Here is a 56922-nt window from a genome sequence, read left to right as displayed (position 1 = left end):
AATGAGGACTATGCGACCAGGATCGCCAGGGACTGGAACGTCAAGGCGAGCGGCGTCGGGTACGTGACCAGGTTCGAGATCGAGGAGGAGTTCCTCGACCGCTACAAGGTTCACCAGGTAGGCGGGCAGACGATCTTGGAGTACTGGATTCCGGCGGAGAACTTGCCTGACTTCAACCGACACATCGTCGGCCGTATCGAGGTCGTCGCCGAGTACCGCTGAGCACGAAGCTCACGGCATCACCGCGCGCAAGTGCGCCTGACGTCCATGTCAGTCCGGCTCGACTGGAGTGGTGGGATCGAGCACCCAGGCGCGGAACCGTTCGTCGTCCTGGTCGGGCACCGGCAGGTAGGTGTCGCGGCGCAAGAGAACGCGGCCGTGACCGCAGACGCGTGGACCCTCGTACATCGGGAGCACGTCACCGATCGCGACGTGGCTCCACTCGGACACCGTCTGGGGGAGCGGCGGCACGATCACGACGCGCACCTCGTCGCCCGGGTGAATGTCCTCCTTCGAGAAGGCCAGGACGGGCGCACCAGTTTGATCTGGGGCCGCCATCTGCGGCAGACCCCAGTTCGGCCTGTACTGGACCTTCGCGTCGCGCCTGGCCCCGCCCAGCAGCGGCGTCCGCCGCCCACCTTGCTCCGTCTTCGTGAGCCGAAGCAGCACGCCGAACGCAAACGTCGACTCAGTCACAGGGCGATCGTACGAGCGGCCATCACCCGCAGGGGCGCGGTACAGCGGCATGCCCGTGCAACGGCATGCCGCCATGCCGGACAGCGGCTATGAGCGGGCGCTCGCGCCGCGCTACTTGACGATCGCGCGCGCGATCTTGTGTCCGTAGCGAGCGAAGCTCTCACGGTAGCCGCTCCAGGTAGCCGTGGGAGAGGAGCTCGCGGGCTAGCCTCGCGCTTTCATGGCAGGGGGCGTTGGGGTCGTGGCGTGACGTGAAAAGTGCTCCTGACCTGGGATGATGTGGCTTGTCGAGGGCCGTGTCAGTCCAGTTCGAGGAGCACCTTTCAGGTGAAGCAGACTACCGGGTTCTATCCGCGGCTGACGGTCGACACGAGCGGGCGGACAGCGGTGGGCCAGGCCGGTGGGGTGCTGTTGTGCTCCACGGTCCGGGCTGCGGGTCTGGACGTGGCCCTGTCGGGCGAGCTGGCCAGGTGGCGGCGGCCGACGGCCAGGCATGACCCGGCCAAGGTCCTGCTGGACCTGGCGATCACCTTGGCCCTGGGTGGGGACACCTGCTCAGACCTGGCGGTGGTCCGCGCCGAGCCGGCGGTCTTCGGGGCGGTGGCCTCCGACCCGACGCTCTCGCGCACGATCGCGACCCTTGCCGGCGACGCCGACCGGGCGCTGGCCGCGATCGACCGGGCCAGGGCCACGGCCCGAGCGCGGGTCTGGGAGCGGGCCGGGGCCGGCGCCCCGGACCATGACGTCAGCGCCGACGCCCCGCTGGTCGTGGATGTCGACGCGACCCTGGTGATCGCGCACTCGGAGAAGGAGAACGCCCGCCCGACGTTCAAGAAGGGCTTCGGGTTCCACCCGTTGTGCGCGTTCGTCGACCACGGGCCCGCCGGGACCGGTGAACCGTTGGCCATCATGCTGCGGCCCGGGAACGCCGGGTCGAACACCGCCGCCGACCACATCACCGTGATCAGCGCCGCGTTGCGTCAACTGCCCGGAGCCCGGCGCGGGAAGTCGGTGCTGGTGCGCATCGACGGGGCGGGGTCCACCCACAAGGTCATCGACTGGCTCACCGGTCGCCGGTTGTCCTACTCGGTCGGGTTCACCCTGCCCGAGAACACCCCTGACCTGCTACGACTCATCCCCGAGCACGTGTGGACCGAGGCGTGTGACGCCCACGACGCCGTCCGGGACGGGGCATGGGTCGCCGAGCTTACGCACCTGCTGGACCTGACCGGCTGGCCGCCCGGGATGCGCGTGATCGCCCGCAAGGAACGGCCCCACCCCGGAGCCCAGCTGCGGTTCGACGACGTTGAGGGGATGCGGATCACCGCGTTCGCGACCAACACCGTCCGCGGCCAGCTGCCCGACCTGGAGCTGCGCCACCGGCGCCGGGCCCGCTGCGAAGACCGGATCCGCATCGCCAAGGACACCGGCCTGGCCAACCTGCCCCTGGCCTCCTTCGCCGCCAACCGGATCTGGTGCGCCGTCGTCGCGTTGGCCGCCGACATCACCGCCTGGATGCAGATGCTCGCGTTCGCCGACACCGCGGCCCGCCGCTGGGAACCCAAGAAGCTGCGCTACCGGATCTTCACCATCCCCGCGACACTGGCCCGCACCGGACGACGCGTCCGGCTGCACCTGTCGGCCCGATCCCCCTGGGCCCACCCGACCCTGACCGGCCTGAGCCGCCTGGCCGAACTCGCCCCGGGCTGAACCCCGCGAACTCGTCCCCACGACCCCGCCCGACCCCCGGCCATGGAACCGGCGCCCACCCGAGGCGAGACCCGGGAACCTGTCACACCCAACCGCAACAATCAGACCCCAGCGACGCCACCGACGGCCGCCCCACCGACCTCAGCCGCACCGCGAAAGATCGAGGCTAAGCTTCGGATTGTGTCTCGTCTATCGCGCACCGGGTGGTGGCCGTCCTTGTGGCGGCCGTGACCTGAATCTGTCTCGGGCTGCCTTCGGGTGGCTCGACGGCGTGCGCCACGCCCGACGATGCGATGGCGAGGGCAGCTCCCCTGAATGCCTGGGAGAACTGTGAGCACCACCGTGACCACTACCGACGCATCCTTTGCCGTGTCCGCCGCGCGCAGCGCAGACCTCGAGGCACAGATCGCTGAGCACCCGGGCGACTTCCGGGTCTTGACCGGGGACCGACCCACCGGGGCCCTGCACCTGGGGCACTACTTCGGCACTCTGGCCAACAGGGTGCGACTGCAGCGCGCCGGCGTCGAGGTGTTCGTCGTGATTGCCGACTACCAGGTGATCACCGACCGCGACAGCGTCGGGCACCTGTCGCGCAACCTTGGCGAGCTGCTGCTGGACTACCTCGCCGCCGGGATCGACCCGGACACGGCGACCGTGTTCGCGCACAGCGCGATCCCTGCCTTGAACCAGTTGATGTTGCCGTTCCTGAGCCTGGTCACTGCGGCGGAGTTGCGGCGCAACCCGACGGTGAAGGCCGAGTCCGAAGCCACCGGGGAACGCTCCATGAGCGGTTTGCTCCTGACTTACCCGGTCCATCAGGCCGCCGACATCTTGTTCTGCCACGGCAACCTCGTTCCGGTCGGCCGCGACCAGCTGCCGCATGTGGAGACCACCCGGCTGATCGCCCGCCGCTTCAACGAGCGCTACGCGGGTGGTGCCGTCGTGTTCGGCGAACCCGACGCCCTGCTCACCGACGCCCCGGTCCTTCTCGGAACCGACGGCACCAAGATGAGCAAGTCGCGCGGCAACGCCATCGAGCTACGCAGCACCGAAGACGAGACCGCCGCGCTGATCCGGCGGGCCAAGACCGATGCCCACCGGACGATCACCTACGACCCGGTCGACCGGCCGGAGGTCGCGAGCCTGTTGCTGACCGCGGCCATGTGTACCGACGCCGATCCCGTCGACTTCGCCGACTCCATCGGCAGCCGCGGCGCCGGCGCCCTCAAGGCGCTAGTGACCGAGGCCGTGAACGAGTACTTCCGTCCGCTGCGACGTCGCCGCATCGACCTGGCGGGTGACCCCGAGCACCTGCGTGCCGTGCTGGCTCGCGGCAACGCCCGCGCCAACGAGATCGCCAACGACACCCTCGACGACGTCCGACACGTCATGGACATGACCTACTAGGGCCGCGTGCGGTGGGCCGCTGCGTCACGATGGGCGCCCCGCCCCGGCCGGGGGCGTACGGGTCAGGGTGGCGGCACTCGCTGGGGGCGCTGGGGACGGCCCGGGCAGTATGGGCACTCCGGGTCTCCCTACGCGGACGGTGCTCAACCAGCGATCACACGAAGGGGAGAGTTCGCTGTCGTGAGCGTCGCAGTAGAGCAGGCTGCTGCCGCCGCACACTTCGCAGACCCACGCCACGCGCTGAACCTACTGCCCTGGGCTCAGGGCGATGCTGCTTCGCCACATCAGCGGCAGATGCGGACGTGCGGCATTGTCCTTGCGCTCTCGGGTCTGAGCCGACACGCTCTCGTGCATGGTTGCGACCGATCCTCACGATGTCGTCGGCGACCCCAGGGACGGTACGGATCAGGCCGCCATCGCTCGCGTGTATGACCGGCACGCTGCCGTCGAGTACGAGCGGCTCGATCGTTCCCTGCGCCATCGAGCGGAGTTCGTGCTCAGTGCCGAACTGCTCGATGAGTATGTGGCGCCGGGTGCTGAGGTTCTCGACGTGGGCGCCGGCCCTGGCCGTTATGCGGAGCATCTGCTGGGCAGGGGATGCCGGGTGGGCCTGACCGACTTGTCGGCGAACTCGCTGCGGCTGTTCGAGGAGCGGATCGAGCCGGACCTTGCCGACGGGGTGCTCTTTTGTCGGCAGGGCTCGGCCACGGACCTGGGATGGCTTGCCTCGGAGTCGTTTGATGTGGTGCTGCTGATGGGACCCCTCTACCACCTTGTCAGCCGCGTGGAGCGTCATGCTGCGCTACGGGAAGCCTGGCGAGTGCTGCGCCCCGATGGTGTCGTGGTCACCGCGTACATCTCCGCGTACAAGAACATGGTCGAGGCGGTCGCTGATGGCGACGGGGACGAGGTCGAGCGCCTGCGGGCTGGCGGCCCCACGACCCACCTGGGCATGCAGCAGTACCGCACGTGGCCCCGGCTAGCCACTGAGGAGCTCGCCGAGGCCGGTTTTGAGGTCCTGCGCACGCGCAATCTGGAGGGCCTTGCTTCGCTCCTGGATCTCGACACCCTCGAGGCCCACGACGACGAGGCGTTCTTCGCGATGCTCCGAAAGACGTGCGAACTGCCCGATCTGCTCGGCGCGACGCTGCACTTCGCCTGCGTAGCCCGACGGCTGGCCGACGCGTGACCGACGGGCACCACGTCGGCGTCATCCCGCACTGGGTGAGGTACGCCCGGTAGCCGACGAGGTCGCTGGCCCGCCGAGCAGGCCCACAACACCGGGACACCCGCCCCACGGCAAACCCGCGGTGCGCGGCAGATGCGGGCGAGCGTAGCCGGCCGGGGCGCGGCCATGACCGGATGTGCCCTCGTCGTTCTCGCCTCCCGCGTCCCAGGTCTCCTGGCCTTGGGTCGGCGAGCATGGGAGACGTGACTGGCGTGGTTCATCCATGACCGCTGAGCCGGCGCCCTCGAGGACGCATCGGCGGTGGACCCGCCCGCGCCCGAGAGGCAACCTTCTGGGTCGAACGAACGTGTAGAGGTGGTGAGCTCAATCCCCGTCAGCCGAGGCACATTCGACGAGACCGGCTGCAACCCCACCTCCGACGGGCGCCCGGGCTCCAGCTCGGGCTGGGAAGAGGCCGACATCCCGGTGGTGCTGGGCGCCGGGACGCGCGACGAGGAGTTCACCGCGTTCATGCGGTCGGCCTCGCCAGGGCTGGGCCGGGTCGCTTGGCTGCTCTGCGGGGACGTTCACCAGGCCGAGGAACTGGTCCAGCACGCCCTGGTCCGAACCTACGTCGCCTGGCCGAGAGCCCGAGAGCGCGACCCGTACGCCTACGCGAGGCGGGTGCTGGCCAACCAGCGGATCGACACCTGGCGCCAACGCCGGCGCGAGGTCCTGGTCGACCCGTCGACAGTGCCTGACCGCGGGCAACCAGCCGGAAACCCCGAGGACCGCGACCGGCTGATACGTGCACTCGCCCTCCTGACGCCTCGCCAGCGTCGGGTCGTCGTGCTCCGGCACCTGATGGACCTGAGCGAACGCCAGGTCGCCGACGACCTCGGGATCGGTGTGGGCACCGTGAAGTCCACCGCGTCGCGGGCGCTGGCCCGGCTACGCACCGAGCTCGCAGACCAGGCAAGCGGAGAGACACAGCCCGCCGGTCGGAAAGGACACTGAGATGACCGAGGACGAGCAGTTCGCCGAGCGGTTGCGCACCCGCGTCGACCCGCTGACACCGACGATCGAGGTCGACCACTCGAACGTCTTGGCCCGCGGCCGGCGGCGCCGCACCGCCCGCCGCGCCCTCGGGCTCACCGCGGCGGTTGGCGTCGTCGCTGCCGCCGGAACGGGCGTGGCGGTGTTCGGGATCCCGGGTTGGGCCGGGGACGTGGCGCCAGCCGTGGACGGTTCAGGGGAACCCTCCATAGCCAGCACGCCCACGCCTGGGTCGACCGTCGAGGCTCCGCTACCCCCACCGGTCGCGCCGTACGGCGCAGCAGACTTCGCCGTGTCGGCCGACGGGACGGTCACCGGAGTATCCGGTGACCCCTGGGAAGGCGACGGGCTCTACTGGTACACCGCCGACGAGCTCCGTGACACGTCCGGGAACGTGCTCGAGAGCCACGAGGACTGGCAGAGCCGCGAGCGTCCGGGCCTCGGCATGTCCGACGCCGACACCGCAGGCGCCTGGAGCAAGGGCCCAGCGGCGATCCTCGGCACATTCGTGGTCGCTGGGGTCGAGCTCGACCTGCTCGCCGAGCCCGCCTACCTCCCGACCGACCCCACCGCGCTCGACCAGGTGGTCCGCGCGAGCATTGCCCTCGACCAGCGCAACGGCGCGGGCCGGGGTCCAACGGACCAGCGCGCGTTCCAGCGCGTGACCGAACTGCTGATGTGGAACAGCGGCACGCTGCCCCAGGATCTCCGCGACGCGCTTTGGCAGGTAGCGGTCGCGGTGCCGGGTGCCGAGTCGTGGGTCGGCACCGACCCGGACGGCCGGGCGGCCGAGATCGTGCACTTCACATACCAGCCCGGAGACGGCCCTGACATCGAGATCTACCGCGACCCAGGAACAGGACTCGTGATCGCGACCCACTACCTCAGCGATGGGACGTCGATCGAAACCTGGGACGTCGTGACGGAACAGGGCCCCATCTCGGCCATCCCACTGCAGCCGACACTTGAGCTGGCCGGCTGCGCGACCTGGATCACGTGCTGAACGTTCCCTGGGTGAGCTCCACATCGGCAGAGGCGCGGACGGCGGCACGAGCGGGCGCTCTGGGAGTTGTGGGCTGGCATGCTCGACCTTGTGTCAACGCGACAGGACGGAATCACGCCCGGGTGGCGGCTCGTGCACATTGGCTTTGAAGGCGACGCAGTCGACATCGACGGGCTGAACCCCTGGACGGCCAGCGACTGGGGGCCGTCGATCGGACGCATCACCGTCGCACACCCGTCTTACCCGGCGCAGCGCCACACCATTTACAGGTGGAGAGTCCCGGGGCCGAGCGGCCTGGTGGAGTTCGCCGCCGGCGAGTTCTCAAATGGGGTGTGGGGCCACTACGTGCCGACATAGCGCTGCTGTCGCAGGTCGGCCCGAAGCGTCCGGCCGCAGCTGGCGAGGGTGGCAGCCCGTTCAAGCCGGGCCGGGTCCGTGACGGGGTCCTCGCGCTGCGGCCGCGATTCGGGCCCCCACCCGTTCTCTCGCGCACGCTGCGGCTATGAGCGGGTGCACGCGCGGCTACCTTCGTGAGCATGGACGACCGAGGTTGCGACTTCTGTCGCGACGACCACAACATGCACTTCGGCCACGTCGAACAGGTCGCGTCCAACGAGGACAAGGGCGTGCTTCTGAGGTGCCCGGAGTGCGCCTGGTTGTACCTGGACCCATGCGACGGGCGTTCTGAACCGCTCTCCATCGACGCTCTCGACGCGGCGAGCTGGTTCGGCTTCTCCCCGTGACCCGAGCTCGCGCTCAGCGGCACCAGCACCTGCCATCTGCGGCATGACCGCGCGGCCGCCGCGTCGGTGGGCGGGGCTTACCTGCTCCGCCGCTTGTGCAGAATGAACGCGACCACCAGTAGCCCCACGACTGTTGCGATCGCGACAGGAACTGAGAGCGCCTCGGCACCTCCGACGAACCCGTGTGCGGGAACACGCGGATCGCCGTCGATGAGGACGGTCTCGTCAGTAGGCGAACGGAGAGCGGGCGCCACGGTGACCGCGTCCTCGTTCATGACGAGGCGATGACCGAGCCACCGTTACAGCACTGCAGCGGCGGGTCTCCCAGCCGGACGTTCTTGGTCCTGAGGGCAATCGACGAGGCCGTCCCACCACCGAGCCGGCGTGGTGGTCGATGCCGCTGCCGGGTCCTCCTGCACAGCGACCTCTGACATCTCTAGGCGGCCGGTCAGGCTGTTGACCGCGTCAGACCAGGCGGGCGGCCGCCCGCGCTGCAGCGTCGATCTGCGACCGGTGTGCCGCCCAGTCCTCGTCGGAGGACGTCGCCGGGTGCGCGGCGACCGCGTCGTCCAGCTGTTCACGCAGGATGTCGGCATGACCGGCATGCCGGTTGGTCTCGGTGAGGACGTGCACCATCACGTTGAACAGCTTCACCTCAGGCTGCGGCCACCAGGGGACGACACCGGGGGCGTCGATCGGCAGGGCCTCGATCGTGGCGTCGGCGTGAGCACACGCCCGGCGGTACCCGTCGAGGATGTCGCCGCGCGACTCCCGCTCGGTGACCCACAGGCTGTCGCGGTTCGCGTAGTCGGGATCGTCGAAGTTGGGAATCTGCTCGGGATACGGCCGGCCGAAGATGTCACCGAGGTACCGCGCCTCCGACAGGGTCAAATGCTTGACCAGACCGAGCACATTGGTCCCCGTCCTTGTGAGCGGACGCCGAGCGTCGTACTCGGAGAGACCCTCGACCTTGCTGAGGATCGAACGGCGCACCCAACGCAGGTCGTCGTGGAGGTACGCCTTCGCATGGTCGTCGATCACGGAGTAAGCATGCACCTCCGGCAGTCGTTGATCAGATCGACGTGCCACGTCACTGATCGCGGAGTGGCCTGTTGTGCCCGCCGATCGGCCGCACACGCTCATCGGCATGAGCGAGCACCCGCGAGGCCCTCTGGGCAACCGTCGTTCGCCCGAGGTGTGGCGGCTGCGCCGGTGCACCTCGTCCCCACGGAGTCGGTCATGTTCGGCATTGGATTCCACCGGTCCTCAGGCTCAGCGGCCCACGCGCGCGGCGATCGCTGAGCACCGTCGGCTCGGCAGCGGCTTTCGGACGGCGACGCTGGGCGCGTCCACGCCCGTCGGTGGCGAACTCCGGAGGCACTGGTGAACTCACTCGAGACTTCAGCCCCACCTGCGGCCGAGAGGATGCTCACGACCAAGGAGCTGGCGACCCGATGGGCCGTCTCGACGGGCTCCCTCGCGAACGACCGAGCCCTGGGCCGCTCAGCGGTTCCCTACGTCAAGATCGGCGACCGAGTGCGCTACCGCCTCAGCGATGTCGTCAGGTTCGAGGAGGGCGCGCTGCGGGGTTCGGGGTTCGAGTCCCTGATGGCGCACAGAAGAGGGCCCTTGACCGGCAACCATGCTGGTCAGGGGCCTTCGTCATGCCGGGTGGTCGGCGCCGGGGTGTGCTGGGCGTGCGTCGGCCCGGGCGGCGGGCGACCATGGGACGGCGCGGGTGGCTCACCCGCCTGACCACCGTGCCTATCGCCCGCCGGGGCGACGGCCGACACCTGGAGAGTCGATGTCCGCAACCGAGCCCGGGAACAGCAGCTACGACGTCCTGATCATCGGCGCGGGGGCCGTCGGGGAGAACGTCGCCGATCGCGCAGGACGGACGGGACTGCGGGTCGCCATCATCGAGTCCGAGCTGGTCGGGGGAGAGTGCTCGTACTGGGCCTGCATGCCGTCCAAGGCGCTGCTGCGCCCCGGTGCGGTGCTGGCCGCGGCTCGCGCCGTCGACGGTGCGCGGCAGGCCGTGACGGGCTCGCTCGACCAGGCCGCCGTGCTCCGGCGAAGGGACCGGATCGCGAGCGACTGGGACGACGGGTCCCAGGTCGCGTGGCTCGACGGCGCAGGGATCGACCTGATCCGGGGCCGGGCCAGGTTCACGGCACCGCGAACCGTCGAGGTCGCCGGCGATGACGGACCGGCGCGGGTCCTCGTGGCCCGGCATGTCGTCGTCGTCGCGACGGGCAGCGACGCGGTGGTCCCCGAGATCCCCGGGCTCGCCGAGTCCGAGCCGTGGACGAGCCGTGAGGCGACCTCGGTCCAGGACGTGCCGGCGTCGCTGGCCATCATCGGCGGCGGGGTCGTCGCGGTCGAGATGGCGACGGCCTTCGCAGACCTGGGCACCCAGGTGACAGTGCTCGTGCGTGGCGACCGGCTGCTGGGCGGGACGGAGCCGTTCGCCGGGCGGGCCGTCGCAGCGGCGCTGGCAGCCCGAGGCGTGGACCTGCGCCTGAGCACCGGGGTCACCCGCGTCGTGCGGGACGACCACGGCGTGCGGCTGACGCTCGGCGACGGCGGGACGGTCATGGCCGAGCAGGTCCTGGTCGCGACCGGGCGGCGGCCGCGGTCGGCCGACCTGGGGCTCGAGACGATCGGGCTCGAGCCGGGTGCGCCCCTGGTGGTCGACGACTTCCAGCAGGTCGTGCAGGTCGCCGACGGCTGGCTCTACGCCACCGGCGACGTGACGGGCCGGGTCGCCACGACGCACCAGGGCAAGTACGACGCCCGGATCGCGGGCGATGTCATCGCCGCCCGGTTCGGGCCGCGCGGCGATCCTGCGGTGGTCCGGGACGCACCGGCCTGGAGCCGGTTCCGGGCCACGGCCGACCACGGCGCCGTGCCGCAGGTCGTGTTCTCCCGGCCGGAGGTCGCCTCGGTCGGTCTCACCGAGGCCGCCGCCCGGGCCGCCGGCCACCCGGTGCGCAGCGTCGAGGTCCCGCTGAGCTCCGCGGCCGGGGCCACCGTGGCGGCCGACGGCGACGACGGCCGCCCCGGGTACGAGGGCACGGCGTCCTTCGTCGTCGACACCGAGCGCGACGTCCTGCTCGGCGCCACGTTCGTCGGGCCGGACGTCGCCGAGATGCTGCACGCCGCGACGATCGCCGTCGTCGCGGAGGTGCCGATGCACCGGCTGTGGCATGCGGTGCCGGCCTATCCGACAGTCAGCGAGGTCTGGCTGCGCCTGATGGAGGCCTACGGCCTCTGACGGGCAGCTGCGTCGTCTCTGACGGGCACCTGCGTCCGGTGCGGGTGCCCGCTGGTCAGCCGGCGAGCGCCGCGTCGGAGGAGAAGACCAGGCCGACGGCGATCTGACCCTGCTGGAGGGCGGCCTTGGTCAGCGGGCCACCGGCGTCGAGCGACGTGAAGTCGGCGACGTCCAGGCCGTAGACCTCTTCGAGCCCGGGCTGGCAGAACGGACGCTCGGGGCACTCGGGCGGCCCGCCCAGGACGATGCCACCGCACGTCTCGGCCAGCTCGGTCAGCGTGCTCACGTCGTGCTCGTCGGCGAAGGCCTGCGTCACGGCGAAGGCGTTCTGGTCCTGGGCGGCGGCGGGAGTCCCGAAGACGAGCCCGGCGGCCTCGCCGAGACCGGTCAGCGCGGTGGTCGTGGCGACGAGGTCCGAGCTGGCCACCGTGGCGGCGTCGGCCCCGTTGGCGGTCTTGTTGAGGAACTCGGTCAGGGTGCCCACGTACTCCGGGACGACGGTGAGGTCACCGGACTCCAGTGCCGGGAGGTAGGTCTCCCGGTTGCCGATGGTCTGGGTCGTCGCGTCGTAGCCGGCCGCCCGCAGCACGCCCGCGTACAGCTCGGCGAGCGTCGCGCTCTCGGAGAAGTTGCCCGCGCCGACCACGACGCGGGTGCCGTTGCCGACCTGGTCCTGCACGCCGAGCCCGCTGGACTCGAGGTACGCGGCGGCGACCTGGCTCGACGTCTGGCGGTCGACGTCGACGGCCTTGTTCAGGCTGATCAAGGTCGCCGTGTCGAGCGTGGCCGACAGCTCGTCGAGCAGCGGCAGCAGCGCGGCGTCGTCGGCGATCGCTGCCGCGTTGACGGCCGGGACGATGTTGTCGACGGTCTGCAGGCCCTGGTCGTCGTCGAGGACGACCAGCGCGTCGCCGGCGACGGGTTCGCAGGCCGCGAGGGCGCTCGCGGTCGCCATCGGCTCCTCGGTGGCGTCCTGCGTCGCGGCGGGCTGGGCGTCGCCGTCGGAGGAGCCTGCTTCACCGCACGCCGAGACCAGCAGGAGGACACCTGCGGCGGTCATGGCCAGGATCGAACGTCGTACGCGCATCAGGAGCTCCCCAGGGTTCGGCTGTCGGCAGCGGTGCGGTGACCATTCGACCCCGGATGTCTGACATCGGCAAGGTCTTCACGCCTTGGCGAGCGCCCGCACGGGTCCCGGGGTGAGCAGACGCTGCCCGATCGAGAGCACCGTCTCGGCCAGGACGCACAGCAGAGCGACGAGCACGCCACCGGCGACCACCTCGCCGAAGCGCCGCGTCGCGAGGCCGGTGATGATGATCGGCCCGAGGCCGCCGCCGCCGACCAGACCCGCCAGCGGCACGGTCGCGATGACCTGCACGGTCGCCGTGCGCAGGCCCGCCGCGATCAGCGGCAGGGCCAGCGGCAGCTCGACGAGCGCGACCGAGCGGGCGGCGGACATGCCCATGCCGCGTGCTGCGTCCCGGGTGTCCGCGTCGACCTCGAGCATCCCGGTCCAGGCGTTCGTCAGGATCGGCGGGATCGCGAAGACGGCCGCCGCCAGGACCGTCGGCCGGTTCCCGAAGCCGATCGACGTCGAGGCGAAGATGAGCAGCAGGGCGAACGTCGGCAGCGCCCGGGAGGTGTTCGCCGCCACCACGGTCAGGGTGCCGCCCCGGCGTCGGTGGCCGAGCCAGACCCCGAGCGGGAGTGCGATCACGGCCGCGATCAGGACGGCGACGGCCGACATGCCCAGGTGCTCACCGGTCAGTGCCACGATGCCGTCCGGTCCCTGCCAGTTCAGGGGGTCGTTGAGCCACCGGAAGGCCTGCTCGAGGATGTTGCCCTCGCTCATGCCGCACGACCCGTCCTGGCCCACGGCGTCGCGAGCCGGCCGAGGAGCATCACGAGCAGGTCCGCGGCGAGCGCGATCGCCAGCGTCAGCAGGGTGGCGGTCACGATCTCGGCGCGGTAGCTGCTGTTGAACCCTCGGTACATCAGCTGGCCGAGGCCCCCGTAGCCGACGACGACGCCGATCGTCACCAGGGCGACGGTCGTGACAGTCGCGAGCCGGATGCCGACGATCACCGAGGGCAGGGCGTTGGGCAGCTCGACGCGCAGCAGCATCCGGGCCCGGCCGTAGCCGAGGCCACGCGCTGCGTCGCGGACCTCGGGGTCCACACCCTCGAGACCGACCAGGATGTTGCGCACCAGCACCAGCAGCGCGTACGCGACGAGTCCGATCAGCACCGTCGTCCGCCCGATGCCGGTGAACGGCGCGAGCACGGCGAACAGGGCGAGGGACGGGATCGTGTACAGGATCCCGGCGATCCCCAGGACGGTGCCGGCGACCCGGGGTCGGCCGTGGGCCAGGACGGCCAGCGGCAGGGCGAGGCACAGGGCGATCAGCACGGCCTGCACGGTCAGGGTGATGTGCTGGCCGAGGGCCTCGGAGATGTCCGCCCAGTTGTCCTGCACGTAGGACCACGAGAGCCAGGGGTTGGCGGGCTCGGTCGTCACCGTGACGACGCTACCGGTGCGCTCCGGCGGACGCGATGCCCGCGGCCGGGTAGCGTCCCTGCGCATGAGCACGCAGCGCCCCGCCCCGCTCGGCCCGACGGAGCCGGTGATCCGTTTCGAGCAGGTGCGCAAGGAGTACCCGGGCGGCACGGTGGCCGTCGAGGGCCTCGACCTCGAGGTCCACGAGCGCGAGCTGCTCGTCCTGGTCGGCCCGTCCGGCTGCGGCAAGTCGACCACGCTGCGGATGGTCAACCGCCTCGTCGAGCCGACCGGCGGGCGGGTCCTGCTCCAGGGGCAGGACGTCGCCCGGACCGATCCCGTCGCGCTGCGCCGGCACATCGGGTACGTCATCCAGAACGTCGGCCTCTTCCCGCACCGGACGGTGGGGCAGAACGTGGGGACGGTGCCGGCGCTGCTCGGCTGGGGCGCGCGCCGGATCCGCGACCGGACGGCCGAGCTGCTCGAGCTGGTCGGCCTGCCGCCGGCGACGTACAGCCGGCGCTATCCGCACCAGCTCTCCGGCGGCGAGCGGCAGCGCGTCGGCGTGGCACGCGCGCTGGCCGCCGACCCGCCCGTCCTGCTGATGGACGAGCCGTTCGGCGCCGTCGACCCGTCCGGGCGGCGCCGTCTTCAGCAGGAGTTCTGGCGGATCCAGCGGGAGCTCGGCACGACAGTCATGTTCGTCACGCACGACATCGACGAGGCCGTGCGCCTCGGCGACCGGATCGCGGTGTTCGCCCGCGGCGGTCACCTCGAGCAGCTCTCCGACGCGGTGGACCTCCTGGCTCGTCCGGCCAGCGCCATGGTCGCCGACCTCGTCGGGAGCGGCCGCGCGGTCCGGCTCCTCGCCATCGGGGAGATCACACCGGAGGATGTCGAGCCGCGGCCCGCGCTGGGCACCGGGGCTCCAGGACCGGTCGACGGACCGGGGGCCCCGCAGCTCGGCCCGGCCGAGGGTCTGCGCCTGGGCAGCCGGCTCGACGACGCCTTCGCCGCGCTCGCTGCGTCCGGGGGCCGGCCGGTGCCCGTCACCGGGCCCGCCGGCTCCGGCTCCGTCGTCGGTGTGCTGACGCCGGACGGCCTGCTCGGGGCGCTGCGTCGGATGACGACGACCGCGCCGGAGCCGGTCGACGACGCCGCCGACGGGTGAGGCTCGTCAGACCGACGGCCCGCTGCCCTCACCCGGCGTGACGTCCTCGTCGTCGGTGAGCGGGAGCAGCCGGTCGACGCCGGTGATGCTCAGCAGCTCGCGCAGCATCCACGGCGCGTTGTGCAGCGTGACCGGGTACCCACCGGCCTCACCGTCGCGCGCAAGGCGCACCAGGATCGACATCCCGGTGGAGTCGATGAAGGTCACCCCGCGCGCGTCGATGACGACCGGAAGGCCACGGTCGGCGACCGCCTGACACAGGTCGGCGGAGTCCCGTCGCACCTCGAGGTCGATCTCACCCCACACCCGGACGACTGTGCGCCCCGGCTCGTCCTGCAACGCCATCCCGGAGGTCTGACCGTCATGCTCGCGACCGTGTGCCTCGATCATGCCCTTCCCTTCCCTGCGCTGGACGTCAAGGCTCCCCTCGGATCCAACCGCACTCCCGGCCGCTCGGCACTGCGGAACCGCTCCCACCGGCGCGTACGGGTGAACGCCGTCGGCCCCGTGGGACGGCGCGCGTCCCGTCGGCCGGCCCGGTTGTCCCGGTCGGCGGCCTCGCGCGGCGGGGGTGCTCGTGCGCGTCTATCGTGTCTGCGTGACACGAATCGCCTTGGCCACCTGCTCCGCCCTGCCGGACCTCCACCCCGACGACGCCCCGCTGCTCGGCGCGCTCACCTCGCGTGGTCACGCGGTCGACGCCGTCGTCTGGGACGACCCGACTGTCGACTGGTCGGCCTTCGACCTCGTCGTCATCCGCTCGACCTGGGACTACGCCCAGCGGCGGACGGAGTTCCTGACCTGGGCCGCCCGGGTCGAGGAGGTCTCGGCACTGGCCAACCCCTACGCGGTGGTGCGGTGGAACTCCGACAAGCACTACCTGCACGAGCTCGAGGAGGCCGGGGTGCCGATCGTGCCGACGATGTGGCTCGAGCCCGAGCGGCACCTGTCCTCGCGCGCGCTGCACACCCGTTTCCCGGCGAACGGTGACTTCGTCATCAAGCCGGCGGTCTCGGCCGGGTCGGTGGACACCGGGCGCTACACGGCGATCGACGCCGGTTCGCGCGGTCTTGCGATCCAGCACGCCCGCCGCCTGCTCGGCGCCGACCGGACGGTCATGGTCCAGCGCTACCTCAACAGCGTCGACACCGTCGGCGAGCGCGCGCACATCTTCCTGTCCGGCGAGTACTCGCACAGCGTCCTGAAGGGCGCCATGCTCGACGGCCCCGACGTCGGCGTCGACGGCGTCTACAAGGAGGAGCGGATGAGCCGGATCGTCGCGTCGGACGACGAGATCGAGGCGTCGCGGCACGTGATCCGGACCGCACGCCGGCTGCTGACCGAGTCGGCCGACGGTGTCGAGGACGTCCCCAAGCCGTTCCTGTACGCGCGCGTCGACCTGGTCAGCAGCGACGACGGCGCCCCGGTGCTGATGGAGCTGGAGATGGTCGAGCCCTCGCTGTTCACCGCGCTCGGTGACGGTGCCCTCGACCGGTTCGCTGACGCGATCGCGACCAGGGCGTCCTGAGAGCGCCGGACCGGCGAACGGGGCCGGTGATCGGAGCACCCGCTCCGACCCGGTAGACTCCTCGTCGGTTCATGGCTGACCAGCCGATGGATCGTGGTGGCTATAGCTCAGTTGGTAGAGCACCTGGTTGTGGTCCAGGGGGTCGCGGGTTCAAGTCCCGTTAGCCACCCCACCGCAGGACGCGCGAAGCGCGGCTGTCTCAGGGCGCGTTGCGTCCCTGCCGGACAGAGCTCGCGCTGACCTCCGCGGCGATCCGCTTGGCAGTGGTCGAGTCGGGTCCCGGCTGGGCGACGAGCATCGCGGCGCGGTAGTACCGCAGCTCGTCGATGCTCTCGAGGATGTCGGCCAGGGCCCGGTGCCCACCGTTCTTCTCCGGCGAGGCGAAGTAGATCCTCGGGTACCAGCGCCGGGCGAGCTCCTTGATCGAGGAGACGTCGATGACGCGGTAGTGCAGGTGGCCGACGAGCTCGGGCATGTCGCGCTCGAGGAACGCCTTGTCGGTGCCGACCGAGTTGCCGGCCAGCGGTGCCTTGCCGACCCCGGGCACCCACTCGCGCAGGTACGCCAGGACCTGCTCCTGCGCCTCGTCGAGCGTGAGGCCACCGGGCAGCTCGGTGAGCAGGTCCGACGTCGTGTGCATGTTCCGGACGAACGGGTCCATCTGCTCGAGCGCCTCGACCGGCGGGGTGATGACCACGTCGACGCCGTCGCCGAGCACGTGCAGCTCGGAGTCGGTGACCACGGCTGCGACCTCGATCAGGGCGTCACGGGTCAGGTCGAGACCGGTCATCTCGCAGTCGATCCAGACGATCCGGTCGTTGGCGGCGGGGGCGGTGCTCACGCGCTCACTGTACGGGGTCCGCTCTTGGCTCCCGGTCGGCCCGTCAGCCTGGACGATGCCCGTCGGACCGCCCGGCAGCAGACCCTTCGGCACCGGCCGGCCCCGCGGGGTGGTGCAGACCGGGGACCGTCGCGGCGACCCACGAGGCGATCAGGACGACGGCCCCGGCGCCCAGGGCGCCCGCCCCGGTGGCCCACAGCTGCGCGCCCGCCCAGGCCATCACCGCCCCGGTCGTGATCGTCGCCGCGCCGGCGAGCACCGCGCGCTCGCGCCAGCCCGACGGCGGCGTCGGTGCGGCGGGCGGTCCGCCAGTCGGCCCGGCAGCCGCTGCAGGTGCCGGTGCGGCCGCCGGCGGGTCGAGGTGCACGGGCGTCGGGGCGGTGACCGACCGGTGGTCTATGGCCGACCGGTGGTCTGCGGGCGTCGCAGGGTGGTCGCGCGCGTCGCCGGGGACCTGCTCGGAGACCGGCCGAGGAGTCGGCTCGGGTGCGGAGTGGCGGCCCATCAGCTGTGCCGGACGGTGGCCGGCCACACGGGGTTCAGCGGGACCATGAGCACATGGTGGCAGACACGGCGAAGGCGGGCCGCAGGTGCGGCCCGCCCCGTGTCGTCGGACGTCGGTGTGTCGGACGTCGGTGTCAGGCGACCGCGGGGCGGCCGTCCGACGTCGACGTGCTCGAGCTCGTGCTCACGGCCGGTCGCGCGGACCGGTCGAAGGACCGGTTCGCGGGACGGGTGTCCCGGCGGCCGGCGGTGCGACGCGCGAGCGTCTGCTCGCGGGTGCGCTGTGCGATCACGTCGTCGTGCTCGCGGACTGCTATCTCGTAGACGGTCAGGGGATGCATGGCGGTGCTCCAGAAGGTGTGAGTGGATGGACCGGGAGGACTGGCCAGGTTCTTCACCGCGGTAGGACGAGAGTCCCAGGTGACCGACAGGGAGCGCACGTGAATTTCGGACATGACGGTGCAGACCGGGTGCGTAGGCTGCGCCGTCGATGGGCCTGGTGGGCCCGCGCCCGGGGCTCCGAGATCGCCGTCGGTGCCGGGCTCGCGCTCGTGGTCCTCGGTACCGCGGGCTTCCTCGGGGTGTTCGACGCGGTCCGGGAGAACGACGACCTCGCGACGCTCGACCAGCCGGTCCTGGATGCGCTCGTCGCAGGACGCGGCCCGGGCCTGACCGCGGTCATGGCTGCCATCTCCACGGCCACCGGCCCGCAGGTGCTTCCGGTGCTCGTCCTGGTCGGCTGCCTCACCTGGGGGTACCTCGGACGGAGCTGGTGGCAGCCGGTGCTCCTGATGTCCGCGATGGCCGCTGCGGCCCTGGTCTCCCTCACCCTCAAGGCCGTCATCGCGCGGCCCCGCCCGCCCCTGGGCACGATGGATGTCGCCGGCTCGGAGAGCACCTACTCGTTCCCGTCCGGGCACACGATCGGCACCGCGACGCTGCTGCTGGTCGTCGGGTACCTGCTGTGGGTGCGGGCACCGACCGTGCGCTCCCTCGTGATCTGGCTCGTGGCAGCCGGGACCGGGACGCTTGTCGTGGCGCTGAGCCGCCTGTACCTCGGCTACCACTTCGTCACCGACGTGGTCGCGTCGGTGATGCTCGCAACGGCCGTCCTCGGTGGGGTCGTCGTGATCGACCGGCGCCGGGCGGCCGGTGCGGCGCGCGCGGCGGGGCTCGAGGGGCGCCCCCGGCAGGACTCGAACCTGCAACCTACGGATTAGAAGGCCGTTGCTCTATCCGTTGAGCTACGGGGGCTTGGCCGAACCAGCGTAGTCGTCCCCGCAGCGCTCCACCGGCCCGACCCGTCCGGTCCGGCCCGCGTCTGCTCGGCCCTGCACCGGCGCGCGTGTTTGGCCTGGGCACACCGGCACGGGAGGATCGTGCTGTGACACCGCAGCCGCCGACCACCGCACGAGGTGGTCCTGTCGGCTCCGCCGGTCCGAGCCGCCGGGACGTCGCGCGTCCGACGGCGAGCGCATCGCTGCTCGACGCGGTCAGCGATCTGCGTCGGGACGTCGACCGGACGCGCTTCCCCCTTCCGCTCGATGACGTCGACGTCGCAGAGGCCCGGCGACGCCAGCTCCTCGACCAGCTCGACGACCACCTGCTGCCGCGGCTGCGCGAGCTGTCCGCCCCGGCGGTCGTGGTCGTGGCCGGATCGACCGGGGCCGGCAAGTCCACGCTGGTCAACTCCCTGCTCGGCACGGAGGTCAGCAAGGCAGGCGTGCTGCGGCCGACGACCCGGCGCCCGGTGCTCGTCCACAACCCGGACGACAGCGAGCTCCTCGCCGACCACCCGCTGCTCGCGATCGTCGACGTCGTGGCCCACCAGGGTGTGCCGCGCGGCATCGCGCTGGTGGACGCTCCTGACCTCGACTCGCTGCTCGCGACCAACCGCAGCACAGCCCACCGGCTGCTGGAGGCCGCTGACCTGTGGATCTTCGTCACCACTGCTGCGCGCTACGGCGACGCGCTGCCGTGGGAGGTGCTCGACCGCGCGACCGAGCGCGGGACGTCGATGGCGATGGTGCTCAACCGGGTCCCGGATGCGGCGCTGGTCACGGTGCGCGGCGACCTCATGGCCCGGCTGCGTGCGCGGGGGATGGTCGCGGTGCCCTTGTTCCTGGTGCCCGACGTCGGACCGCACGAGGGGCTGCTCGACGCACGGGCCGTCGCACCCATCCTGCGGTGGCTCGCCATGATCGCCGGACCGGACCGGGCCCGATCGGTGATCGCCAGGACGCAGCGTGGCTCGCTCGCCGCGCTCCGCCCGTGGGTCGACGACCTTGCCGAGGCCGTGCAGGCGCAGGTCGATGCTCGAGCCGGCCTGCTGACCGTGATCGACGGTGTGGTCGAGGCGCCGGCCCGGCGCTCGGCCGAGGCGGCTCGCGGTGGTGCTGTCGCCGACGGCCCCGTGCGCGGGAGCTGGGCCCGCCTGTCCGAGGGCAGGGGACCGCTCGCCGGACGGTGGACCTCCCGACGACGTCGACCGGAGCGCGTCGCCGGTCTCGCGGCGCTGGCCGACGAGCTGCGGTCCGCGACGACCGTCGCCTTCGCCTCGGCCCGTTCCGCTGGTCAGCGGGCGGTGGTCGGTGCGCTCGCCGCGACCGACGCGGTCGGGGCGAGCGGCGTCCTGGCCGGGCTCGCCGAGCCGGTGACCACCGGACCGGAGCCGGTCGCTGCCGTCGGCGGTCCGACCGGGACGGCCGATGACCGGGCCGCGTCCTACCGGCGGATCGCCGAGCCGGCGGAGTCGGCAGGGGACTGGCTGCTCGCCGCGGGGCAGCAGGCCGGTCAGCTGCAGACGACCTCGGACCGCCGTCGTCGGCGCCGCATCGCCCGGCTGACCCGGGCCGTGGGCGACGACGGTGTGGCGACCCTGCTCGCTGCGGCGGCGGCAGGACTCGAGCCGGCGTCAGCGGTCCTGGCCGCGATGCTCGGTCCCGGTGCCGCCGACGACGCCGTCGGGCATCTCACCGAGGACCTGGCCGAGCGTGCTGGTCAGCAGGCCAGGTCGGGCGTGGCGCCGGCCGTCGCGGAGCTCGCCTCCGACGACCTCGCCGACGACGCCGCCTCGCTGCTGCGCCTCCGCCTGGCAGTCCTCAAGGGACTCATATGAGCGACACCCGGGCACCGACGCACGGCACCGCGGCACCGACCAGCGGTCCGCGCACAGCCGCTCTGCTGCAGCGCGTCGAGGAGCTCGAGCGGGCGATCGCGCGCGGCGCGCCGTGCGTCGGCGAGGCGACGGTCGCCAGGGTGCAGACCACCCTCGACGGGGTGCGCGAACGCCTCGCCCTCGGCGTCGACCACACGATCGTCGCGCTGGTCGGCGGGACCGGGTCCGGAAAGTCCACCGTCTTCAACGCGCTGACCGGGCTGGAGTTCGCCGACGTCGGCGTCCGGCGACCCACCACGTCCCAGGTCACCGCATGCGTCTGGGCCCACGACGCGAGCGCGTTGCTCGACTGGCTCGAGGTCGCCCGGGACCGTCGGATCGAACGGGAGAGCGCGCTCGACGGTGAGTCGCAGGCCGACCTGCGCGGTCTCGTGCTGCTCGACCTGCCCGACCACGACTCGGTCGAGCCGGAGCACCGTGCGGTCGTCGACCGGCTGCTGCCGCTCGTGGACCTGCTCGTGTGGGTCGTCGACCCGCAGAAGTACGCGGACGACGCGCTGCACACCGGCTACCTGCGGCATCTGGTCGGCCACGAGGGCGCGATGCTCGTCGTCCTCAACCAGATCGACACCGTCCCGATCGACGCCCAGGCCGGCCTGCTGCGTGACGTGTCCCGGCTGCTGCGCGAGGACGGTCTCCTCGACGTCGGCGTGCACAGCGTCTCGGCCCGCAGCGGGGACGGGATCCCGGTCGTGCGCGGGGTCCTGGCTCGCGCGGTCGCGGGTCGCGGTGTCGCCGAGCTCCGCTCGGCCGTGGAGCTCGACGACGCCGCGCGCGTCCTCGGCACCGCCGTGGGCGAGGGTGAGCTCGCCGAGGCGCGTCTCCCGGTCGCCGACGCGGTCGACGGCCTGGCCGAGGCCGCCGGGCTCGCCGGGATCGTCGCCGCGGTCGAGGCCGCTGTGCGCGCGGGGCGGGCCATGGCCGGTCGGCTGGGGCCGCTCCAGGCCGACCGGGTGGGACTCGTCCGGAGCGCCTGGCTCGACCAGGTGGGTCACGGGCTGCCCGTGCCGTGGCAGGAGTCCCTGGCCGGATCGGTCGCCGGCACGGACGAGCTGGTCCGGGCCGCGGACGACAGGATCGGCTCGGTTCCGGTCAGCGTCCGGGGCGCGGCTGTCGCCGTCCTGGTGCGCGTGCTGGCCGCGGGGTGCGGTCTGCTCGCCCTGCTGGGGCTCGGGGTGACCGGCGGGACGGCCATCGCCGGCGGGGCGTGGGACGACCGCGGGACCCTGCTCGCGACAGCCGTCGCAGCCGTCGTGGGGCTCGGCCTGTGGGCGCTGGGGGCGGTGCTGCGCCGGTGGACCGCCCGGCGGCGCGCGGCACAGCTCGGTGCCGCTGCCCGGGAGGTCCTCGGCCAGGTGGTCGAGGTGTCGCTCGCGCGGCCGACGGCGCAGGTGCTCGCCGACCATCGCGCCGTCCGGACGGCAGCAGCGGGGCGGGTCGCCGTCGGTGCTGACGCATCGACAGGCGCCGACATCCACGGCACGGGACATCCGCAGCACGTGACATCCACAGGCCCCGACACGTCGGGCTCATCCCCAGCGTGAGGTGACCCTCGCCGCACCACCGGCGCGCAGCCGGGACTCTCGCTCCAGGGCCGGATCGGCCGGCCCACGGTGCAGGAGGAACGATGAGCTCCAACGGACTGATGGTCACGGTGGTCGGGTGGGCGGCGTCGACGCCCCGTGAGGTGGTCGGCGACGGCGTACCGTTCACGAGCTTCCGCGTGGCGACCACCCCCCGGTACTTCGACAACCGGCAGGGCGCATGGACCGACGGCCGAACCGAGTGGATCACTGTCAAGGCGTTCCGGGACGTGGCGTTCAACGTCGCGTCCTCGATCCACAAGGGCGAGCCGGTGCTGGCGTACGGCCGGTTGCGCACCGAGGACTGGGTGGGTGAGAACGGCCCGCGCACCGGGCTCGTGCTGGAGGCCACTGCCATCGGCCACGACCTGACGCGCGGCAGTGCGAAGTTCGCCAGGACCGTCTACACGACCGGTCCGCGGGATGCCGAGGTGGGTCCCGGTCCGGCCGAGGAGTCCGGTGCGGCGCAGCCGGACGGTGACGCGCAGGGCACAGGACTCGACCTGACCGACCCGTGGGCGACGCCGGCGGGCGGGGTCGTCGGTGACGAGGTCGCAGCGCTCGACAAGGAGGTCCTGCTCGCGACGCCGTAGGCTGGCCGGTGCCCCGGCGCACCGCAGCGCGCCGTCCCCGATCGACACCAGGAGCACATACCCACGTGGCTGAGTTCATCTACACCATGTACAAGGCGCGCAAGGCGCACGGCGACAAGGTGATCCTCGACGACGTCACCATGAGCTTCTTCCCCGGTGCCAAGATCGGCGTGGTCGGCCCGAACGGTGCCGGGAAGTCGACCATCCTGAAGATCATGGCCGGCCTCGACGAGCCGTCCAACGGCGAGGCGAGGCTCTCGCCCGGGTACACGGTCGGGATCCTGCTCCAGGAGCCGCCGCTCAACGAGTCCAAGACCGTCCTGGGCAACGTCGAGGAGGGCGTCGCCCCGATCAAGGCCAAGCTCGACCGGTTCAACGAGATCTCCCAGCTCATGGCCGAGCCCGATGCGGACTTCGACACGTTGCTGGCCGAGATGGGCGAGCTCCAGGAGGCCCTCGACCACGCGGGCGCCTGGGACCTCGACGCCCAGCTCGAGCAGGCGATGGACGCGCTGCGCTGCCCGCCGCCGGACGCGGACGTCTCGATCCTGTCCGGTGGCGAGCGGCGCCGCGTCGCCCTGTGCAAGCTGCTGCTCGAGAAGCCCGACCTGCTGCTGCTCGACGAGCCGACCAACCACCTCGACGCCGAGAGCGTGCTGTGGCTCGAGCAGCACCTGTCCGGGTACGCCGGCGCCGTCCTCGCCGTGACCCACGACAGGTACTTCCTCGACCACGTGGCCCAGTGGATCGCCGAGGTCGACCGCGGTCGGCTCTACCCGTACGAGGGCAACTACTCGACGTACCTCGAGAAGAAGCAGGCGCGGCTCGAGGTCCAGGGCAAGAAGGACGCCAAGCTGTCCAGGCGGCTCAAGGACGAGCTCGAGTGGGTCCGGTCCTCCGCGAAGGGCCGTCAGACGAAGTCCAGGGCGCGTCTTGCCCGGTACGAGGAGATGGCCTCGGAGGCGGACCGCACCCGCAAGCTCGACTTCGAGGAGATCCAGATCCCGATGGGTCCGCGCCTCGGTGGGCTCGTGCTCGAGGCGAGGGACATCAGGAAGGGCTTCGACGACCGGGTCCTGATCGACAACCTGAGCTTCACGCTGCCGCGCAACGGCATCGTCGGCGTCATCGGCCCGAACGGCGTCGGCAAGACGACCCTGTTCAAGACGATCGTCGGCCTCGAGCCGCTCGACGACGGCGAGCTCAAGATCGGCGAGACGGTCAAGCTGTCCTACGTCGACCAGTCCCGTGGTGGGATCGACCCGAAGAAGACCCTCTGGGAGGTCGTCTCGGACGGGCTCGACTTCATCAAGGTGGGCAACGTCGAGATGCCGTCGCGGGCGTACGTCGCCGCGTTCGGCTTCAAGGGCCCGGACCAGCAGAAGCCGGCCGGTGTGCTCTCCGGCGGTGAGCGCAACAGGCTCAACCTCGCGCTGACGCTCAAGCAGGGTGGCAACCTGCTGCTGCTCGACGAGCCGACGAACGACCTGGACGTGGAGACCCTCGGCTCGCTCGAGAACGCCCTGCTCGAGTTCCCGGGCTGCGCCGTGGTGGTCTCGCACGACAGGTGGTTCCTCGACCGCGTCGCGACGCACATCCTGGCCTACGAGGGCACCGACGAGGACCCGTCGGCCTGGTACTGGTTCGAGGGCAACTTCGACTCCTACGAGGCGAACAAGGTCGAGCGGCTCGGTCTCGAGGCGGCCCGGCCGCACCGTGTCACCTACCGCAAGCTGACCCGCGGCTGAGGTCCGGGCTCGTCGATCCGACATGAGCGGCGCGACTGCGCCACACTGGCCGGGAGCGAGCGACTGACGGGAGACCAACGGGTGAGCGGGACGGACCTGGCAGCCGGCGAGCTGCTCGTCACCCTGACCGCCCTGCGTGCCGCGGTGGCGGACCTGCGCTTCCCGCTCGAGCTGCCCGGGGTCGATGCGGAGCGCGCTCGTGCTGCCGGCCTCGTCGACCATCTCGACGACTACCTGATCCCGCGGGTCCGTCAGATCGGCGCGCCGCTGCTCGCCGTCGTCGGCGGATCGACCGGGGCCGGCAAGTCGACCCTGGTCAACAGCGTGGTCGGCACGTCGGTGACGGCCGCCGGTGTGCTGCGTCCGACCACGCGCTCACCGGTCCTCGTGCACCACCCGGACGACGGCGCCTGGTTCGCCTCGGAGCGCATCCTGCCGCGGCTGCCACGGGTCACCGGCGGGGACGCGGAGGGCCGGGCACTGCGCCTCGTGCCGCACCCGGCCGTACCGCGCGGCCTCGCGCTCCTGGACGCCCCGGACATCGACTCCGTCGTCGTGGCCAACCGGGAGATGGGCGAGGAGCTGCTCGGGGCCGCGGACGTGTGGGTCTTCGTGACGACGGCGGCGCGGTATGCCGACGCCGTGCCCTGGGACCTGCTGGCTGCGGCCGCCCGACGACGGGCCGTGGTCGTGATGGTCCTCAACCGGGTCGAGCCGGCCGCCCGGGACGCCGTCACCGCTCACCTCGGGGCGATGCTCAGCGAGCACGGACTCGCGGACTCGAGGCTCTTCACCGTCGCGGAGTCGCGCCTGGACGACGGTCTGCTCCCGAGCAGTGCTGTCGCTGCCGTCACCACCTGGCTGCGCTCGGTCGCGGGCGACGCGGCGGCCCGCGACGGGCTGGTCCGGCGCACCGTCCGGGGGGCGGTCGACGACGTGGTGGCCCGATCGCCCGGCCTTGCGGCCGGCGCCGACGCCCAGGTCGCCCACGCCGAGCGCCTGCGCGGTGTGGCCACCGCTGCCTACCGCGACGCGCAGCGCTCGCTCGAGACGGCCACCTCGGACGGCACGATGCTGCGCGGGGAGGTCCTCGCCCGGTGGCAGGAGTACGTCGGGACCGGGGAGCTGCTCCGGGCCATCGAGGCGAAGGTCAGCACGTGGCGGGACCGCGCGACGGCCGCGCTGCGCGGTCGGCCGGCCCCCGAGCCGATCACTGCGGCCATCGGGCACGGTCTGGTCGACCTGGTGCAGGATGCTGCCGACCGCGCCGCCGACCACACGTTCGCGACCTGGCACGCCGATCCGGCCGGCATCCGGCTGGTCGACGGGCTGCGGCTCTCCCGGTCCTCGACGGATCTGCGTGAGCGGATCGCCGGCGAGATGCGCGACTGGCAGTCCGGTGTGCTCGACCTGGTCTCGACCGAGGGCGCCGAGCGACGCACCACCGCCCGGGTGCTGTCCTTCGGGGTCAACGGGCTCGGTGCCGCCCTGATGGTCGCGATCTTCGCCTCCACCGGTGGGCTCACCACGGCGGAGGTCGGTGTCGCCGGCGGGACGGCTGTGCTGGCCCAGCGGCTGCTCGAGGCGGTGTTCGGCGACGACGCCGTGCGGCGGTTGACGCGCACTGCGCAGCACGACCTCGCGGCGCGGTTGGCGAGGCTGCTGGAGATCGAGGCCGGTCGGTTCACCACGGTGCTGGACGCCCTCGACCTGTCGCCGAGCACCGGGGACCGGATCCGCGCAGCGGCCAGGGCGGTCGCAGCGGCAGCGCCGGGACCGGACGGGCCGGAGGACGGCGAGCGCGGTCCCGTCGCTGGGCGGCGGGCCGGCACGGGTGACGGCGCCGGCCGTGGCGGGGTCGGCGAGGGTCTGCTCGGCGAGCCGGAGCACGACGACGGCGGTCTGCGCGGCTGGTGGCGGCGGATGTGGCGGCCATGACGGTCACCGTGCGGCTCGACAACCTCGCTCAGGCGATCCGAGCGGGCCGAGGCGTCCTGCCGGACGATCTCGTCGTCCGGGCACGCGAGGTCGGGGAGCGGGCGGGGCACCGGCTGCGGCTGTCCGCCGAGCACACCGTCGTCGCCTTCGCCGGGTCGACCGGTTCGGGCAAGTCCTCGCTGCTCAACGCGGTCATCGGCCTACCGCTCGCCGAGGTGGACGTGCTCCGCCCGACGACCTCCGAGGCGTTCGCCGTGGTCCGCGGCGAGGCCGGTTCGGCCCCGCTGCTCGACTGGCTGGGGGTGCGCCGCCGCCATCAGCTCCCGCCCGTCGAGCCACCGGCCGGCGCGGCGCCAGCCACCGGCGACGACGAGGGTCTCGTCCTGATCGACCTGCCCGATCATGACTCCGTACGTACCGAGCACCGCCTCGAGGCCGAGCGACTCGTCGCCCTCGTCGACCTCATGGTCTGGGTCGTCGACCCGCAGAAGTACGCCGACGCGGCAGTGCACGAGCGATACCTGCGGACCCTCGGTGCGCACGCCGAGGTCGTGTTCGTCGTCCTGAACCAGGTGGACAGGCTGACCGTGGCCGAGCGGGCCGCCTGCCGTCGCGACCTCGAACGACTGCTCGCCGACGACGGTCTGCCGGGCGTCCGGGTGCTCGAGGTCTCGGCGCGCACCGGTGAGGGCGTCGCGGCCCTCCGGGCGGCGCTCGACGAGGCGGCGCACCGACGGGTCGCCGCGCAGGCGCGGCTCGAGGCCGACGTGATCGCCGTGGCCGGCCGGATCCGGGAGCTGTGCGGTGGGACCGACGGTGCGCCGCACGCGTCGCGGACCGAGCTGGTCGACGCGCTCGCCCAGGCGGCCGGGGTGCCGGTCGTCGTCGAGGCGGTGCGTCGGGCCCACCTGCTGCACGCGCGCGCGGCGACCGGCTGGCCGCTGACCCGGTGGGTCGCCAGGTTCAGGGTGGACCCCCTGCGCCGGCTGCACCTCGGCCCGGGCTCGGGCGGATCGGGCGTCGACGGTTCGGCGCCCAGGGGCTCGGGACGCCGCGGGCCGGGGCCGACCGCGACGGCACGGGGCCGCCGCGGGACCCTGGACGAGGTGATCCGCACATCCGTGCCACCACCCGGCCAGGCCGAGCTCGCCCGCGCGCGCGCCGCCGTCCGCGCCTTCACCGACTCCGCGACGACCGGGTCACCGGACCTCTGGGTGCTCGCCGCCCGGGCCCGCACCGACGGCATCGCCCAGGCGCACGACCTCCCGGATGCGCTGGACCGCGCGGTCAGCGGCACACCGGTGGCCGGTGAGCGGCGACCCCTGTGGTGGTCCGTGGTCGGCGGCCTCCAGTGGTTGCTGCTCGCGTTCCTGGTGGCCGGGCTGGGTTGGCTCGGCGTCCTGGCCGGGCTCGGCGTGCTGCGGATACCCGTGCCCGACCCACCGGCCTGGGGTGAGGTCTCCCTGCCGACTGCCGCGGTCGTGGTCGGTGTGCTGCTCGGCCCGCTGGTGGCCGGGCTGGCCCGGCTGGCCGCCGCCACCGGGGCGCGTGCCAGGGCACGGCGGGCCGGCAACGGGCTGCGTGCCGCGGTGGCACAGGTCGCCGACCAGCTCGTGGTCGAGCCGGTCGACGAGGTGCTCGCGCGGCTGCGTGCCTGCCGTACCTCGGCGGACCGTGCCGGAGCACCGAGCAATCGATCCCGCCGCGCCACCGGGCGTCGGCACCGAGACAAGGACCGACCATGACCCGCCTGCTGGTACCCGTCCCGCTGCGCTGGGCAGACATGGATGCCTACGGGCACGTCAACAACGTCGCCGTCCTGCGGCTGCTCGAGGAGGCGCGGATCGCCGCCTTCTGGCGGCACCCCGAGGCGCCCGATCCGGGCACCTGGCCGACGGCGGTGCTGGACGCGGGCCCCGGGGCCGCGACCCACACGCTCGTCGCGCGGACGGAGATCGAGTACCTGCTGCCGATCGGCTACCGGCGCGACCCGGTCACCGTCGAGATGTGGCTCGGCCACCTCGGCGGCGCGAGCATCGACGTGTGCTACCAGGTGACCGGTCAGGACGCGGGGGGGCGGGTGGTCTTCATCCAGGCGACCACGACCCTCGTCCTGATCGACGCGGCGACGGCGCAGCCGCGGCGGATCAGTCCGCAGGAGCGAGCTGTCTGGCAGCCGTACGTCGAGCCGCCGGTCGTGCTGCGACGCCGGCGACCGGCCGCACAGGACGACTGACCGCGCCGCGCCGCGTCATCCGTTGGTGCGGGCGGCGAGGGTGGCGACCCCGGGGCCGGAGAGCTCCGGGAGCACGACACACCGGCCCACCATCGCCAGGACGAGGGCCTCGAGCGGACCGGAGACCTCGACCCCCTCGCCCGCCGCCCAGCCCGTGTCGGTGGCCGCCAGGCGCAGCCCCGCCACCCGGCCGGGCACCTTGAGCGCGGCGTCGGCGTGCAGCGTGTCGGCCACGGCGCGCAGCACCTCGGGGTCGAACGACCACGGCAGCCCGAGAGCGCGACGGATGTCCTGCGTGTGCGCGACGACCTCCGCCAGGACGTTCGCCACGGATCGGCCCGGCGGCAGCGTCCGATGGGAGATGGCGGCCCGGTAGCCGTCCAGGACGTCGGCCACCGGGGCGGATCCGCGGCGGACCGCGTCCTGGTGCAGGACCTTGCTCAGGCGGAACCCTGAACGGATCATGTCGGGGAGCCCGCCGACGAGGGAGAACCGCTCCGGCATGGTCATGTGGGCGACCACGTCACGGACCCGCCACCCCGTGCACAGGCTCTGCGTGTCCCACTGAGCGGGCGTGAACGCCTCGGCCTGGGCGGCGAGCTCGGTCCGGAGGGAGACGATCCGGTCCCAGGTGTCCATGAGCGTGCTCTCCGTTCCGGCACCGACCGGCGCCCACTGATCGCCGACCGCCGACCGCCGATCGCCGACCGCCGCCCACCGGCGGTCCGAGATCCGGACGCCCTGGGGCGTCATGAGGACGCCCGGTGCGGCCGTCATGACGTCGATTCTCGCGCACCCGGTGAGTCCTCGGAGGGCAGATCACGGCCCCGAACTGCTCAGTCCTCCGCCGGCAGACGGATCATCCCCTCCTGGGCGATGGTCGCCACGAGCGCACCGTCGCGCGTGTAGACGCGGGCCGCGCCGAGCCCGCGACCGCCGTGCGCCGAGGGCGCCGACTGCACGTAGAGCAGCCACTGGTCCACGTGAATGTCCTGGTGCCACCACATCGCGTGGTCGAGGCTCGCGATGGACAAACCGGGGCTCGCCCAGCTCCTGCCGTGCCGCCGCAGGATCGGCTCGAGCATCACCTGGTCGCACGCGTAGGCCAGCAGGGCGCGGTGCAGCACCTGGTCGTCCGGGAGCGGTCCGCGGGCCCTCATCCAGACCATCTGGCGATCGGTGCGGACCTGCGCCGGGGCCAGGTAGATCGACTCCTCGACGTGCCTCAGGTCGAAGGCGCTCGCCTGGGTCCAGAACGCCGCGATCGGGTGGTCGACCGGGGCCAGCACGTCCAGCGCGCTGCGGATGTCCTCGGGCGGCGGCACGGACGACGGCGGGGTGTCGGCATGCTCGACGCCCGCCTGCTCGACCTGGAAGGACGTCGTCATCGCCAGGATCGGCACACCGGCCTGCAGCGCGTGGGTACGTCGGGCACTGAAGGAGCGGCCGTCACGCAGCCGCTCCACCGCGAACGTGATGGGAAGCGCGACGTCGCCGGCGCGCAGGAAGTAGCCGTGCACCGAGTGCGGCAGGCGGTCGTGCCCGACGGTCGCCCCGGCCGCGAGCATGGACTGCGCCAGGACCTGGCCGCCGAAGACCCGGCCACCGGGCTTGGGCAGGCTCGTGCCGGTGAAGGTGTCCGCGTCGATGCGGTCCAGGGTGAGCACCTCCAGGACCGTGCGCAGCGGGTCCGGGTCCGGCGTGGTCATCGGGCTCCTCGAGCGTCGTAGCGGCGGGGGTTCGGGTGGTCCCGGCGTGGTCGGTCCGCGGACCACTCGGTCGTCGTCAGTCGTCGACGGTGTTGAGCATCGCGTGGGCCGCGCGCTCGAGGTAGTCCCACAGGGTCGCATGCTGCAGCGGCGGCAGCTCGAGGGCGTCGACGGCCGCGCGCATGTGCGTGAGCCACCGGTCGCGCGCGGCAGGGCTGACCTTGTACGGCGCGTGCCGCATCCGCAGCCGCGGGTGGCCGCGGGCGTCGCTGTAGGTCGTCGGGCCGCCCCAGTACTGCTCGAGGAAGGTCCGCAGCCGTTCGGCGGCCGGGCCGAGGTCCTGCTCGGGGTACATCGGCCGCAGCAGCTCGTCGGTGGCGACGCCCGCGTAGAAGACCTCGACCAGCCGGCTGAAGGTCGGTGCACCGCCGACGGCGGCGTAGAAGGAGTCGGGGTGCTCGGCGGGGCTCACCGGCTCATTGTCGCCCAGGCCCGAGGCGCCGGAGTCCGGCCGAGGCGCTAAAGTGGTCCAGACCAGTTGGCCGCGCTGTCGTGCGACCACACCCCGACGCCCCGGAGCCCACCGTGCCCGAACGCCGTGTCACCGTCGCCATCGCCGAAGGGCTGCACGCCCGACCGGCGGCCCTCTTCGCCCAGCTCGCCGCCGCCCAGCCGGTCGCGGTGACCATCCGCAAGGACGGCGGGGCGCCCATGGCGGCAGCCAGCATCCTCTCCGTGATGGCGCTCGGCGCGGGTGCGGGCGACGAGGTCGTCCTCGCCGCCGACGGTGAGGGTGCTGAGGCATGCCTCGACGCGCTGAGCGACTACCTGCTCGCACGGAACGGGGCGGAGCACGGTCAGGTCGGCTGACCTGGCCCTGCCCCGCCCCGGCTTCGGTTCAGGCTCGCGGGTCGGGCACTCGGGTCACGTTCGCGACGTCCCCGAGCCCCTGCCCGGTGCGACGTCCGGGCCCCCCGTTGCCGTCGCAGCGGCCGGCGCGTCCGTCGGCTGGTCGGTGAAGAGGCCGTCGGTGATGTCGCTGCCGACGCCGTCCGGTTCGCGGCCGGGCGTCCAGAGGTTCCACTTCGTGATCACGAACCGGAACAGGAAGTAGTACACGACCCCGTAGGCCAGGCCGATCAGGATGAGCAGCAGGGGCTTCTCGGCGATCCTGAAGTTGAGCAGGTAGTCGATCGCCCCGGCACTGAAGCCGAACCCGTGGCGGATGCCGAGCGCGTTGACCAGGGCCAACGAGGTTCCGGTGAGAACCGCGTGGATCGCGTAGAGCGGGTAGGCGACGTAGACGAAGGCGAACTCCAGCGGTTCGGTCACGCCTGTGACGAAGGAGACCAGTGCCGCGGAGCCCATGATGCCGGCCATGATCTTGCGCTTCTCCGGCCTGGCGGTGTGCACGAAGGCCAGGGCAGCCGCCGGCAGGGCGAACATCATGATCGGGAAGAAACCGGTCATGTAGGCGCCGGCCGTCGGGTCGCCGTGCAGGAAGCGCAGGATGTCGCCCTGCCAGACCTCACCCGAGGCATCGGTGTACTCGCCGAACTGGAACCACGGCAGCGAGTTGAGCAGGTGGTGCAGGCCGAAGGGCAGGAGCAGACGGTTCGCGGTGCCGTACACGAAGCCACCGAGGATCGCCGAGCCGGTGACCCACTCACCGACCGCGGTCAGGCCGGTGTCGAAGGCCGGGTAGATCAGGGCGCCGATGACAGCGATGAGCACGGCCATGCCGGCGGTGATGATCGGCACGAAGCGTCGTCCACCGAAGAACGCCAGGTAGGGCGGCAGCTTGATCCGGTAGTACCGCTGGTAGAGCAGTGCCGCGACGAGGCCGATGACGATGCCGCCGAGGACGCCGTAGTTGATCAGCTCCTGCGTCTCGCCCTCGGCGGCCTTGCCGAGGGCGTAGGGCGACAGCGCGTCCGAGACACCCTTGAAGACGAGGTAGCCGATCAGGGCCGCGAGGCCCGTCGACCCGTCGGACTTGCGCGCGTAGCCGACGGCGACACCCAGGGCGAAGAGCATGGGCAGGTTCGCGAACAGCGCGTTGCCGGCGGCGGCGAGCACGGCGGCAACCGGCAGCAGCCAGTCTCCCCAGGAGCCGGCGAGGCCGTTGACACCGAGCATGTCGTCCTGGCCGAGGCGCAGCAGCAGGGCGGCGACGGGCAGTGAGGCGATCGGGAGCATCAGCGACCGGCCGATGCGTTGCAGCTGGGCGAGGCCAGGGAAGGGCCGCTTCTCGCGGGCCTCGGTGGCGGTGGTGGCGGTCATGCGTTGGCACTCCTCACCGTGCGGGTGCGACCTCCGGCGGGCGCCGGGGCGCTCCGGTCCGACATCGCCCGGGGCCACGTCCGTGTGGCCCGCAGTCGCCGCGGGGGTGAACTGCGCTAGATGTCTGGACCAGTGAGGTTCACCATGGTGGAATGGACCATAGGGTGTCAAGGACACCACCCGCGCCAGGCGTGGCCCGGGGTACCCGGGGCGACGACGGGCCGGGGACGAGGGCGGCAGAAGGGCTGGGTGTGCGACGGTGCGTCACTCGGTGCTCAAGTACGTCCGGGTCCGCGACTACCTGCGCTCGCTGGTCACCCATGAGCTCACGGTCGGCGATGCGATCCCCTCCGAACGCGTCCTGTGCGAGCGGTTCGGCGTCTCGAGGATGACCGTGCGGCAGGCCGTCGACGCCCTCGTCGTCGAGGGCCTGCTCGACCGGGAGCAGGGCCGCGGCACCTTCGTCGCGCCGACCAAGGTCGATCTCGAGGTTCGGCTCGCCTCGTTCGGCGAGGAGATGCGCCGCCGCGGCATGGAGCCGTCGTCCACCGTGCTCGCCGCGGAGGAGGTCGTCGCCGCTCCCGACGTCGCTGACGCGCTGGACCTGGTGCCCGGGGAGCGCGTGCACTACCTGCACAGGGTCCGGCACGCGGACGGGGAGCCGATGGCGATCGAGCAGACGTGGCTGCCGGCCGCCCTGGTGCCGGGCCTGCTCGCCGACGGCCCGCCGGAGAGCATCTACGGCGAGCTGCGGCGCCGCGGCCTGGCCCCGGACTGGGGCGAGGACACGGTCGCCGCCTCCGAGGTGGACGCCCAGGACGCCACTCTGCTCGGCCTGCGGCCCGGGGCCGCCGTGCTCCGGCTCACCCGTCGGACCTTCACCGGAGATGTCGCATGCGCCTACTCCCGGTCCTCCTACCGGGCGGACCGGTACGTGCTCTGGGTGCCGCTGACCGCACCGCGGGCCGCCGTGACGCCGCGGGACGGACGAGGAGTGCGCCATGACGGGCGCCACGACGAAGGAGTGCAGGTGATCGCGACGTGACCGGCAACCGCAAGGCCAGGCCGAGCGACCGGCCGAGCGAGCAGGCGGCGCAGATCCTTGCCGCGCTCGGCGGCGTCGCCAACATCGTCGACATCGAACCCTGCACGACCCGGCTGCGCTCCGAGGTCCGGGATCCGGGCCTGGTCGACGTCCCTGCGCTCCGGGCTGCCGGGGCGCACGGGGTGATGGTTGCGGGCCGGGTCGTCCAGGTCGTCGTCGGGCCGACCGTCGACGTGCTCGCGAGCGATCTCGAAGAGCTGATGTGACTACTGTGGATGTGCGGCAGACCTGCCCGCATCCGGTCCCGAGGAGGACAGATGAGCAAGGCTGAGCAGATCCTGGCGGCCCTCGGTGGCGACGCGAACATCCTGGATCTCGAACCGTGCATCACCCGGCTTCGGGTCGAGCTCGAGGACCCGTCGCTCGTCGACGAGGCGGCGCTCAAGGCTGTCGGCGCGTTCGGCGTCGTCCGCTCCGGCCGGGTCGTCCAGGTCGTCGTCGGTCCCGAGGCCGACACCCTGGCATCGGACATCGCGGACCTTCGCTGATGCCGCCGTCGCTCATCGTGCTGGCGCCGGTCGCCGGCACGGTGCTCGCGATGACGGATGTCGCCGACCCGGTCTTCGCCGGCGCGATCGTCGGTCCCGGACTGGCGGTCGACCCGGACCGCCCCGGCGAGAGCACTGTCGTGTCGCCGGCGGCCGGGACGATCATCAAGCTGCACCCGCACGCCTTCGTGCTGCAGGTCGCCGACGGTCGCGCGGTCCTCGTGCACCTGGGTCTGGACACCGTCCAGCTCGCCGGCGCCGGCTTCACGCTGCACGTGTCGGAGGGTGACGAGGTCGCCGCCGGTGACCAGGTGGTCAGCTGGGACCCGGACGCGGTCGAGGCGGGCGGCCGCTCGCCGGTCTGCCCGGTCGTCGCTCTCGAGGGCGTGGCCGCGTCGGTGCGAGGTCTCGTCCGCCCGGGCGCGCGGATCGACGTCGGCGCACCCCTGCTCGAGTGGGACTGAGGACGACCGCGACCGGTTCACGGGGCCAGGACCTCGCGCGCCTGCTCGACGGACCGGGGGCCGGCCTGCTGCTCGACCTCGACGGCACCCTCGTCGACAGCGAGCCGATCCATCGGGCGGCCTACGCCGAGTACTTCGCCGGACGCGGCTGGCAGGTCCCGGACAGCGTCGTCCAGCAGTTCTCGGGTCGCCGCGCCGCCGAGGTCTTCGCCACCCTCGAGGGCCCGTGGGCAGGGCAGGACCCTGACCTCCTGACCGAGGGGATCATCGCGGTCCTGCGCCGCACGACGGCGCGCCCGATCGCCGTTCCCGGGGCCCGCGAGCTCCTGTGGGAGTGCGCGGCGGCGGGTCTGCCGGTCGCCGTGGTGACCTCCGCGCGTCGCGAGTGGGTCCGGGCCGTGATGGGGCACCTGGTCGACGACGGCCGCACGGTCCCGGTGGTCGCCGCCGAGGACTACCAGCACGGCAAGCCCGACCCCGAGCCGTACCGCCTGGGTGCGGCACTGCTCGGCCTGCCACCGGGCGGGCTGGTCGCCGCAGAGGACACCTCGGCCGGGATCGCGTCGGCCCGCAGCGCCGGTGTCGGCTACGTGATCGGGGTCTCGACCGGTCCGCAGGCGCCCGCCGGCGCCGACGCGATCCACCCCGACCTCTGGCCGCTGACCCGGGCGGTCGAAGGCACCCGCAGGGGAGCGGCCGGGCCGGGTCCGCGGGCTCAGCACTAGGCTGGGAGGACCGAGCAACGGTACGACCACAGGTCTGGGGGGTTGCGTCATGACTGCCCGGGCACACAGGAGCATGGTCGAGGTCACCGCGCCCCTCGCCGGCACCATCGTCGCTCTCGAGGACGTCCCCGACCCCGTCTTCGCCGGCTCCGTCGTGGGACGCGGTCTCGCCATCCTGCCCGCCGAGCCGGAGACGGTCGGTCCGGACGCCGGGCGGGTCGTCGTCGTGGCCCCGTGCGCGGGGCGGCTGCGCGGCGTGTACCCGCACGCGCTGATGATCCAGATCGACGGCAACCGTGCGGTGCTCGTGCACCTCGGCCTGGACACCGCCCAGCTCGACGGCGACGGCTTCGACGTCGCCGCGCGGGAGGGGGAGTGGGTCGTCGAGGGTCAGCCGCTGCTCGCCTGGTCGCCCGCGATGGTGCGCGCCGGTGGCCGGTCGACCCTGTGCCCGCTGGTTGCCATCCGGGCCACCGAGACCGAGGTCGTCCAGCTGCTCGAGCCGGGTGACCGGGTCGCCGAGGGTCAGGGCATGCTGCTCTGGTCCTGAGGCTCCGGCCGGGTCTCACGCTCGACGAGCAGCTCGCGCCGCGGCAGGGCGAGGACGACGCCCTGGGCCTCGAAGAGGTCCTTGATCCGGGCCCGCAGCACCCGCTGCACCTCCCACTGCCTGGCCGGCGCCGTCTTGATCATCAGGCGGAGCTTGACCGCCTCGGCCGTGAGGTCCTCGTAGGCGGTGATCTCCGCGTCGGCGAGCAGGTACGGGGCGAGCTCGTCGTCCGCCGCGATCTCCTGCCCGACCCTGCGCAGCAGGTCCGTGGCGCGGCCGACGTCCGTGTCGGGCGGCACGAGCACCTCGACCCGCGCCTTGGACCAGCCCTGCGTCATGTTGCCGACCCGCACCACCTCGCCGTTGCGGACGTACCAGAGGGTGCCGGACAGGTCACGGATCTGGGTCACCCGCAAGCCGATCGCCTCGACGGTGCCGGTCGCCGAGCCGAGGTCCACGACGTCGCCGACGCCGTACTGGTCCTCGACGAGCATGAAGATCCCCGAGATGAAGTCCTTGACGAGGGTCTGCGCGCCGAAGCCCAGCGCGACCCCCGCCACCCCGGCGGAGGCGAGCACCGGGCCGAGGTCCCAGCCGTTGATGTTCGCGACGACCGTGAGCACGACGATGCCCACCACGAGGGCGGCCGACGAGCGCATCACCGAGCCCATCGTCTCGGCCCGCTGGACCCGGCGCGCGACGGCGAACTGGTCGGAGGCCGGGACGGCGCCGCCCGCGCGGGTGCTCATCAGCAGCCGCCGTGCATGCCGCCGGACGTGGGTGCCGCCCTGGATCACGGAGCGCACCGTGCGGGTGACCAGCCAACGGGTCAGCGCCAGGACGACGACGCCGACCGCGATCGCGATCAGGGACTGCAGCGGCGCACCGACCAGCCAGGAGAACCACTGCTCCGGCGAGGGCGGGTCCGTGGCGGCGGCGGTCAGGGTCGGGTGTGCGGCGAACGGCATGTCAGGCAGGTTAGTGGCCGAGCGGGAGACCCGTCTGACGGCCGACGAAGGCGAGCTGCTCGGCGGTCAGCGCGATGGTCCGGCTCAGCGCCCGGCCACCGTGCCCGACGCCGGACTCCCGGCGCAGCAGCACGGGTCGGTCCTGCGGGTCGGACGACGTCGCGTGCTGCAGCGCGGCCGCCGTCTTGCGGGCGTGCAGCGGGTCGACCCGGGTGTCCCCGTCGAAGACGGTGAACAGAACCGCCGGGTAGGCCGGTCCGGCTCCCGGCGTCCCGCCGTCGGCGACCGCGCGGTGGTACGGGGAGTAGCCGATCAGCCAGCCGAGCTCGGTCGCATCGGCGGTGTCGCCGTACTCCTCCGTCCACGTCGTGCCGAGACCGAACTGCTGGTAGCGGACCATGTCCAGCAGGGGAGCGCTGCACACCGCTGCCGCGAAGAGCTCCGGGCGCTGGGTGACCGCCGCCCCGACCAGCAGCCCGCCGTTCGACCCGCCCCACACGGCGAGCTGGGCCGACGTCGTCCAGCCGTCCGCCACGAGGCGCTCGGCCGCGGCGTACAGGTCGTCGAAGACGTTCTGCTTGTCCTGGCGCATCCCGGCGCGGTGCCACTCCTCGCCCTCCTCGCCGCCACCGCGGAGGTTGGCCACGACGTAGACGCCGCCGGCCTCCACCCAGGCGAGGGCGGTCGCCGAGTAGGCGGGCTCCAGGCTGATCTGGAAGCCGCCGTACCCGTAGAGGATCGTCGGCGCTGCCGCGAGCGGACGCCCGTCGTCGTCGAGCCGGTCGGCCCTGGCCAGGACGACCATCCGCACCGACGTGCCGTCGGCGCTGGTGCAGGTGACCTGCTGGGCGCGCACCGCCGGCAGGGTCGGCAGCCGACCGGGCGGCTCGGCCCACACGTCCACCGAGCCGGTGCGCGCGTCGTAGCGCCGGATCGACGTCGGGCTCGTGTGGTCGGTCCACCCGAACCACAGCTCACGGCCGCCGGTCGGCCGGCGGCTGAGCCCGGTGACCGTCCCGAGGCCCGGCAGCGGCACCCGCCCGCCGCCGTGCTGCTCGTCCTCGAGCAGGGCCCCCGTCGCCGGGTCGTGCACGGTGACCTCGCTGAGCGCGTGCCGACGCCACAGGGCGACCAGCTCGGTCGCCGGCACCGGCTGGACGCGTCCGCCCGGCTGCTCCGGAGCTGACGGTGCCCCGTCGTCGAGCAGGACGGCGGCGCACAGCACCGCCTCCGCATCCTGCTCCAGGAGCGTGGTCCAGTGCTCCGGGCCGGGGTGTCGGGGGTCCGCGACGGCGAGGCGGCCGCGCGGTGCGTCGAGGTCGGTGAGCAGGTACAGGCGCCCGTCGCGGCCCACCCAGGCGCCGGACTCCGCGTCGAGGCCCACGGCGACCGGTTCGAGCAGCGGCTGCTCCGGCGAGGTCGCCGTCAGGTCCGCGATCCAGACGTCGGTCCGCGGCGCCGTGCCGGTCGACGCCGAGACGATGAGCCAGCAGCCGTCGCGCGAGACGCTCACCCCGAAGTACGTCGTGGCGTCGAGACCGGCGCCGAAGACCTCGACGTCGGTGTCCGGGTCCGTGCCCACCCGGTGCAGCCACACCCGGCGGTGGTACTGGGCCTCGTCGGTGGGTACGAGGTCGGGGTGCAGGCGCCGCACGTAGTAGAAGGCCGCGCCGCCGGGGAGCCAGGCGACGGGCGAGTACCGGGCGCGGTCGATCGGTCCGTCGACCACCGCGCCGTCGGCCACGTCGAGCACCCGCAGCACGCTCTCCTCGGTACCGCCCGCGGAGACCTGGTAGGCGAGCAGGTCGCCCTCGATGCTCGGCTGCCAGGAGTCGAGGGTGGTGGCGCCGCTGGGGTCGAGGCGCATCGGGTCGAGCAGGGGTGTGCGTGTGCCGTGCGGTTCGGCGAGGTCGACGACGGCGTGCTCGGCCGCTCCTTCCCGGCGCGCGGCGAACCACCGCTCACCGCGCCAGACCGGGGAGCCGACCGCACCTGTACCGAGCAGGGCTGCCAGCCGCCGGGCCAGGCGCGCCTCGGTGGCCGCGTGACCCGGTGCCCTCCGGTACTGCGTGAGCAGCGCGTCCTGTGCGGCCGACCAGGCCTGGGTCTCCGCCGACGCGTCGTCCTCGAGCCACCGGTACGGGTCCGCGACCGTGTGCCCGGGCAGGTGATCGACGACGTCCGAGCGCCGTGCCGGCGGGTAGGGGCCGAGGTTCATGCACGCAGGCTACGGCGTGCACGCGTGCGTGCGGGCTCCACTCTGGCAGGATCAAAGGGTGTCAGTGCCAGACCAGAGCGACGTCCTTCCCGAACCCCTGCTCGCCCTCGCGAGCAGGTATGGCGTCGTACCCGACTTCTGGGACTTCGACGGCAGCCATCGGCACGTGCCCGCCTCGACGGTCGTGGCCGTTCTCGCGGCGCTCGGCGTCGATGCGTCGGGACCCGAGCGGGTGCAGGTCGCGCTCGAGCACGCCGACGACGAACCGTGGCGTCGCATGCTCCCCCCGGTGGTGGTGACCCGTGCCGGGACGTCAGCGCAGGTGCCGGTCCACCTGGCCGACGGCGAGCCGCTGGCCGCCTGGCTCGAGCTCGACCCGGAGACGGGTGGCGGACGACGACCGCTCGAGCAGGTCGACGTGTACGTCCCGCCCCGGACGGTCGACGGTCGCGTCGTCGGTCGGGCCACCGTCGAGGTCCCCCACGACGTACCCCTCGGCTGGCACACCCTGGTCGTGGAGAGCACCGGCGCGACCGCCCGGTGCACCGTCGTGGTCGCCCCCGGTCGTCTCGAGCTGCCCGCCGGGCTGGAGCAGCGACCGGCCTGGGGCTTCATGGCCCAGCTCTACTCGGTGCGTTCTCAGCAGTCGTGGGGCATCGGTGACCTGGCGGACCTGCGCGAGATCGCATGGCTGGCGGCCCGTCGCTGCGGTGCGGACTTCCTGCTGATCAACCCGCTGCACGCCGGGGAGCCGATCGTCCCGATCACGCCGTCGCCGTACCTGCCCAGCACCCGTCGCTTCGTCAGCCCGCTGTACCTGCGGGTCGAGGACATCCCCGAGACCGGGTACCTGCCGGTGGCCGAGCGGTCCCTCGTCGAGTGGCAGGCGGAGGTGGCCCGCCCGCTGAGCACGGGTGCCGGACCGATCGACCGCGACGCCGTCTGGTCGGCCAAGAGGGTCGCCCTCGAGGTCGTGTTCGCCGCGCCGCGGTCCGCTGCCCGGCAGGCTGCGTTCGTCGCGTTCCGTGCCCACCAGGGCCCGGGCCTCGAGGACTTCGCGACCTGGTGCGCGCTCGCCGAGCACTACGAGGGCCGGCCGTGGCCTGCCGAGGCCGACGACCGCGGCTCGGAGCTCGTGCGGCGCGTGCGCATCGAGCTCGCCGAGCGGATCACGTTCCACTGCTGGCTGCAGTGGGTCGCGGACGAGCAGCTGGCCGCCGCGCAACGGGCCGCGCTCGACGGCGGCATGCGGATCGGGATCATGCACGACCTGGCCGTCGGGGTGCACCCGGAGGGGGCCGATGCCTGGGCCATGCGTGACGTGCTGGCGCAGAAAGTGTCGGTCGGCGCGCCGCCGGACATGTACAACCAGCAGGGCCAGGACTGGTCACAGCCGCCGTGGCGTCCCGACGCCCTGGCGAAGGCCGCCTACCTCCCGTACCGCGACATGCTGCGGACGGCGCTGCGGCATGCCGGCGCGCTCCGGATCGACCATGTGATCGGCCTGTTCCGGCTCTGGTGGATCCCGGAGGGCTCCGGGGCGGGCGGCGGTGCGTACGTGCGCTACGACCACGAGGCGCTGATCGGCATCCTGTGCCTCGAGGCCCAGCGAGCCGGTGCCGTCGTGATCGGCGAGGACCTCGGCGTGTTCGAGCCCTGGGTGCGCGACTACCTCACCGACCGCGGCATCCTCGGGACCTCGGTGCTGTGGTTCGAGCGGGACAACGACGTGCCGATCCCGCCCGAGCGCTACCGCCACCTCGCCCTCGCCACCGTCACGACCCACGACCTGCCACCGACCGCCGGCTACCTCGCCGGTGAGCACGTCGACCTGCGCGACCGCCTCGGCCTGCTGACCGAGCCGGTCGAACGGGTGCGGGCCGCCGCGGCGGCCGAGCGTGCGCAGATGCTCGACGTGCTCGCCCAGCGGGGGCTCGTCGGGGCCGACCCGTCCGAGCGACAGCTCGTCGAGGCCCTGCACCGTCTGGTCCTCGCCTCGCCCGCGGTGCTGTTCGGGGTGTCGCTCGCCGACGCCGTCGGTGAGCGGCGGGCCCAGAACCAGCCCGGCACCGATCAGGAGTACCCGAACTGGAAGGTGCCGCTGGCCGACTCCGGGCAGCGGCTCGTCCTGGTCGACGACCTCTTCGACAACCCGCGCCTGCGCTCCCTGGTCGCCGCACTGCGCGGTTGACCGGCAGCCCGCGGTGACGAGCCCAGCACCCCGTCGGATCCGGGTCGTCGGCAACAGCGGGGCCGGCAAGGCGACGGTGGCGAGCGCCGTCGCTCGGCGGCTCGGTCTCGCGCACCTCGAGCTCGACGGGATCTACCACCTCGAGGGATGGCAGCCTGCCCCGAGAGCCGACTTCCAGGCGAGCCTCGAGCGGTTCCTCGCGGCGCAGGGTGCGGGCGGCTGGGTGATCGACGGCAACTACGACACCTCGGTCGGGGACGCTCTCGACCACGCCGACCTCGTGGTGTGGCTCGACTACCCGCGGCCCTCGTGATGGCGCGGGTCATCCGGCGCATGCTCGGCAGGGTGGCGCTGCGGCGACGGCTGTGGAACGGCAACCGGGAGCGGTGGGGCTCGCTCGTCAAGCGCCGGCCGGCGGACAACATCATCGTCTGGGCGTGGACGCAGGACGCCGCGTACCGGGCCCGCTACGAGGAGCGCTTCGCCGCGGCCGAGCCGGGCACATGGTTGCGGCTGCGCAGCCCCTGCGCCACTCGGCGCTGGGTCCGCTCGATCTGACCCGCCCTCTGTGCCGGGCCCCTCGTACGTGCCGTCCCTCAGGTGCGGTCACGCTCCTGAGCGGCGATGGCGCGCCGCACGCCGTCGCGCGACTCCACCACTAGGCGGCGCAGGGCCGGGTGTCGGTCACCGAGCTGGTCCAGCCAGACGTCGGTCGTGGCGAGCACGTCGACGTCGCCCCCGGCCAGCAGCGTGGGGTAGAGGCCGACGACGATGTTCTGGGCGATCTCGTTCGTCCGTGATGTCCAGACGTGCTCGAGGGCCGCGAAGTACGGCTCGACGAAGGGCACCAGCAGGCTGCGGTCGTGCACCCGCCCGAAGCCGCCGATCGTCGAGGCCTGGATCGCGTTCGCCAGGTCCCCGGTGGTCACGACGGCCTCCCACGCGGCCGCCTTGGCCTCGGCGGTGGGCAGGGCGGCCCGCGCTGCCGCAGCAGCGCGTTCACCGGTCGCCGTCGAGTCCGCTGCGAGCTGGGCCGCGATCTCCGCCGCACCGGCCCGGCCGCCGGCGACGAGGCTGGTCAGGAGCTCCCAGCGCAGGTCGGTGTCGATGCTCAGACCCTCGAGCGGCGCCTCGCCCGAGAGCAGCCCGGCCACGGCGTCGAGCTGGTGCGGCGTGGCCGCCCGGCCGGCGAAGGCCTTGACGAGCTGGAGCTGGGCGTCGCCACCCGCGGCGGCCTGCCGGGCGAGCTCGAGCACCCGGTCCGCCGTCGCGGTGGCGACCCCGTCGCGGTTCTCCGGTGCGACGTAGAGGTCGACGGCTGTCGTCAGCTGACGCAGCAGCACCATGACGACCGAGGAGTCGGTCTCGTGCGTGATGTTCGCCAGCACGAGGTCGACGAAGTCGCGGGCACCCCACTCGCCGTCGCGGGTCGTGTCCCACGCGGCGTTCCAGACGAGCGTCCGGGGCAGCGAGTCGGTGAAGGAGTGCAGGTGGGCCGTGGCGACCGCGAGCGACTCGGCGTCCAGGCGCACCTTGGCGTAGGCGAGGTCGTCGTCGTTGACCAGGACGAGATCGGGGCGCGGCCGGCCGACCATCTCGGGCACGAGGGTGGTGCGCCCCTCGACGTCGAGCTCGACCCGCACGGTGCGCTCGAGGGTGGTGCGTCCGTCGTCGTCGGTGACCAGGTCGTAGCCACCGATGGCCAGCCGGTGGGGCCGCTGCACCGGGTGTTCGGCCGGGACCTCCTGGAGCACGGAGAAGTGCGTCACCAGACCGTGGCTGTCGAGCTCGATCCGGGGCCGCAGGAGGGTCACGCCGGCCTTCTCGAGCCAGAGCGCCGACCAGGGCGCGAGGTCGCGACCGCTGGTCGCCTCGAGCTCGACGAGCAGGTCGCGCAGCTCGGTGTTGCCCCAGGCGTGCTTGGCGAAGTACGAACGGACACCCGCGAAGAACTGCTCCTGCCCGACCCAGGCCACGAGCTGGCGGAGCACGGACGCACCCTTGGCATAGGTGATCCCGTCGAAGTTGACCTCGACGTCCTCGAGGTCCCCGATGTCGGCCACGATGGGATGGGTCGAGGGCAGCTGGTCCTGCCGGTACGCCCAGGACTTCTCCAGCGACGAGAACGTCGTCCACGCCTGGGTCCACGGCGTCGCCTCGGCAGCCGCGAGGGTCGAGACGAACTCCGCGAACGACTCGTTGAGCCACAGGTCGTCCCACCAGCGCATGGTGACGAGGTCGCCGAACCACATGTGGGCGAGCTCGTGCAGGATCGTCGTCGCCCGACGCTCGACCGTCGCCTGCGGCACCTTGGACCGGAAGACGTAGCTCTCCAGGAAGGTCACCGCCCCCGCGTTCTCCATCGCCCCGGCGTTGAACTCGGGGACGAAGATCTGGTCGTACTTGGCGAACGGGTATGCCATGCCGAAGGCGTCCTCGTAGAAGGCGAAGCCGGCGCGGGTGATGTCGAGGATGTTCGCGGTGTCCAGGTACTGCGCGAGCGAGGCGCGGCACAGCACGCCGAGCGGGACGGTGCGCCCGTCGCTGCTGGTCAGCTCGCCGTCCTCGTGGTGGTACGGACCGGCTACGACAGCCGTGACGTAGCTGGACAGGCGCGGCGTCGGCGCGAAGGACCAGCGTGCGGTGGACGGCCCGCCCGCTGCGGTGTCGCCGGCGAGCAGCACCGGCTCCGGTGTCGGTGAGTTCGAGATGACCGTCCAGTGCGCCGGGGCGGTGACGGCGAAGGCGAACGTGGCCTTGAGGTCGGGCTGCTCGAACACGGCGAACACCCGCCGGGAGTCCGCGACCTCGAACTGCGAGTACAGGTAGACCTCGTCGTCGACCGGGTCGACGAAGCGGTGCAGCCCCTCGCCGGTGTTCATGTACGCGCAGTCCGCGACGACCCGGAGCTCGTTGTCGGCCTCGAGGTCGCGCAGCGTGATGCGCGAGTCGGCGACGACCTCGGCCACGTCGAGGGATCGTCCGTTGAGCACGACCTCGTGCACGGTCGGTGCGATGAGGTCGACGAAGGTGCTCGCACCGGGCCTGGACGCGAAGCGGACCACGGTGGTCGAGGCGAACGTCCGGGCGCCGGTGGTGAGGTCCAGGGCGACGTCGTAGGACCGGACGTCGACGACGGCCGCACGGTCACGGGCCTCGGCGCGGGTCAGGTTCTCTGCGGGCACTGCGGCTCCTCGTGGGGCGATCGAGCGGTGGGTGTGACTGTGATCCTGCCACGCCCGCAGGGCCCCCGACGGGCCCGCGACGGGCTCTGTGCGCGGGCTGCGTCCGGGCCGGGACGGCGGGACATCGGGGCCGCGGGCCTTGCGCAGCTGCCTGGCCGCCCCCTAGCCTGCAAGATTACAGGCAAGTTGCGGGCTTCTTGCAGTCCGTTGCAGGCGCTCCACTCGGAGGCCGTCGCACCGTCGCGGCGGCCGACCAGCACCGGCCGACGCCGTCGTCGCCCGGTCAGACGCAGATGGGGCTCAGATGTCGGAACTCACGCAGGGGACACGTCGCCACGCCCGCCGCCCGGTGCACCGCACCGTCGCGGCCGTGCTGATCGGCGCCATGGTCACCGTCGGGCTCGCCGTGGCGACGTCCGTCGGTGCAGCGGCACCCGCCGCAGCGCAACCCTCGGGCAGCAAGGACGTCATCGCGGTGATGTTCCAGTGGCCGTGGGATGCCATCGCCGAGCAGTGCACGACGACGCTCGGCCCCGCCGGCTACGGCTGGGTGCAGACCTCGCCGCCGCAGGAGCACGTCCAGGGGTCCCAGTGGTGGACCTCCTACCAGCCCGTCAGCTACCGGATCGAGTCCAAGCTCGGCACCCGGGCGGAGTTCGCGAGCATGGTGGCCACCTGCCGCGACGCCGGCGTCAACGTGATGGCCGACGCCGTGATCAACCACATGAGCGGCCAGGCCGGCGGGGGCACCGGGTTCGCCGGCTCGCCGTTCAGCCTCTACAGCTACCCGGGCACCTACTCGGACGCGGACTTCAGCGCGTGCCGCGCGGACATCTCGGACTACGGCAACCGCTGGCAGGTCCAGAGCTGCAACCTGGTCGGGCTCGCCGACCTCGCCACCGGGACGACCTACGTCCGGGACCGGATCGCCGCCTACCTCAACGACCTGATCTCGCTCGGCGTGCGGGGCCTGCGGATCGACGCGGCCAAGCACATCCCGGCCGCCGACATCGCTGCGATCACGAGCCGGCTGACCGACCCGAGCGTGTACATCGTCCAGGAGGTGATCGGTGCCCCGGGCGAGCCGGTCCAGGACAGCGAGTACACCGCGATCGGTGACGTGCACGAGTTCGGCTACGCGTGGGACCTCAAGCGGGTCTTCCTCAACGAGAAGCTCGCCTACCTGTCGAACTTCGGCCAGGCGTGGGGTCACCTGCCGTCGGACGTCGCGAACGTCTTCGTCGACAACCACGACACCGAGCGCAACGGGCAGACCCTGAACCAGACCTACGGGGCCACGTACACCCTGGCGAACGTCTTCATGCTGGGCTGGAGCTACGGCACACCCAGCGTGCACTCCGGGTACTCCTTCACCAGCAGCGACGCCGGTGCCCCCCTCAACCCGGACGGCACCGTCGCGAACCCGACCTGCTACCAGAACGGCTGGCGCTGCCAGCACGCGTGGCGGCCGATCGCCAACATGGTCGGCTTCCACAACGCCGTCGGTGACGCCGCGGTGACGAACTGGTGGAGCAACGCCAACAACGCGATCGCCTGGGGCCGGGGCAGCGCGGGGTACGTCGTGATCAACAAGGAGTCGGCGAGCCTGAGCCGTACGTTCCAGACCTCGTTGCCCGCAGGCACCTACTGCGACGTCGTCAACGGAGGACCGACGGCGACCGGCTGCTCCGGCGCGACCGTCATGGTCACCAGCTCCGGTCAGCTCACGGCGACGGTTGCCTTCAACGACGCCCTCGCGATCCACGTCGACGCCCGGCCGGGCGGTGGCGGTGGTGGCGGGACGACGCAGTCCGCCGTCTCGTTCGGCGTCGACGCCGGCACGACGTGGGGCCAGAGCGTGCGCGTCGTCGGCAGCGTCGCGGCGCTGGGCAGCTGGTCGCCGGCAGCGGGCGTCCCGCTCTCGGCGGCGGGCTACCCGGTGTGGCGCGGGTCGGTGAACCTGCCCGCCGGCAGCACTGTCGCGTACAAGTACGTCAAGGTCGACGCCGCAGGGAACGTCGTGTGGGAGTCCGGTTCCGACCGGACCGTGACGGTCCCTGTCAGCGGCGTGCTGACCCTCGACGACACCTGGCGCAGCTGACCCCGCTCGGACGGGCCAGGAACCTGGCCCGTCCGAGCCGTCTCCCATGATGGCGCGTGTCCTACGGTGAGGCGATGACTGCTGCCGTCGACCGGACCGCGATCGCACCGCGCTACGACGTCGTCGTGGTCGGAGGTGGGCACAACGGGCTCACCGCGGCGGCCTACCTGGCCCGTGCCGGGCGCACCGTGCTGCTGCTCGAGCAGGCCGACCGCCTCGGGGGCGCGACCCAGTCGGTCCGCCCGTTCGCCGGCCGGGACGCGCGGCTGTCGCGATACTCCTACCTCGTCTCGCTGATGCCGAGGGCCGTCCGTGACGAGCTGGGTCTCGACCTGACGCTGGTTCGTCGCCGCATCGCGTCCTACACCCCGCTACCCGCTGATCCGACCCGTGGTCTGCTCGTCGACCCGGGCGACGACGAGGTGACCGCGCAGTCCTTCGTCGGCGTCGGCGCCGGATCGGATGCGTCGTCCTGGCGCACGTTCGGTGCCAGGACCCGGCGGCTGGCGCAGGGGCTGTTCCCGACCATGACCGACCCGCTGCCCACGCCTGACCGCGTGCGCGAGCTGGTGGGGTCGTCCTGGTGGCGGGACCTCGTCCAGGCGCCGCTCGGCGAGCTCGTCGAGGCGACGTTCGACTCCGACCTGGTGCGCGGTGTCGTGCTCACCGATGCACTGATCGGCACGTTCGCGCGGGCCCACGACCCCTCGCTGATCCAGAACCGGTGCTTCCTGTACCACGTGATCGGCGGCGGGACGGGCGACTGGGACGTCCCCGTCGGCGGCATGGGAGCGGTGCTCTCGGCGCTCGAGGACGCCGCCCGCGCGGCCGGGGCGCAGCTCCGGACCTCGGCGCGGGTGACCGGCATCGACCCGGACTCGCCGGCCGTGACGTTCGACGACGACGGCGTGATGCGCACCGTCGGGGCGCGGCACGTGCTGGCCGGGTGCAGCCCGCGCGAGCTCGAGCGGCTGCTCGGTCGGACGCCCGGCGAGCCCGGTCCCGAGGGTGCGCAGCTCAAGGTCAACATGCTGCTGACCCGGCTGCCCCGCCTGCACGACGCGGCGGTCCGGCCGCAGGACGCCTTCGCCGGGACGTTCCACGTCAACGAGGGCTACGACCAGCTCGAGCGCGCCTACGCGCAGGCAGCGGTCGGCACGGTGCCGACGACCCCGCCGCTGGAGATCTACTGCCACTCGCTGACCGACCCGTCCATCCTCGGCGCCGACCTGCAGCGCAGCGGGCACCACACCCTGACCCTGTTCGGTCTGCACATGCCTGCCCGGCTGTTCCGGTCCGACCCGGACGCCACCCGGGACCACGCCCTGGCGGCGACCCTCGCATCGCTCGACAGCGTGCTCGCCGAACCGATCGAGGACTGCCTCGCCCTGGACGCGGACGGCCGGCCCTGCCTCGAGGTGCGCACGCCGGTGGACCTCGAGATCGACGTCGGGCTGCCCGGCGGGCACATCTTCCACCGCGACCTGTCCTGGCCCTGGGCGGAGCCGAGCGGTGGGTCCGACCACCCGGCCGCTCGGTGGGGCGTCGCGACCGAGCACCCGGCCGTCCTGCTGTGCGGCGCCGGTGCCCGTCGGGGCGGCGGGGTCAGCGGGATCCCCGGCCGGTCGGCCGCGATGGCGGTGCTGGCGACCTGAGGGCGGCCTGACAAGCCCCGGTCACGGGCTCGGAACCTCGCGGCCGGGCACGCTACCGTGGCAACGCCCCGTGCGCGGTGCGCGTCAACGGGAGGTCACCGGCTGGTGATCGGTACGTCCGGTTCCGCGGCCGGGACGGTGACGTGAGGCTGGGTCCCCGCGCGGTGCGGGCAGGGCCGTGGCATGCTGCCATGCGGTCGTTCGGAGGAGGAGTGCAGATGGTGGATCCCTCGGCAACCCCTCGCCGCCCCGGCGGGCGTTGGGCGCTGCGCCCGAGCACGATGACGTTGGCCGTCGTCGACGCGATCCTGGTGCTGACCTTCGTCGTCCTGCTCGTGATGCAGCTGATCAACAACCCCGGCGGCACCGGCGCGGGCGACGCAGGCGCGAGCCCGGGTGCCACCGCGCAGGCCGCACCGGAGACGACCCCGGAGCCCAGTGCGCCGCAGGAGCCGGCAGTGGCCCAGTCACTGACCGAGTTCGTGCTGCCGAGCGGCAACATCTACTGCTCGATGACCGAGACCACCGCCACCTGCACGATCCTGTCCTTCACCTATGCCGCCCCGGAGCTGCCGGCGGGCTGCACGGCGGCGGTGGGCAACGTGCTGACCGTGACCGCAGGGGAGGCGCCGACCTTCCCGTGCGTCGACGCTCCGCCGGCGGGGGCGCCGGAGGGCACCCCGGTGCTGGACTACGGCGGCGGCAGCACCATCGGCGAGATGACCTGCCTGAGCTCGACGAACGGTGTCTTCTGCCGGCACAACCCGAGCGGGACGGGCTTCTCGCTGGCCCGCGCCGGCTACCAGCTCTTCTGCGCAGCCCGACGGCTCACCAGATCCGCACCCGCTGGTCGGGACGGCTCACCAGATCCACACCCGCTGGTCGGGCGGCAGGTAGAGGCCGTCGTCCGGCCCGACGTCGTATGCCTCGTAGAACTCCTCGACGTTGCTCAGGACGCCGTTGCACCGGAACTCGTCGGGCGAGTGCGGGTCCGTCGCCAGGAGCCGGATGACCGTCTCGTCACGACCCTTCTCGCGCCATACCCGGGCCCAGCTCAGCAGGACGCGCTGGGTGGCCGTCAGCTCGTCGATCACGGGACCCTGCTCGAGCGGCACACCGAGCGCGATCCGGTAGGCCTTGAGCGCGATCGACAGGCCACCGAGGTCACCGATGTTCTCGCCGATGGTCAGCGCCCCGTTGACGTGGTGCGAGCCGTCGAGCTGCGCGGGGGAGTAGGCCGAGTACTGGTCGATCAGTGCCGTGGTGCGCTTCTCGAACTCCGCGCGGTCCGCCGGCGTCCACCAGTCCTCGAGCCGCCCGGCACCGTCGTACTTCGAGCCCTGGTCGTCGAACCCGTGGCCGATCTCGTGACCGATCACCGCACCGATGCCGCCGTAGTTGACGGCGTCCTCGGCGTCGGGGTCGAAGAACGGCGGCCGCAGGATGGCGGCCGGGAAGACGATCTCGTTCATGCCCGGGTTGTAGTAGGCGTTGACCGTCTGCGGCGTCATGAACCACTCGTCGCGGTCGACCGGCTTGCCGATCTTGCGCAGCTCGCGATCCTGCTCGTACGCGTGCGAGCGACGGACGTTGCCCACCAGGTCGTCCGCGGTGATCTCGAGGCCCTCGTAGGACTTCCAGCGGTCCGGGTAGCCGATCTTCGGCGTGAACGCGTCGAGCTTGGCCAGCGCCTTGGCGCGGGTCTCGGGCCCCATCCACTCGAGTGCACTGATGGACTCGCGGTACGCGGCGACGAGGTTCTCGACCAGCTCGAGCATCCGGACCTTGTGGCCGGCCGGGAAGTGCCGCTCGACGTACACCTGCCCGACGGCCTCGCCGAGAGCGCCCTGGACGAGGGACACCCCGCGCTTCCAGCGGTCACGCACCTGCGTCGCCCCGGTCAGGGTGCGGCCGTAGAAGTCGAAGTTGGCCTGCACGAGGTCGTCGCCCAGGAACGGTGCACGCGCGCTGACCAGGTGGTACCGCAGCCACGCCTGCCACTGCTCGACGGGGGTGGACGTCCACAGCTCGGCAAGGCCGGCGGTGAAGTCCGGCTCGCGCACCACGAGGTCGGTCAGGGCCGCCGACGGCAGTGCCAGCGCGCTCGCCCACGCGTCCCAGTCGAAGCCGGGCGCGCTGGCGCGGAGCTCGGCCAGCGTCATCGGGTTGTAGGTGAGGGTCGCGTCGCGGTCGCGGACGACGTCCCAGTGCCGCGCTGCCAACCGGGTCTCGAGCTCGACGACGAGCGCCGCCTGGGCGCCGGCCGCGTCCCGCGGGACGCCGACCAGGGTGAGCATGCGGGCGACGTGCGGCTCGTACTGCGCCAGGACCTCGGCGTACTGCTCCTCGCGGTAGTACGCCTCGTCCGGGAGCCCGAGGCCGGACTGGGTCAGGTTCAGGACGTAGCGCTCGGGGTCCTTCTCGTCGTTGTCGACCCAGAACTGGACGGCCCCGGCGCCGCCGGTGCGCTGGAGCTGACCGAGGGCGGTGACGAGGTCGGCGTGCGTCGCCGCAGCCTCGATCCGGTCGAGCTCCGCGCGGATCGGCCCGGTTCCGAGCCGTTCGACCGCCTCGAGATCCATGAAGCTCGCGTACAGCGCGCCGACCTGGGCGGCCGTGCCGGTCGGAGCGGCGGCCGGATCGGCGGCGACCTGCGCGCCGAGCTCCTCGATGATCGCCCTGACCTGCTCCTCGGCCTCGTCGTGCAGCGCGCGGAACGCACCGTCCGACCCGCGATCGGCCGGGATCTCGTGCTCGGCGAGCCACCGTCCGTTGACGTGCCGGAAGAGGTCGTCCTGCGGCCGGACGGCCGGGTCGAGCGTCGCCCGGTCGATGCCGGCGCGCGAGCTGGTGGTATCAGAGGTCGTCATGGCACCAGGCTAGGTGAGGTTCAGCGCACCTCGACCGGCGTCGTCAGCACGCGGTCGTGCCCGAGGGACCGGACCGGGCCGGTCACAGCCAGACGGCGCGTGGCGCGCAGGTCGCCCGAGCTCGCCCCGACGGACAGCGAACCCTCGTGCGGCGCGACGGTCCACCGGTGGTCGGTGCCGACCCAGGCCAGACGATCGGCGTGCACCCGCCAGGTGACGTCACGCGACCGACCCGCCGCGAGGTCGACCCGGGCGTAGCCCACCAGGGCGATCGCAGGCCGGGTGACCGGGGCGACGACGTCGTGCAGGTAGAGCTGGGCGACCTCGGTCCCGGCACGGTCGCCGGTGTTCGTCACCCGCACCGTCACCTCCACTGTGCCGTCGGTGGCGATCTCGTCGCTGCTCAGACGCAGGTCCGTGTGCTCGAACGTCGTGTACGAGCCGCCGTGACCGAACGGGAACACCGGGGTGGGGTCGAGGTTCGTCACGTCGACCTTGCCGGCGAGCTTGACGTGGCGATACGTCATCGGCTGCATCCCGGCCGACCTCGGGAAGCTCAGTGACGTCCGGCCGGACGGGTTCACCCGCCCGGTGAGCACGCCGGCGACGGCGGATGCGCCGTCCTGGCCCGGGAACCAGGCCTGGACGATCGCCGCGGCGCGGTCGGTCGCCCAGTCGAGCGCGTAGGGGCGCCCGGTGATCAGGACCAGCACGACCGGGGTTCCGGTCGCGAGGACGGCCTCGACCAGGGCGCGCTGCTCACCCGGCAGCTCGAGCGTGTCGGTGTCGCAGCCCTCGCCCACGGTCCCGCGACCGAAGAGCCCGGCCCGGTCTCCCATCACCATGACGGCGACGTCGGCGTCGGTGGCCGCCTCGACGGCCTCGGCGAAGCCCGCCCGGCCCGGAGCGCGGACGTCGCACCCGGTGGCGTGCACGATCCGGCTGCCCGGGAGCTCGGACCGCAGCGCCTCGAGCACCGTCGGGATGACCAGGCCGGGCTCGATGTCGGGGTGGTGCACCTCGACGTGGTTGGTGAAGCTGTAGTCGCCGAGCAGCGCCGGTCCGGAGTCGGCGTTCGGTCCGATCACGGCAACCGTGGCCGGGGTGACCAGGGGGAGCGCGCCGGTGTTGGCGAGCAGGATCACCGACTCCTCGGCGACCTGCCGGGCCAGTGCGGCGTGTGCGGGCGGGTTGAGGTCGATCGGGTCGTCGGCGCCGGGTGGGTCGGTCGTCGGCGGGTCGAGCAGGCCGAGCTCGGCCTTCTGGGTCAGGACGCGGCGCAGCGCGACGTCGAGGGCGGCCGCGACCTGCGGGTCCAGCTCGCCGTCGGCCAGGGCGAGGTAGCAGTCGGCGCTCGGCAGCTCGATGTCCACCCCGGCGGTCAGGGCGCGTTCGGCCGACGCGCGCTTCGAGGCGCTCACGCCGTGCAGCGTCTGCAGGAAGTTGACCCCGAAGTAGTCGGCGACGACCGTCCCGGAGAATCCCCACGCGTCGCGCAGCAGGTCGGTCAGCAGCGAGGCGTCGCCATGGGTGGGGACCTGGTCGATCTCGGAGTAGGACGGCATCACCGAGCGGGCGCCGCCCTCGCGCAGCGCGACCTCGAACGGGTACAGCAGCACCTCGGCGAGCTCACGGGGTCCGATGTGCACCGGACCGAGGTTGCGGCCCCCCTGGGAGGCCGGGTAGCCGACGAAGTGCTTGAGGGTCGCGATGATGCCGGCGCCTTCGATCCCGCGCACGAATGCGGCGCCGAGCGTCCCGACCAGGTACGGGTCCTCGCCGAAGCACTCCTCGACGCGTCCCCATCGCGGGTCCTGGACGACGTCGAGCAGCGGCGCGAGGCCCTGGTGGACCTCGAGCGCACGCATCGACTCGCCGATCGCCGCACCGACCTGCTCGATCAGCTCGGGGTCCCAGGTCGAGCCGTAGGCCGGCGGCGACGGGAACGTCGTGGCCTGCCAGGCGGCCACCCCGGTCAGGCACTCCTCGTGCGCGATCGCACCGATGCCGTGCCGCGTGCGCGCTCGCAGGTCGGCCTGCAGCTCGCGCAGGGTCGTGCGACCCTCGGTCGCGGTGACCGGTCGGGTGCCGTACAGCCGTGTGATGTGGCCGAGGCCGTCGGCCGAGACCGCCTCCCAGCTGGTGGTGGCGGGCATGTTCTCGTTCTGCGCAGGGGCGACCGCTCCGGTGCTCGGGTCGATCCCGATCCAGGCGCCGACGAGCTGTGCGACCTTCTCGGGAAGGGTCATCTGCTGCAGGAGCACGTCGATGCGGGCCGTCGCACCTGTCGTGAGGGCCATCGGTACAGCCTTTCCCGAGTTCGGCGTCCAGCGCCGACGGATCCGACCGGGGCAACGTCGGGCGGCACCTCTGCCGCGTGGCCTGCCTCGGGTGCAGCCGTGCCTGAGAGAGCGCTTTCTGGAAGCGTCCGGAACGGACTGCGTATCGGCACGACGATACGGGACCACTCCATCGTTTTCCAGGGTGAAGGCCCTGCATCTCGTTGTCGCACGCGGCTGTCGCGCGGCGAGAGAGCGCTTTCGCGAAACTGCCCCGGGAGGCTGCGGACGAGGCCGTCGGTCTGAGACGATGGCCGGGTGAGCCGCGACGCACGCCCCGGGCCGGCCCGCCGCGCGGTGACCCTCGAGGATGTCGCGACGGCGGCAGGGGTCTCGCGCGCCACAGCGTCCCGCGCCATCAACGGGATCCCCACCGTCGGAGCGGCGGCCGCCGCGGCGGTCCGCGCCGCCGCAGCCGAGCTCGGCTACCGCCCCAACCCCGCAGCGCGCTCCTTGGCCCGCGGCCGGCACGACTCGATCGCGCTGGTGATCACCGAGCGTGATCTCGCGGAGCTGCCGAACTCGTTCTTCGCCCAGCCGTTGCGCGGGGCGACCACCGCCGTCGCGCGGCACTCCCTCCAGCTCGTCCTGCTCCTCGCCGGCCAGGAGGACGACGAGGCGACGCTCCGCCGCTTCCTCGACGGCCGGCACGTCGACGGCGCGATGGTGATCCTTGAGGCGCACAGCACCAACCTGCCGAAGGCGCTCGGCAACGCGCACGTGCCAGTGGTCTACCTGGGCCGGCCCGTCGACTCGGACGCGCACCTGCACTCCTACGTCGACGTCGACAACTACGGCGGCGCGAGGCTCGCGACCGCCGAGCTGGTCGCGGCGGGGCGCCGGACCGTCGGCACGATCGCCGGCCCGCCGGACATGGGGGTGGCCGTCGACCGGCTGGCCGGGTGGCGCGACGTGCTGACCGAGCACGGCCTGCGCGTCCCGCAGCCGGTGTACGCGGACTTCTCGGCGGACGGTGGAGCCAACGCGATGGCCCGGCTGCTCGCGGCGGAACCCCTCCTCGACGGCGTCTTCGTCGCGTCGGACCTGATGGCGACCGGGGCCCTGAAGGTGCTCACGGCGAGCGGCCGACGGGTCCCGGCGGACCTGTCGGTCGTGGGGTACGACGACTCGATCCTCGCCTCGACCGCGACGCCGCCGCTGACGTCCGTCCGGCAGCCGCTGGAGGAGATGGGTCAGCTCATGGTCGAGGTGCTGCTCGAGCTCATCGCCGACCCGGACGCCGGACCCGTGCAGCGGGTCCTGCCGTCGCAGATCACCCGGCGGGAGTCGGTCTGAACCGGTCGCACCGGTACGGGCCCGGTCGGGACTGGCAGGATGGCCTCATGCGCATCCACGTCGCCGCCGACCACGCCGGGTACGAGCTCAAGGCACACCTCGTCGAGCATCTTCGTGCCGGGGGGCACGACGTCGTCGATCACGGCGCCGAGGCCTATGACGCCCAGGACGACTACCCGGCGTTCTGCTTCGAGGCCGGCGGGGCCGTCGTGGCGGACCCCGGCAGCCTCGGTGTGGTGATCGGCGGCTCGGGCAACGGCGAGCAGATCGCCGCCAACAAGGTCCCCGGCGTCCGTGCCGCGCTGGCATGGAGCATGCAGACGGCCGTCCTGGCGCGGGCGCACAACGACGCCAACGTCGTGGCGATCGGTGCCCGCCAGCACTCGGTCGACGAGTCGACCGAGATCCTCGAGGCGTTCCTCGCCGAACCGTTCAGCGGCGACCCGCGCCACCAGCGCCGGATCGACCAGCTGTCCGCGTACGAAACCCGACGCTGACGTCGACCCGGGTACCGATCCGGCGCTGCCGGCCGGCCCAGGGCTAGAAGACCCAGCTGCACACCGGGGCGAGCGGCCAGCCGAAGGCGACCGCCGCGCCGTGCAGGGCACCCGGGGTCAGCTCGGTGACCAGGCCGGCGGTCGCCAGGGCGGCGAGCGAGACGCCACCGAGGTAGGCCGAGCCGAGGTCGCGCACGTCCAGCAGCAGGTCGGCCGGTGCATCCGTGCGCCGGACCGTGGCGGCGTCGGGTCCGCCCACCAGGTGCCAGCGCCCGGCGTTGGCCGGCAGCATCGTGTCCGTCACCTCGAGCACGACGTCGACCTGGGTCGCGTAGCGCCGGGCGGCCAGTGCTGCAGGCACGTCCAGCACGCGGACCCAGACGTTGTCGGACAGTCGCGTCTCGGCGGCCCGTGGGTCGATGAGCAGCCACGCCAGCGGGTCGTCGGGCGCGAGCAACGAGGTCTCGACGGTCGCCATCAGGTCCAGGTCGAGCAGGACACCCCACAGGGCCCGTGCTGCGCGGGCATCCTGGGCGACCGCCTCGCTGACCCGCACGACGCCGCGCGGACCGGCGTCGTTCCACACGGACTTGCGGCGGAACAGCGCGTAGGCCACGGGCGTGCCGTCGTCCTCCACCACGGCGATGCGCAGCGACTCGGCACCGTCCCGGAAGGCCTCGATGTCGATCAGGTGGGCGGCCCGCAGCTCCGGGGTGTCGCGCACCGCCCAGCCGGGCCGGTCCACGGCGCTGTGCACCTGGTGGATCAGCTCTCCGTGCCGCTCCGCGTCCACCCGCTCGATCCGGACCCGCAGCGCATCGGCGCCCGGCACGTCCCGCAAGGCGGCGCCGCGCGGGATCTTCAGCCGCAGGTCGCGTGCGGCCAGGCCGTAGCCGAACCGGCCGTAGATCGCCGGCTCCGCGGCGAACAGTGCGGAGACGGCCTCGCCACGCGTGAGGCTCCGGTGGACGTGGTCCTCGATCATCGAGCGCAGCAGGCCGCGACGTCGGTGACCGGGGTGGACACCGACCCAGGTCAGGCCGGACACTCTGGTCCGAGCGCCGGGCACCGGGAAGCTCGCGAACGGGTAGGAGCCGTGGCTCGCCACGAGCTCGCCGTCCGGCGTCTCGACGCCGCGCGTGCGGTCCCAGCTCAGCGGGGAGGGGAGTGCGTCGGCCGCCTCGTCGGACAGGGTGCCGGGGAATGCCCAGGACTCCAGGACGAGGAGGTCGTGGCGACGTGCCTCGGGCACGTCGACGGTGCGGTAGCCGGGCGGCAGCGTGGTCATGGCGATCATCGTGCCCTGTCGGCGGCCCGGCGGCATCCTGCTTTTCCAAGCCTCCCACGGGCGAGGGACGGGTGCCCCGCGGCTCGCGGCTCGCTAGCCTCGACGGGTGACCCT

At 72.6% G+C, this 56922-nt stretch carries 52 protein-coding genes and 2 tRNA genes (2 of these 54 running past the window's edge); 34 read left to right on the top strand and 20 right to left on the bottom strand.

Annotation, left to right across the window (positions count from 1 at the left end; genetic code table 11):
* Positions 1-222, top strand: the 3' portion of a protein-coding gene (locus K415_RS0120760; protein WP_029664291.1) for a hypothetical protein. The gene continues 120 nt to the left of window position 1, outside the view; 222 of the gene's 342 nt are visible here — the last part of the coding sequence; the start codon falls outside the window, past its left edge; its stop codon occupies positions 220-222.
* Between the two features lie 48 nt (positions 223-270).
* Here the strand turns inward: K415_RS0120760 and K415_RS0120755 are convergent, their stop codons facing one another.
* Complete coding sequence (locus K415_RS0120755; RefSeq protein WP_024288941.1) at positions 271-696, bottom strand: hypothetical protein; 426 nt, start codon at positions 694-696, stop codon at positions 271-273.
* 327 nt (positions 697-1023) lie between these two features.
* Here K415_RS0120755 and K415_RS0120750 point away from each other — a divergent pair, with 327 nt between their 5' ends.
* The 6 genes from K415_RS0120750 to K415_RS22285 all read left to right on the top strand — a co-directional run bounded on the left by K415_RS0120750 (position 1024) and on the right by K415_RS22285 (position 7783).
* Positions 1024-2406, top strand: a complete 1383-nt coding sequence (locus K415_RS0120750; protein WP_024285360.1) for an IS1380 family transposase — start codon at positions 1024-1026, stop codon at positions 2404-2406.
* A gap of 315 nt (positions 2407-2721) precedes the next feature.
* On the top strand, positions 2722-3813 hold the full coding sequence (gene trpS, locus K415_RS0120745; RefSeq protein WP_051480694.1) for a tryptophan--tRNA ligase: 1092 nt from the start codon (positions 2722-2724) through the stop codon (positions 3811-3813).
* Between the two features lie 352 nt (positions 3814-4165).
* Positions 4166-5002, top strand: coding sequence for a bifunctional 2-polyprenyl-6-hydroxyphenol methylase/3-demethylubiquinol 3-O-methyltransferase UbiG (locus K415_RS0120740; protein WP_024288939.1), 837 nt, complete (start codon positions 4166-4168; stop codon positions 5000-5002).
* Between the two features lie 357 nt (positions 5003-5359).
* Positions 5360-5998, top strand: coding sequence for a SigE family RNA polymerase sigma factor (locus K415_RS0120735; RefSeq protein WP_369795263.1), 639 nt, complete (start codon positions 5360-5362; stop codon positions 5996-5998).
* 1 nt (position 5999) lies between these two features.
* On the top strand, positions 6000-7040 hold the full coding sequence (locus K415_RS0120730) for a hypothetical protein (RefSeq protein WP_024288937.1): 1041 nt from the start codon (positions 6000-6002) through the stop codon (positions 7038-7040).
* A gap of 530 nt (positions 7041-7570) precedes the next feature.
* A complete protein-coding gene (locus K415_RS22285) occupies positions 7571-7783 on the top strand; it encodes a hypothetical protein (RefSeq protein ID WP_034661494.1) in 213 nt (70 codons plus the stop codon).
* Positions 7784-8248: 465 nt separating this feature from the next.
* Here the strand turns inward: K415_RS22285 and K415_RS0120710 are convergent, their stop codons facing one another.
* A complete protein-coding gene (locus K415_RS0120710; protein WP_024288934.1) occupies positions 8249-8824 on the bottom strand; it encodes a DinB family protein in 576 nt (191 codons plus the stop codon).
* Positions 8825-9587: 763 nt separating this feature from the next.
* Between K415_RS0120710 and K415_RS0120705 the strand changes: the two genes are divergently transcribed.
* Positions 9588-11060 carry an NAD(P)/FAD-dependent oxidoreductase gene (locus K415_RS0120705; protein WP_024288933.1) on the top strand — a complete coding sequence of 491 codons (1473 nt, stop codon included), beginning with the start codon at positions 9588-9590 and terminating at the stop codon, positions 11058-11060.
* 55 nt (positions 11061-11115) lie between these two features.
* Here K415_RS0120705 and K415_RS0120700 read toward each other — a convergent pair whose 3' ends face one another.
* From K415_RS0120700 to K415_RS0120690, 3 genes are all read right to left on the bottom strand, one after another.
* Entirely contained in the window at positions 11116-12147 is a 1032-nt protein-coding gene (locus K415_RS0120700) for a glycine betaine ABC transporter substrate-binding protein (RefSeq protein ID WP_024288932.1), read from the bottom strand.
* Between the two features lie 78 nt (positions 12148-12225).
* A complete protein-coding gene (locus K415_RS0120695) occupies positions 12226-12912 on the bottom strand; it encodes an ABC transporter permease (protein WP_024288931.1) in 687 nt (228 codons plus the stop codon).
* On the bottom strand, positions 12909-13577 hold the full coding sequence (locus K415_RS0120690; RefSeq protein WP_024288930.1) for an ABC transporter permease: 669 nt from the start codon (positions 13575-13577) through the stop codon (positions 12909-12911). Before K415_RS0120690 ends, K415_RS0120695 begins: the two co-directional genes overlap by 4 nt.
* 64 nt (positions 13578-13641) lie before the next feature.
* Here K415_RS0120690 and K415_RS0120685 point away from each other — a divergent pair, with 64 nt between their 5' ends.
* Complete coding sequence (locus K415_RS0120685; protein ID WP_051480691.1) at positions 13642-14727, top strand: ABC transporter ATP-binding protein; 1086 nt, start codon at positions 13642-13644, stop codon at positions 14725-14727.
* Positions 14728-14733: 6 nt separating this feature from the next.
* Here K415_RS0120685 and K415_RS0120680 read toward each other — a convergent pair whose 3' ends face one another.
* Positions 14734-15117 carry an STAS domain-containing protein gene (locus K415_RS0120680; RefSeq protein ID WP_024288928.1) on the bottom strand — a complete coding sequence of 128 codons (384 nt, stop codon included), beginning with the start codon at positions 15115-15117 and terminating at the stop codon, positions 14734-14736.
* A 208-nt stretch (positions 15118-15325) separates the two neighbouring features.
* On the opposite strand from K415_RS0120680, the gene K415_RS0120675 reads away from it, so the two are divergent.
* Positions 15326-16255 carry a RimK family alpha-L-glutamate ligase gene (locus K415_RS0120675; protein WP_231494948.1) on the top strand — a complete coding sequence of 310 codons (930 nt, stop codon included), beginning with the start codon at positions 15326-15328 and terminating at the stop codon, positions 16253-16255.
* 96 nt (positions 16256-16351) lie between these two features.
* Positions 16352-16427, top strand: a tRNA-His gene (locus K415_RS0120670).
* Positions 16428-16454: 27 nt separating this feature from the next.
* Here K415_RS0120670 and orn read toward each other — a convergent pair.
* From orn to K415_RS0120655, 3 genes are all read right to left on the bottom strand, one after another.
* A complete protein-coding gene (orn, locus tag K415_RS0120665) occupies positions 16455-17096 on the bottom strand; it encodes an oligoribonuclease (RefSeq protein WP_029664285.1) in 642 nt (213 codons plus the stop codon).
* 43 nt (positions 17097-17139) lie between these two features.
* Positions 17140-17601, bottom strand: a complete 462-nt coding sequence (locus tag K415_RS0120660; RefSeq protein ID WP_155859541.1) for a hypothetical protein — start codon at positions 17599-17601, stop codon at positions 17140-17142.
* A 133-nt stretch (positions 17602-17734) separates the two neighbouring features.
* Complete coding sequence (locus K415_RS0120655) at positions 17735-17941, bottom strand: hypothetical protein (RefSeq protein ID WP_024288924.1); 207 nt, start codon at positions 17939-17941, stop codon at positions 17735-17737.
* Here K415_RS0120655 and K415_RS25210 point away from each other — a divergent pair.
* Positions 17936-18820, top strand: a complete 885-nt coding sequence (locus tag K415_RS25210) for a phosphatase PAP2 family protein (RefSeq protein WP_081785299.1) — start codon at positions 17936-17938, stop codon at positions 18818-18820. The two genes, K415_RS0120655 and K415_RS25210, sit on opposite strands and share 6 nt — an antisense overlap.
* Here the strand turns inward: K415_RS25210 and K415_RS0120650 are convergent.
* Positions 18782-18854, bottom strand: a tRNA-Arg gene (locus K415_RS0120650). The two genes, K415_RS25210 and K415_RS0120650, sit on opposite strands and share 39 nt — an antisense overlap.
* Positions 18855-18984: 130 nt before the next feature.
* On the opposite strand from K415_RS0120650, the gene K415_RS0120645 reads away from it, so the two are divergent.
* The 7 genes from K415_RS0120645 to K415_RS0120615 all read left to right on the top strand — a co-directional run bounded on the left by K415_RS0120645 (position 18985) and on the right by K415_RS0120615 (position 28876).
* On the top strand, positions 18985-20718 hold the full coding sequence (locus K415_RS0120645) for a dynamin family protein (RefSeq protein ID WP_024288923.1): 1734 nt from the start codon (positions 18985-18987) through the stop codon (positions 20716-20718).
* A complete protein-coding gene (locus K415_RS0120640; protein WP_024288922.1) occupies positions 20715-22322 on the top strand; it encodes a GTPase in 1608 nt (535 codons plus the stop codon). Before K415_RS0120645 ends, K415_RS0120640 begins: the two co-directional genes overlap by 4 nt.
* An 83-nt stretch (positions 22323-22405) precedes the next feature.
* Complete coding sequence (locus tag K415_RS23135; protein WP_024288921.1) at positions 22406-22954, top strand: single-stranded DNA-binding protein; 549 nt, start codon at positions 22406-22408, stop codon at positions 22952-22954.
* 65 nt (positions 22955-23019) lie between these two features.
* Positions 23020-24702, top strand: a complete 1683-nt coding sequence (ettA, locus tag K415_RS0120630; RefSeq protein ID WP_024288920.1) for an energy-dependent translational throttle protein EttA — start codon at positions 23020-23022, stop codon at positions 24700-24702.
* An 81-nt stretch (positions 24703-24783) separates the two neighbouring features.
* Positions 24784-26640, top strand: coding sequence for a hypothetical protein (locus K415_RS0120625; protein ID WP_024288919.1), 1857 nt, complete (start codon positions 24784-24786; stop codon positions 26638-26640).
* Positions 26637-28385 (top strand): GTPase, encoded by a 1749-nt coding sequence (locus K415_RS0120620; protein ID WP_081785298.1) that lies wholly within the window; start codon positions 26637-26639, stop codon positions 28383-28385. The genes K415_RS0120625 and K415_RS0120620 overlap by 4 nt, the downstream gene beginning before the upstream one ends.
* Positions 28382-28876, top strand: coding sequence for a thioesterase family protein (locus tag K415_RS0120615; RefSeq protein WP_024288917.1), 495 nt, complete (start codon positions 28382-28384; stop codon positions 28874-28876). Before K415_RS0120620 ends, K415_RS0120615 begins: the two co-directional genes overlap by 4 nt.
* A 15-nt stretch (positions 28877-28891) precedes the next feature.
* On the opposite strand, the gene K415_RS0120610 is transcribed toward K415_RS0120615, so the two are convergent.
* The 3 genes from K415_RS0120610 to K415_RS0120600 all read right to left on the bottom strand — a co-directional run bounded on the left by K415_RS0120610 (position 28892) and on the right by K415_RS0120600 (position 31057).
* Positions 28892-29653, bottom strand: coding sequence for a maleylpyruvate isomerase family mycothiol-dependent enzyme (locus K415_RS0120610; RefSeq protein WP_024288916.1), 762 nt, complete (start codon positions 29651-29653; stop codon positions 28892-28894).
* Positions 29654-29712: 59 nt separating this feature from the next.
* A complete protein-coding gene (locus K415_RS0120605; RefSeq protein WP_024288915.1) occupies positions 29713-30585 on the bottom strand; it encodes an acyl-CoA thioesterase II in 873 nt (290 codons plus the stop codon).
* A gap of 76 nt (positions 30586-30661) precedes the next feature.
* Positions 30662-31057 carry a globin gene (locus K415_RS0120600; RefSeq protein ID WP_024288914.1) on the bottom strand — a complete coding sequence of 132 codons (396 nt, stop codon included), beginning with the start codon at positions 31055-31057 and terminating at the stop codon, positions 30662-30664.
* A 113-nt stretch (positions 31058-31170) separates the two neighbouring features.
* On the opposite strand from K415_RS0120600, the gene K415_RS0120595 reads away from it, so the two are divergent.
* Positions 31171-31455, top strand: a complete 285-nt coding sequence (locus tag K415_RS0120595) for an HPr family phosphocarrier protein (protein ID WP_024288913.1) — start codon at positions 31171-31173, stop codon at positions 31453-31455.
* A 54-nt stretch (positions 31456-31509) separates the two neighbouring features.
* Here the strand turns inward: K415_RS0120595 and K415_RS0120590 are convergent, their stop codons facing one another.
* On the bottom strand, positions 31510-32868 hold the full coding sequence (locus tag K415_RS0120590; RefSeq protein ID WP_024288912.1) for a PTS transporter subunit EIIC: 1359 nt from the start codon (positions 32866-32868) through the stop codon (positions 31510-31512).
* 259 nt (positions 32869-33127) lie between these two features.
* Between K415_RS0120590 and K415_RS0120585 the strand changes: the two genes are divergently transcribed.
* The 6 genes from K415_RS0120585 to K415_RS0120560 are packed head-to-tail and all read left to right on the top strand — an operon-like array spanning position 33128 to position 36200.
* A complete protein-coding gene (locus K415_RS0120585) occupies positions 33128-33913 on the top strand; it encodes a GntR family transcriptional regulator (protein WP_024288911.1) in 786 nt (261 codons plus the stop codon).
* Positions 33910-34179: a glucose PTS transporter subunit EIIB gene (locus K415_RS0120580; protein WP_024288910.1), complete on the top strand. Its 270-nt coding sequence runs from the start codon at positions 33910-33912 to the stop codon at positions 34177-34179. Before K415_RS0120585 ends, K415_RS0120580 begins: the two co-directional genes overlap by 4 nt.
* A 51-nt stretch (positions 34180-34230) precedes the next feature.
* Positions 34231-34461: a glucose PTS transporter subunit EIIB gene (locus tag K415_RS0120575; protein WP_024288909.1), complete on the top strand. Its 231-nt coding sequence runs from the start codon at positions 34231-34233 to the stop codon at positions 34459-34461.
* Positions 34461-34925, top strand: coding sequence for a PTS glucose transporter subunit IIA (locus tag K415_RS0120570; RefSeq protein WP_024288908.1), 465 nt, complete (start codon positions 34461-34463; stop codon positions 34923-34925). Before K415_RS0120575 ends, K415_RS0120570 begins: the two co-directional genes overlap by 1 nt.
* Positions 34916-35650, top strand: coding sequence for an HAD family phosphatase (locus K415_RS23130; RefSeq protein WP_024288907.1), 735 nt, complete (start codon positions 34916-34918; stop codon positions 35648-35650). The genes K415_RS0120570 and K415_RS23130 overlap by 10 nt, the downstream gene beginning before the upstream one ends.
* Positions 35651-35699: 49 nt before the next feature.
* Complete coding sequence (locus K415_RS0120560) at positions 35700-36200, top strand: PTS glucose transporter subunit IIA (RefSeq protein WP_155859540.1); 501 nt, start codon at positions 35700-35702, stop codon at positions 36198-36200.
* Here K415_RS0120560 and K415_RS0120555 read toward each other — a convergent pair.
* A complete protein-coding gene (locus tag K415_RS0120555) occupies positions 36176-37168 on the bottom strand; it encodes a mechanosensitive ion channel family protein (protein WP_024288905.1) in 993 nt (330 codons plus the stop codon). The two genes, K415_RS0120560 and K415_RS0120555, sit on opposite strands and share 25 nt — an antisense overlap.
* 10 nt (positions 37169-37178) lie before the next feature.
* On the bottom strand, positions 37179-39386 hold the full coding sequence (locus K415_RS0120550; RefSeq protein ID WP_024288904.1) for a prolyl oligopeptidase family protein: 2208 nt from the start codon (positions 39384-39386) through the stop codon (positions 37179-37181).
* 64 nt (positions 39387-39450) lie between these two features.
* Here K415_RS0120550 and malQ point away from each other — a divergent pair, with 64 nt between their 5' ends.
* The 3 genes from malQ to K415_RS24835 are packed head-to-tail and all read left to right on the top strand — an operon-like array spanning position 39451 to position 42135.
* Complete coding sequence (malQ, locus tag K415_RS0120545; protein ID WP_024288903.1) at positions 39451-41577, top strand: 4-alpha-glucanotransferase; 2127 nt, start codon at positions 39451-39453, stop codon at positions 41575-41577.
* 13 nt (positions 41578-41590) lie between these two features.
* Positions 41591-41890 carry a hypothetical protein gene (locus K415_RS24840; protein ID WP_051480689.1) on the top strand — a complete coding sequence of 100 codons (300 nt, stop codon included), beginning with the start codon at positions 41591-41593 and terminating at the stop codon, positions 41888-41890.
* Between the two features lie 20 nt (positions 41891-41910).
* On the top strand, positions 41911-42135 hold the full coding sequence (locus tag K415_RS24835) for a hypothetical protein (protein WP_231494946.1): 225 nt from the start codon (positions 41911-41913) through the stop codon (positions 42133-42135).
* Positions 42136-42173: 38 nt separating this feature from the next.
* Here the strand turns inward: K415_RS24835 and pepN are convergent, their stop codons facing one another.
* The gene (gene pepN / locus K415_RS0120535; protein WP_024288902.1) at positions 42174-44762 is read right to left on the bottom strand and encodes an aminopeptidase N; all 2589 of its coding nucleotides are present in this window, start codon (positions 44760-44762) and stop codon (positions 42174-42176) included.
* 304 nt (positions 44763-45066) lie between these two features.
* Between pepN and K415_RS0120530 the strand changes: the two genes are divergently transcribed.
* Together K415_RS0120530 and K415_RS0120525 are read left to right on the top strand one after the other, a co-directional pair.
* Positions 45067-46863 (top strand): carbohydrate-binding module family 20 domain-containing protein, encoded by a 1797-nt coding sequence (locus K415_RS0120530; RefSeq protein WP_081785129.1) that lies wholly within the window; start codon positions 45067-45069, stop codon positions 46861-46863.
* A gap of 74 nt (positions 46864-46937) precedes the next feature.
* On the top strand, positions 46938-48518 hold the full coding sequence (locus K415_RS0120525) for an NAD(P)/FAD-dependent oxidoreductase (protein ID WP_024288900.1): 1581 nt from the start codon (positions 46938-46940) through the stop codon (positions 48516-48518).
* Positions 48519-49378: 860 nt separating this feature from the next.
* Here K415_RS0120525 and K415_RS0120520 read toward each other — a convergent pair.
* Positions 49379-51388: a M13 family metallopeptidase gene (locus K415_RS0120520; RefSeq protein ID WP_024288899.1), complete on the bottom strand. Its 2010-nt coding sequence runs from the start codon at positions 51386-51388 to the stop codon at positions 49379-49381.
* Between the two features lie 20 nt (positions 51389-51408).
* The gene (locus K415_RS0120515) at positions 51409-53688 is read right to left on the bottom strand and encodes a glycoside hydrolase family 3 N-terminal domain-containing protein (protein WP_024288898.1); all 2280 of its coding nucleotides are present in this window, start codon (positions 53686-53688) and stop codon (positions 51409-51411) included.
* Positions 53689-53985: 297 nt separating this feature from the next.
* Here K415_RS0120515 and K415_RS0120510 point away from each other — a divergent pair, with 297 nt between their 5' ends.
* Together K415_RS0120510 and K415_RS0120505 are read left to right on the top strand one after the other, a co-directional pair.
* The gene (locus K415_RS0120510) at positions 53986-55023 is read left to right on the top strand and encodes a LacI family DNA-binding transcriptional regulator (protein WP_024288897.1); all 1038 of its coding nucleotides are present in this window, start codon (positions 53986-53988) and stop codon (positions 55021-55023) included.
* Between the two features lie 47 nt (positions 55024-55070).
* Positions 55071-55520: a ribose-5-phosphate isomerase gene (locus K415_RS0120505; RefSeq protein ID WP_024288896.1), complete on the top strand. Its 450-nt coding sequence runs from the start codon at positions 55071-55073 to the stop codon at positions 55518-55520.
* Positions 55521-55563: 43 nt separating this feature from the next.
* Here K415_RS0120505 and K415_RS0120500 read toward each other — a convergent pair whose 3' ends face one another.
* Positions 55564-56808, bottom strand: a complete 1245-nt coding sequence (locus tag K415_RS0120500) for a GNAT family N-acetyltransferase (RefSeq protein ID WP_024288895.1) — start codon at positions 56806-56808, stop codon at positions 55564-55566.
* Positions 56809-56914: 106 nt separating this feature from the next.
* Here K415_RS0120500 and K415_RS0120495 point away from each other — a divergent pair, with 106 nt between their 5' ends.
* A protein-coding gene (locus K415_RS0120495) for a PP2C family protein-serine/threonine phosphatase (RefSeq protein ID WP_155859539.1) crosses the window boundary here: on the top strand, positions 56915-56922 show its 5' portion. It continues 1138 nt past the right edge of the window; 8 of the gene's 1146 nt are visible here — the first part of the coding sequence; the start codon lies at positions 56915-56917; the stop codon falls past the right edge of the window.

It is taken from the genome of Cellulomonas sp. KRMCY2 (assembly GCF_000526515.1).
GTDB lineage: Bacteria > Actinomycetota > Actinomycetes > Actinomycetales > Cellulomonadaceae > Actinotalea.
This window is presented reverse-complemented; position numbering and strand designations above follow the sequence as displayed.

Bases quoted from the DNA above. Each gene is read 5' to 3' on its own strand.
- trpS (WP_051480694.1), top strand. From the start codon at position 2,722: ATGCCTGGGAGAACTGTGAGCACCACCGTGACCACTACCGACGCATCC.
- K415_RS0120740 (WP_024288939.1), top strand. From the start codon at position 4,166: ATGGTTGCGACCGATCCTCACGATGTCGTCGGCGACCCCAGGGACGGT.
- K415_RS0120730 (WP_024288937.1), top strand. From the start codon at position 6,000: ATGACCGAGGACGAGCAGTTCGCCGAGCGGTTGCGCACCCGCGTCGAC.
- K415_RS0120705 (WP_024288933.1), top strand. From the start codon at position 9,588: ATGTCCGCAACCGAGCCCGGGAACAGCAGCTACGACGTCCTGATCATC.
- K415_RS0120700 (WP_024288932.1), bottom strand. From the start codon at position 12,147: ATGCGCGTACGACGTTCGATCCTGGCCATGACCGCCGCAGGTGTCCTC.
- K415_RS0120695 (WP_024288931.1), bottom strand. From the start codon at position 12,912: ATGAGCGAGGGCAACATCCTCGAGCAGGCCTTCCGGTGGCTCAACGAC.
- K415_RS0120685 (WP_051480691.1), top strand. From the start codon at position 13,642: ATGAGCACGCAGCGCCCCGCCCCGCTCGGCCCGACGGAGCCGGTGATC.
- K415_RS0120680 (WP_024288928.1), bottom strand. From the start codon at position 15,117: ATGATCGAGGCACACGGTCGCGAGCATGACGGTCAGACCTCCGGGATG.
- K415_RS0120660 (WP_155859541.1), bottom strand. From the start codon at position 17,601: ATGGGCCGCCACTCCGCACCCGAGCCGACTCCTCGGCCGGTCTCCGAG.
- K415_RS25210 (WP_081785299.1), top strand. From the start codon at position 17,936: ATGCATGGCGGTGCTCCAGAAGGTGTGAGTGGATGGACCGGGAGGACT.
- K415_RS0120655 (WP_024288924.1), bottom strand. From the start codon at position 17,941: ATGCATCCCCTGACCGTCTACGAGATAGCAGTCCGCGAGCACGACGAC.
- K415_RS0120640 (WP_024288922.1), top strand. From the start codon at position 20,715: ATGAGCGACACCCGGGCACCGACGCACGGCACCGCGGCACCGACCAGC.
- K415_RS23135 (WP_024288921.1), top strand. From the start codon at position 22,406: ATGAGCTCCAACGGACTGATGGTCACGGTGGTCGGGTGGGCGGCGTCG.
- K415_RS0120620 (WP_081785298.1), top strand. From the start codon at position 26,637: ATGACGGTCACCGTGCGGCTCGACAACCTCGCTCAGGCGATCCGAGCG.
- K415_RS0120615 (WP_024288917.1), top strand. From the start codon at position 28,382: ATGACCCGCCTGCTGGTACCCGTCCCGCTGCGCTGGGCAGACATGGAT.
- K415_RS0120610 (WP_024288916.1), bottom strand. From the start codon at position 29,653: ATGACGGCCGCACCGGGCGTCCTCATGACGCCCCAGGGCGTCCGGATC.
- K415_RS0120605 (WP_024288915.1), bottom strand. From the start codon at position 30,585: ATGACCACGCCGGACCCGGACCCGCTGCGCACGGTCCTGGAGGTGCTC.
- K415_RS0120590 (WP_024288912.1), bottom strand. From the start codon at position 32,868: ATGACCGCCACCACCGCCACCGAGGCCCGCGAGAAGCGGCCCTTCCCT.
- K415_RS0120575 (WP_024288909.1), top strand. From the start codon at position 34,231: ATGAGCAAGGCTGAGCAGATCCTGGCGGCCCTCGGTGGCGACGCGAAC.
- K415_RS0120570 (WP_024288908.1), top strand. From the start codon at position 34,461: ATGCCGCCGTCGCTCATCGTGCTGGCGCCGGTCGCCGGCACGGTGCTC.
- K415_RS0120560 (WP_155859540.1), top strand. From the start codon at position 35,700: ATGACTGCCCGGGCACACAGGAGCATGGTCGAGGTCACCGCGCCCCTC.
- K415_RS0120555 (WP_024288905.1), bottom strand. From the start codon at position 37,168: ATGCCGTTCGCCGCACACCCGACCCTGACCGCCGCCGCCACGGACCCG.
- K415_RS0120550 (WP_024288904.1), bottom strand. From the start codon at position 39,386: ATGAACCTCGGCCCCTACCCGCCGGCACGGCGCTCGGACGTCGTCGAT.
- K415_RS24835 (WP_231494946.1), top strand. From the start codon at position 41,911: ATGCTCGGCAGGGTGGCGCTGCGGCGACGGCTGTGGAACGGCAACCGG.
- K415_RS0120530 (WP_081785129.1), top strand. From the start codon at position 45,067: ATGTCGGAACTCACGCAGGGGACACGTCGCCACGCCCGCCGCCCGGTG.
- K415_RS0120525 (WP_024288900.1), top strand. From the start codon at position 46,938: ATGACTGCTGCCGTCGACCGGACCGCGATCGCACCGCGCTACGACGTC.
- K415_RS0120520 (WP_024288899.1), bottom strand. From the start codon at position 51,388: ATGACGACCTCTGATACCACCAGCTCGCGCGCCGGCATCGACCGGGCG.
- K415_RS0120515 (WP_024288898.1), bottom strand. From the start codon at position 53,688: ATGGCCCTCACGACAGGTGCGACGGCCCGCATCGACGTGCTCCTGCAG.
- K415_RS0120505 (WP_024288896.1), top strand. From the start codon at position 55,071: ATGCGCATCCACGTCGCCGCCGACCACGCCGGGTACGAGCTCAAGGCA.
- K415_RS0120500 (WP_024288895.1), bottom strand. From the start codon at position 56,808: ATGACCACGCTGCCGCCCGGCTACCGCACCGTCGACGTGCCCGAGGCA.